This window comes from Pseudomonas kermanshahensis, assembly GCF_014269205.2.
GTDB classification, from domain to species: Bacteria; Pseudomonadota; Gammaproteobacteria; order Pseudomonadales; family Pseudomonadaceae; genus Aquipseudomonas; species Aquipseudomonas kermanshahensis.
This window is the reverse complement of sequence record NZ_JABWRY020000001.1, coordinates 4,961,621-5,019,291: the sequence shown is the minus strand read 5'-3', so window position 1 is coordinate 5,019,291 and position 57,671 is coordinate 4,961,621. Positions and strand designations below refer to the sequence as shown.

The 57,671-nt window shown below is 58.5% G+C and carries 45 protein-coding genes, 2 tRNA genes and 1 other RNA gene (2 of these 48 running past the window's edge); 29 read left to right on the top strand and 19 right to left on the bottom strand.

What is annotated here, in order from left to right; genetic code table 11:
- Together HU764_RS22480 and HU764_RS22475 are read right to left on the bottom strand one after the other, a co-directional pair.
- Nucleotides 1-310, bottom strand: the 5' end (the start) of a protein-coding gene (locus tag HU764_RS22480) for an FMN-dependent NADH-azoreductase (protein ID WP_186702344.1). Its footprint begins 311 nt before the window's first position; only the first 310 of its 621 coding nucleotides appear in the window; it begins with the start codon at nucleotides 308-310; its stop codon lies beyond the left edge, outside the window.
- Entirely contained in the window at nucleotides 307-753 is a 447-nt protein-coding gene (locus HU764_RS22475) for a GNAT family N-acetyltransferase (RefSeq protein ID WP_186702343.1), read from the bottom strand. Before HU764_RS22475 ends, HU764_RS22480 begins: the two co-directional genes overlap by 4 nt.
- Before the next feature lie 87 nt (nucleotides 754-840).
- Here HU764_RS22475 and pdxR point away from each other — a divergent pair, with 87 nt between their 5' ends.
- Nucleotides 841-2,259, top strand: a complete 1,419-nt coding sequence (gene pdxR, locus HU764_RS22470; RefSeq protein WP_186702342.1) for a MocR-like pyridoxine biosynthesis transcription factor PdxR — start codon at nucleotides 841-843, stop codon at nucleotides 2,257-2,259.
- 82 nt (nucleotides 2,260-2,341) lie between these two features.
- On the opposite strand, the gene HU764_RS22465 is transcribed toward pdxR, so the two are convergent.
- The 5 genes from HU764_RS22465 to HU764_RS22445 form a co-directional block, all read right to left on the bottom strand.
- The gene (locus HU764_RS22465; RefSeq protein WP_186702341.1) at nucleotides 2,342-3,043 is read right to left on the bottom strand and encodes a M48 family metallopeptidase; all 702 of its coding nucleotides are present in this window, start codon (nucleotides 3,041-3,043) and stop codon (nucleotides 2,342-2,344) included.
- Nucleotides 3,040-6,366 carry an HsdR family type I site-specific deoxyribonuclease gene (locus HU764_RS22460; protein ID WP_186702340.1) on the bottom strand — a complete coding sequence of 1,109 codons (3,327 nt, stop codon included), beginning with the start codon at nucleotides 6,364-6,366 and terminating at the stop codon, nucleotides 3,040-3,042. The genes HU764_RS22465 and HU764_RS22460 overlap by 4 nt, the downstream gene beginning before the upstream one ends.
- A gap of 78 nt (nucleotides 6,367-6,444) precedes the next feature.
- Nucleotides 6,445-8,097, bottom strand: coding sequence for an ATP-binding protein (locus HU764_RS22455; protein WP_186702339.1), 1,653 nt, complete (start codon nucleotides 8,095-8,097; stop codon nucleotides 6,445-6,447).
- Nucleotides 8,098-8,145: 48 nt separating this feature from the next.
- On the bottom strand, nucleotides 8,146-9,468 hold the full coding sequence (locus HU764_RS22450; protein WP_186702338.1) for a restriction endonuclease subunit S: 1,323 nt from the start codon (nucleotides 9,466-9,468) through the stop codon (nucleotides 8,146-8,148).
- On the bottom strand, nucleotides 9,461-11,956 hold the full coding sequence (locus HU764_RS22445; RefSeq protein WP_186702337.1) for a type I restriction-modification system subunit M: 2,496 nt from the start codon (nucleotides 11,954-11,956) through the stop codon (nucleotides 9,461-9,463). The genes HU764_RS22450 and HU764_RS22445 overlap by 8 nt, the downstream gene beginning before the upstream one ends.
- A gap of 1,250 nt (nucleotides 11,957-13,206) precedes the next feature.
- On the opposite strand from HU764_RS22445, the gene HU764_RS28195 reads away from it, so the two are divergent.
- From HU764_RS28195 to HU764_RS22420, 5 genes are all read left to right on the top strand, one after another.
- Nucleotides 13,207-13,425: a hypothetical protein gene (locus HU764_RS28195; protein WP_186702336.1), complete on the top strand. Its 219-nt coding sequence runs from the start codon at nucleotides 13,207-13,209 to the stop codon at nucleotides 13,423-13,425.
- Between the two features lie 128 nt (nucleotides 13,426-13,553).
- Nucleotides 13,554-14,771, top strand: a complete 1,218-nt coding sequence (locus HU764_RS22435; RefSeq protein ID WP_186702335.1) for a DNA cytosine methyltransferase — start codon at nucleotides 13,554-13,556, stop codon at nucleotides 14,769-14,771.
- On the top strand, nucleotides 14,764-15,879 hold the full coding sequence (locus HU764_RS22430; protein WP_186702334.1) for a DNA cytosine methyltransferase: 1,116 nt from the start codon (nucleotides 14,764-14,766) through the stop codon (nucleotides 15,877-15,879). Before HU764_RS22435 ends, HU764_RS22430 begins: the two co-directional genes overlap by 8 nt.
- A gap of 23 nt (nucleotides 15,880-15,902) precedes the next feature.
- Nucleotides 15,903-17,756 (top strand): McrB family protein, encoded by a 1,854-nt coding sequence (locus HU764_RS22425; RefSeq protein ID WP_186702333.1) that lies wholly within the window; start codon nucleotides 15,903-15,905, stop codon nucleotides 17,754-17,756.
- Nucleotides 17,756-19,138, top strand: a complete 1,383-nt coding sequence (locus HU764_RS22420) for a 5-methylcytosine restriction system specificity protein McrC (protein ID WP_186702332.1) — start codon at nucleotides 17,756-17,758, stop codon at nucleotides 19,136-19,138. Before HU764_RS22425 ends, HU764_RS22420 begins: the two co-directional genes overlap by 1 nt.
- An 11-nt stretch (nucleotides 19,139-19,149) precedes the next feature.
- Here HU764_RS22420 and HU764_RS22415 read toward each other — a convergent pair whose 3' ends face one another.
- The 5 genes from HU764_RS22415 to HU764_RS22395 form a co-directional block, all read right to left on the bottom strand.
- Complete coding sequence (locus HU764_RS22415; RefSeq protein WP_186702330.1) at nucleotides 19,150-19,431, bottom strand: hypothetical protein; 282 nt, start codon at nucleotides 19,429-19,431, stop codon at nucleotides 19,150-19,152.
- Nucleotides 19,428-20,408: an integrase domain-containing protein gene (locus HU764_RS22410; RefSeq protein ID WP_186702457.1), complete on the bottom strand. Its 981-nt coding sequence runs from the start codon at nucleotides 20,406-20,408 to the stop codon at nucleotides 19,428-19,430. The genes HU764_RS22415 and HU764_RS22410 overlap by 4 nt, the downstream gene beginning before the upstream one ends.
- A gap of 944 nt (nucleotides 20,409-21,352) precedes the next feature.
- The gene (locus HU764_RS22405) at nucleotides 21,353-22,609 is read right to left on the bottom strand and encodes an integrase domain-containing protein (protein WP_186702328.1); all 1,257 of its coding nucleotides are present in this window, start codon (nucleotides 22,607-22,609) and stop codon (nucleotides 21,353-21,355) included.
- A gap of 188 nt (nucleotides 22,610-22,797) precedes the next feature.
- Nucleotides 22,798-23,189, bottom strand: a transfer-messenger RNA (tmRNA) gene (gene ssrA, locus HU764_RS22400).
- 97 nt (nucleotides 23,190-23,286) lie between these two features.
- Nucleotides 23,287-23,571, bottom strand: coding sequence for a hypothetical protein (locus tag HU764_RS22395; RefSeq protein WP_085274245.1), 285 nt, complete (start codon nucleotides 23,569-23,571; stop codon nucleotides 23,287-23,289).
- A 421-nt stretch (nucleotides 23,572-23,992) separates the two neighbouring features.
- On the opposite strand from HU764_RS22395, the gene HU764_RS22390 reads away from it, so the two are divergent.
- Nucleotides 23,993-24,241 carry a hypothetical protein gene (locus HU764_RS22390; protein WP_085274244.1) on the top strand — a complete coding sequence of 83 codons (249 nt, stop codon included), beginning with the start codon at nucleotides 23,993-23,995 and terminating at the stop codon, nucleotides 24,239-24,241.
- Nucleotides 24,242-24,667: 426 nt separating this feature from the next.
- Here the strand turns inward: HU764_RS22390 and HU764_RS22385 are convergent, their stop codons facing one another.
- The 3 genes from HU764_RS22385 to HU764_RS22375 form a co-directional block, all read right to left on the bottom strand.
- Entirely contained in the window at nucleotides 24,668-27,478 is a 2,811-nt protein-coding gene (locus tag HU764_RS22385) for an FAD-binding and (Fe-S)-binding domain-containing protein (protein ID WP_186702319.1), read from the bottom strand.
- 77 nt (nucleotides 27,479-27,555) lie between these two features.
- Nucleotides 27,556-28,701 (bottom strand): FMN-dependent L-lactate dehydrogenase LldD, encoded by a 1,146-nt coding sequence (gene lldD / locus HU764_RS22380; protein WP_027595047.1) that lies wholly within the window; start codon nucleotides 28,699-28,701, stop codon nucleotides 27,556-27,558.
- 63 nt (nucleotides 28,702-28,764) lie between these two features.
- Nucleotides 28,765-30,435: a lactate permease LctP family transporter gene (locus HU764_RS22375; protein WP_027595046.1), complete on the bottom strand. Its 1,671-nt coding sequence runs from the start codon at nucleotides 30,433-30,435 to the stop codon at nucleotides 28,765-28,767.
- A gap of 254 nt (nucleotides 30,436-30,689) precedes the next feature.
- Here HU764_RS22375 and HU764_RS22370 point away from each other — a divergent pair, with 254 nt between their 5' ends.
- Nucleotides 30,690-31,457, top strand: a complete 768-nt coding sequence (locus HU764_RS22370) for an FCD domain-containing protein (RefSeq protein WP_099455351.1) — start codon at nucleotides 30,690-30,692, stop codon at nucleotides 31,455-31,457.
- 455 nt (nucleotides 31,458-31,912) lie between these two features.
- On the opposite strand, the gene smpB is transcribed toward HU764_RS22370, so the two are convergent.
- Complete coding sequence (gene smpB / locus HU764_RS22365; RefSeq protein WP_012312633.1) at nucleotides 31,913-32,395, bottom strand: SsrA-binding protein SmpB; 483 nt, start codon at nucleotides 32,393-32,395, stop codon at nucleotides 31,913-31,915.
- A gap of 163 nt (nucleotides 32,396-32,558) precedes the next feature.
- On the opposite strand from smpB, the gene HU764_RS22360 reads away from it, so the two are divergent.
- Nucleotides 32,559-32,993 (top strand): type II toxin-antitoxin system RatA family toxin, encoded by a 435-nt coding sequence (locus HU764_RS22360; RefSeq protein WP_186702317.1) that lies wholly within the window; start codon nucleotides 32,559-32,561, stop codon nucleotides 32,991-32,993.
- A 57-nt stretch (nucleotides 32,994-33,050) separates the two neighbouring features.
- On the opposite strand, the gene bamE is transcribed toward HU764_RS22360, so the two are convergent.
- Nucleotides 33,051-33,584 carry an outer membrane protein assembly factor BamE domain-containing protein gene (gene bamE, locus HU764_RS22355; protein WP_027595043.1) on the bottom strand — a complete coding sequence of 178 codons (534 nt, stop codon included), beginning with the start codon at nucleotides 33,582-33,584 and terminating at the stop codon, nucleotides 33,051-33,053.
- 97 nt (nucleotides 33,585-33,681) lie between these two features.
- Here bamE and fur point away from each other — a divergent pair, with 97 nt between their 5' ends.
- Nucleotides 33,682-34,086, top strand: a complete 405-nt coding sequence (gene fur, locus HU764_RS22350) for a ferric iron uptake transcriptional regulator (RefSeq protein ID WP_027595042.1) — start codon at nucleotides 33,682-33,684, stop codon at nucleotides 34,084-34,086.
- Between the two features lie 254 nt (nucleotides 34,087-34,340).
- On the opposite strand, the gene recN is transcribed toward fur, so the two are convergent.
- Nucleotides 34,341-36,014, bottom strand: coding sequence for a DNA repair protein RecN (gene recN, locus HU764_RS22345; protein ID WP_099455350.1), 1,674 nt, complete (start codon nucleotides 36,012-36,014; stop codon nucleotides 34,341-34,343).
- A 193-nt stretch (nucleotides 36,015-36,207) separates the two neighbouring features.
- Between recN and grpE the strand changes: the two genes are divergently transcribed.
- The 8 genes from grpE to HU764_RS22305 all read left to right on the top strand — a co-directional run bounded on the left by grpE (nucleotide 36,208) and on the right by HU764_RS22305 (nucleotide 46,628).
- Nucleotides 36,208-36,762 (top strand): nucleotide exchange factor GrpE, encoded by a 555-nt coding sequence (grpE, locus tag HU764_RS22340; RefSeq protein ID WP_099455349.1) that lies wholly within the window; start codon nucleotides 36,208-36,210, stop codon nucleotides 36,760-36,762.
- 101 nt (nucleotides 36,763-36,863) lie between these two features.
- Nucleotides 36,864-38,789 carry a molecular chaperone DnaK gene (gene dnaK / locus HU764_RS22335; protein ID WP_085274240.1) on the top strand — a complete coding sequence of 642 codons (1,926 nt, stop codon included), beginning with the start codon at nucleotides 36,864-36,866 and terminating at the stop codon, nucleotides 38,787-38,789.
- Nucleotides 38,790-38,986: 197 nt separating this feature from the next.
- Complete coding sequence (dnaJ, locus tag HU764_RS22330; protein WP_027595038.1) at nucleotides 38,987-40,117, top strand: molecular chaperone DnaJ; 1,131 nt, start codon at nucleotides 38,987-38,989, stop codon at nucleotides 40,115-40,117.
- Between the two features lie 13 nt (nucleotides 40,118-40,130).
- Entirely contained in the window at nucleotides 40,131-40,934 is an 804-nt protein-coding gene (gene dapB, locus HU764_RS22325; protein WP_027595037.1) for a 4-hydroxy-tetrahydrodipicolinate reductase, read from the top strand.
- A gap of 323 nt (nucleotides 40,935-41,257) precedes the next feature.
- Nucleotides 41,258-42,394 carry a glutamine-hydrolyzing carbamoyl-phosphate synthase small subunit gene (gene carA, locus HU764_RS22320; RefSeq protein WP_027595036.1) on the top strand — a complete coding sequence of 379 codons (1,137 nt, stop codon included), beginning with the start codon at nucleotides 41,258-41,260 and terminating at the stop codon, nucleotides 42,392-42,394.
- A 106-nt stretch (nucleotides 42,395-42,500) separates the two neighbouring features.
- Nucleotides 42,501-45,722 carry a carbamoyl-phosphate synthase large subunit gene (gene carB, locus HU764_RS22315; RefSeq protein ID WP_027595035.1) on the top strand — a complete coding sequence of 1,074 codons (3,222 nt, stop codon included), beginning with the start codon at nucleotides 42,501-42,503 and terminating at the stop codon, nucleotides 45,720-45,722.
- The gene (gene greA, locus HU764_RS22310) at nucleotides 45,719-46,201 is read left to right on the top strand and encodes a transcription elongation factor GreA (RefSeq protein WP_008098898.1); all 483 of its coding nucleotides are present in this window, start codon (nucleotides 45,719-45,721) and stop codon (nucleotides 46,199-46,201) included. Before carB ends, greA begins: the two co-directional genes overlap by 4 nt.
- Complete coding sequence (locus tag HU764_RS22305; protein ID WP_186702315.1) at nucleotides 46,179-46,628, top strand: MFS transporter; 450 nt, start codon at nucleotides 46,179-46,181, stop codon at nucleotides 46,626-46,628. The genes greA and HU764_RS22305 overlap by 23 nt, the downstream gene beginning before the upstream one ends.
- A 12-nt stretch (nucleotides 46,629-46,640) precedes the next feature.
- On the opposite strand, the gene HU764_RS22300 is transcribed toward HU764_RS22305, so the two are convergent.
- Entirely contained in the window at nucleotides 46,641-46,949 is a 309-nt protein-coding gene (locus HU764_RS22300) for a YhbY family RNA-binding protein (RefSeq protein ID WP_027595032.1), read from the bottom strand.
- A 102-nt stretch (nucleotides 46,950-47,051) separates the two neighbouring features.
- Here HU764_RS22300 and rlmE point away from each other — a divergent pair, with 102 nt between their 5' ends.
- The 11 genes from rlmE to infB all read left to right on the top strand — a co-directional run.
- A complete protein-coding gene (gene rlmE, locus HU764_RS22295) occupies nucleotides 47,052-47,678 on the top strand; it encodes a 23S rRNA (uridine(2552)-2'-O)-methyltransferase RlmE (RefSeq protein ID WP_027595031.1) in 627 nt (208 codons plus the stop codon).
- Between the two features lie 203 nt (nucleotides 47,679-47,881).
- Entirely contained in the window at nucleotides 47,882-49,786 is a 1,905-nt protein-coding gene (ftsH, locus tag HU764_RS22290) for an ATP-dependent zinc metalloprotease FtsH (RefSeq protein WP_027595030.1), read from the top strand.
- A gap of 8 nt (nucleotides 49,787-49,794) precedes the next feature.
- Entirely contained in the window at nucleotides 49,795-50,646 is an 852-nt protein-coding gene (gene folP, locus HU764_RS22285; protein WP_027595029.1) for a dihydropteroate synthase, read from the top strand.
- A 16-nt stretch (nucleotides 50,647-50,662) separates the two neighbouring features.
- On the top strand, nucleotides 50,663-52,003 hold the full coding sequence (gene glmM / locus HU764_RS22280; RefSeq protein WP_027595028.1) for a phosphoglucosamine mutase: 1,341 nt from the start codon (nucleotides 50,663-50,665) through the stop codon (nucleotides 52,001-52,003).
- Between the two features lie 65 nt (nucleotides 52,004-52,068).
- Nucleotides 52,069-52,824: a triose-phosphate isomerase gene (tpiA, locus tag HU764_RS22275; RefSeq protein WP_027595027.1), complete on the top strand. Its 756-nt coding sequence runs from the start codon at nucleotides 52,069-52,071 to the stop codon at nucleotides 52,822-52,824.
- Between the two features lie 4 nt (nucleotides 52,825-52,828).
- The gene (gene secG, locus HU764_RS22270) at nucleotides 52,829-53,224 is read left to right on the top strand and encodes a preprotein translocase subunit SecG (RefSeq protein WP_186683018.1); all 396 of its coding nucleotides are present in this window, start codon (nucleotides 52,829-52,831) and stop codon (nucleotides 53,222-53,224) included.
- A gap of 20 nt (nucleotides 53,225-53,244) precedes the next feature.
- Nucleotides 53,245-53,330, top strand: a tRNA-Leu gene (locus HU764_RS22265).
- Between the two features lie 99 nt (nucleotides 53,331-53,429).
- Nucleotides 53,430-53,506 (top strand) — tRNA-Met (locus HU764_RS22260).
- A gap of 130 nt (nucleotides 53,507-53,636) precedes the next feature.
- Entirely contained in the window at nucleotides 53,637-54,095 is a 459-nt protein-coding gene (gene rimP, locus HU764_RS22255; RefSeq protein WP_033694237.1) for a ribosome maturation factor RimP, read from the top strand.
- A gap of 59 nt (nucleotides 54,096-54,154) precedes the next feature.
- Nucleotides 54,155-55,636, top strand: coding sequence for a transcription termination factor NusA (nusA, locus tag HU764_RS22250; protein WP_027595024.1), 1,482 nt, complete (start codon nucleotides 54,155-54,157; stop codon nucleotides 55,634-55,636).
- 27 nt (nucleotides 55,637-55,663) lie between these two features.
- Nucleotides 55,664-57,671 carry the 5' portion of a translation initiation factor IF-2 gene (gene infB / locus HU764_RS22245; protein WP_085274238.1) on the top strand. 521 nt of this gene lie beyond the right edge of the window, so the window shows 2,008 of its 2,529 coding nt (coding positions 1-2,008); the start codon lies at nucleotides 55,664-55,666; its stop codon lies off the right edge, out of view.

Sequence of the window (57,671 nt, the reverse complement as noted above, 5' to 3'; positions counted from 1 at the left end):
AGAGCTTGAGCGCGGCAGGCAGCGTGAAGTTGTGCATCGGGGTGGCAATGAACAGGATGTCGCAGCGTTCCAACTCGCCGATCAGCGCTTCCGAGTGCTCGAACACCGGTGAGTCGAACGGCGTGGGGGTCGCCAGGGCATGGGCATAGTCCATGTCGAGCGGCGGCAGCGGGTACCGGCCCAGGTCGCGCTCGACGAGTTCAAGCCGCGGATACCGATGGCGCAGCGTTGCCACTAACTCGACTGCCAACTGATTGGCATGGGATACGTGGCCATGCGGGCTGGCATTGATCAAGAGCACATTGTTCATGCTGGGTTCTCTGTTTGAAGGTTCTGCGTGAAGTGCATGCCGTGAGCCAGTAGCCCCTGACGGAAATAGAAGCGTTGGGCCAACGGCATATGCAGCCCAGTGTCCAGCACAAAGTGGGCGCAACCGCGCCGTACGGCCTCTTCCCGAACAGCGCTCAACAGCGAGGTACCCAGGCTGCTGCGCTGAACATCAGGCCGTACCACCAAATCGTCCACGTAGAGGAAGCGCCCGTAGAGCAGGTTTTCCAGCTCGCAATAACCGGCTAAGCCGACGACCTGTTCACCGTCCCAGGCGGCCAGCAAACGGTAGCCCTGCCCAGTTTGCCGGGCCAATTGATCGACATAGGCATCCAGTTGGGTGAGGTGCGGCCGCAGTACCCGCATCAGGTCAAAACTGGCCTGAAAGGCTTCCAAGTCTTCGAGGTGCTGCAGTGTGTAATTCATGACCATTGTCCGCTGTGGAGTGATAGCTGACCTTAGTGCGGCAATGGCTTAAGCTGCAGGGCCATAAAATACATAAATGACTGGGCCATGATGCTTCCTATCAAGCTGGATCGCGGCCAGTCAGTGCCGATCTACCGTCAGCTTTATCTGCGCTTTCGTGAGTCCATTGCCGATGGGCGCTTGCGCCCGGGTGACCGAGTACCGGCGGTACGCGCGTTGGCGGCAGAGCTCAATCTGGCCCGCGGTACCGTCGAAGCGGCTTATCAGTTGCTGATGGGGGAGGGCTACCTGACCGCGCGCGGCGCCGCCGGCACGGTGGTCACACCGCAACTGCCACCCATGTCCTCACCCACGCGCCACACCCCGGTGGCCTCGACGGCGTATCAGCCCACCCATTCAGGGGCGCAGCCGTTAGCCCTGCAGATGGGCCTACCGGCGCTGGACGCCTTCCCCCGCAAACTCTGGACAAGACTGGCAGGCCGCCAGCTGCGCCAGGCTGGCCTTGAAGGGCTGGTCTACCCGGACCCACGAGGGCATGCCCCGTTGCGCGCGGCCATCGCCACCTACCTGGGCATTTCACGGGGCATTACCTGCCACCCGCAGCAGGTGTTCGTGTGTGCAGGCTATCGAGCGTGCCTCGACCTCATCAGCCACACGTTAATGCGCCAAGGCGATGGGTGCTGGATGGAAGAGCCAGGGTATTTCATGGCCAGGAATGCCCTGCTGGAGGCTGGCGCACAGTTGGTGCCGGTCCCCGTGGATGAAGACGGGCTCGACGTCGCGCAAGGCATTGCCCGAGCCCCCGACGCACGCTTCGCCGTGGTTACGCCGACCCACCAGAGCCCACTGGGCGTATCCCTGTCACTGCCGCGCCGGTTGGCACTGTTGGACTGGGCGAACCAGCGCGGTAGCTGGGTCATCGAAGATGATTACGACAGTGAGTACCGCTACCAAGGCAAGCCCTTGCCCGCGCTCAAGAGCCTCGACCAGCAGGGGCGCGTGCTTTATACCGGCACCTTTAGCAAGGTGCTGTTTCCAGGGTTGCGCTTGGCTTATCTGGTGGTGCCGGCGGAGCAGAGCGAGGCGTTTGCCCGCCAGGCGGACCGGTTGCATAACCACTGCCCGCAGGTGTTGCAGGCGACTGTTAGTGCGTTTATGCAGGAGGGGCACTTTGCGCGGCATTTGAAGAAGATGCGCGGGCTTTATGGGGTTCGGCGGCGGTGGTTGGTTGAGGCGCTGCAGGCGCAGTTTGGGGAGCGGGTGTTGATTGACCCTCAGGCGGGGGGCATGCACTTGGTCGCGGGGCTTTGTGAAGGGGACGATAGGGAGATTTCGCGACGTGCTCGGGCGGTTGGGGTTGCGGTTGAGCCGTTGTCGCAGTGGTATATGGAAGCTGAGCACAGGCATGGGCTAGTGCTTGGGTTCACCAACATAGCAAGTGCCGAACAGGCATCGACGGTGGCGGTTCTATTGGCACAGATTGGGGGCGTGTCTCTACGGCGCTGATCCAATCCGCTTGACCATTTGCTTTGGGACTAGAGGCTAATGTCAGTCAGAAGTTTGGAAGGTCACGAGCAGGGAAAAAGCTTCAGACCCCTTCGACTTCGATCCCATGTTCTGCCAACCATGTCTTGCGCTGTGCATAGTCAGGCATGATGCGCTCCAGACGGAGCCAAAATTCTGGGGTGTGATGTGGCTCTTGCAGGTGCACCATCTCATGCACCACCACATATTCTGCAATAGGCTTGGGCAGTAGAATGGTCTTCCAATGGAAGTAGAGCTGTGCACCCTTGCCACAGGAGCCCCAGCGATAGCCCAAGTCCTGAACACGCACACCGCTTGGAGTCAGGTCCATACGGTCTTGGTGGTTCCTGACGCGCAAGGCCAGCCAACTGCGGGCATGTTCGCTGTACCAGCGGATAAAGTGTTCGCGAGCGTGTGGCAGTTCGCTACGCAGTAGGCGGAAGCGACCGGCAGAAAGTTTCAGCGGCACATCTTGCTCATCAACCAATTTGAGGCGATAGCTTCGCCCCAAGTATAGAAACCCCTCTCCGTCGACGTATTCCTTGGTAGGGATGGCGCGCTGCAGCCGTTCCTTTTCGGCAAGACGCGAGTAAATCCAGAAGCTTTTTTCCGCTACGAATTGCCGTAGCGCTTGCTCTTCAACCTGTGGCGGGGCAGACAGAATAAGTGCGCCGTCACGCTCGACGGTGATCTGTAGTGTCTTACGCCGCGCGCTGCGGCGTAGCGTCAGTTGCAGATCGTCTACGGTGAGGGTTTGATCGCTCATAGCTGCATCAATCGTTCATGACCGGCTCTGGCCTGATCTATCAGGCGGTCAGAAAGCACACCCGCCGTATCGCCATCAACCAAGGGCGGACGCAGGCGCATCAGGTAATCGAATAGCTGCCCGGCCAGCTCTTCCTGTGCCGCTCGCTTGCGCGGGCTCCAGATATCGCGGTGGCTTTGGAGTTCGCCTACCAACATATCGACCAGTTCTACTGTCACATCCTTCAGGCGCAGCAGCTCGGCGGGCTCTGGATTAGTGTCGGCACCCACCACATCCAGCAGTGTGCGTAGAAAGGGAGCATAGTGCTCGGGCAGATCCAGGGGGCTGTAGTCATCGCTCATTTGACCGCTGCGCAGCTCGTTGATGATCTTCTGCATCTGCTCAACCAACTGCTCCCACTGCTCGTCCAGTGACTTGAGCAGCTCGTTCAGGCGTTCGGACAGCTTACGATAAAGCACGGGATCTTCATCAGCATGCTTGCGCACATGCGAGCGAATGGCGTGCTCCATCTCTGAGGCCTTGGCGCGGTCGTTGACGCTACGCGACAGCTGCTTCTCGAAGTCCGCATCTGTGAGCTGGATCGGCGGAATCTTTGGGTCGATGCCCAGTGAGATAACGTGATCGTCGATGAGCTTGCGCACCTTGGCGCCGACATCCTTGCCCAGTTGCGGCAGGTCCTTGTAGCGACCACGCGCCCGTGCATGGATATAGGCGAGGCGCTTGGCATCCTTGACGAAGGGAAGGCCCTCGGGGCGTGGCAGTACGGTGTCCAATGAGTCGAGGAACGCTTTGAGCTTTACAGCAAATTCGGCGCGCACCTTTTCCGATTCCAGTGCGGCAATGCAGGCTTCGGCATCTTCCAGCGATTCGATGCCCTGGCGACGCAACACATCCACCACACGCAGATGCCTATCACGCAACACCGGCACCTCGTCCTTGATACTACTCAGCGCACCCTCAATATCCTCGTCGGCGTAGGCTGCCAAGGCTTCGCGCAGGTGGTTGGCGACCCCATAGTAGTCGACCACAATGCCGCAGCGCTTGCCGAGACCCGTACGGTTGACCCGTGCAATGGCTTGCAGCAGTTCTGCTTCCTTGATTGGCCGGTCAAGGTACATCACCCCTTCGATGGGGGCGTCAAAGCCGGTGAGCAACATAGACTTGACGATCAGGAAGGCCAGCGGATCGGCCTTGCCAGGTTGCTCATGATTCAGCGGCTTCTTGAAGCGTTGGATCAGCTGTTCGTGCTTGCTGCCATCCGTCCAGGTCTTCCACTCGGCCGGATCGTTATTTGAGCTGGAAATTATCGGTGCGAATTCCAGGCTGCGGAGTTTGTCGCGGTAGCGCCACGCTTGTATAAGCGCCTGCAGCTTGGGCGGACGTTGGCACAGGGCTTCATCGTCGAGATCCTTTTCCGCTGCTGACAGTGCCTCGGCATCGGCCAGTAGCTCATCGCGGGCGGCCTGCAGTGCATGAAAATAGCGGGTAGCTGCAATCCGGCTATAGGCCACCACTTGCGCCTTATAGCCATTGGGCAGGATGTGGGTGACGTAGTGTCTGAGGATATCGCGCGCCTTGTCGGCAATCAGCGCTGGGGCATCGAGGATATGGCCTTTGGTGGCGTACTTTTTCTTGATCAGTTCCAGCTCGTCCTGGCTGTGCTCGCGGAACAAATCCTCGAACAGCTCATCCAGGCTGGCCCCGTCTTTCACAGCGCCCTGGGCAGTGCGTCCTTCGTAAAGCACAGGCACTGTCGCGCCATCTATCTCGGCTTCCTTGATGGTGTATTTGTCGATGAACGCACCGAAAATTTCGTGGGTGCGTTTTTTATCGCCCATGATGATCGGTGTACCGGTAAAACCGATACGAACGCAGTTGGGCAGGCCCGCCAGCAGGTTTGCGTGTAGATCGCCGGCCTGGGTACGGTGCGCCTCATCGATCAATGCCAGAATGCTCTCGTCATAGTTGAGCACCTCGAACAGTTTGCTTGCCTGGTAGATCGCGCGCTTTTCGGCAGCTTTCAGGGAAGGCGCAGCGTTCACAGGGATCAGTGCCTCCCCATCTTCCTCTTGCTCGGTGTTGCGATACTTCTGGATGGTGGCGAATACCAGGCCGGGGCCCTGCCGACGTGCCAAGGCTTTAACACCCTCAATATTGGAGGCCACCTCTGGCAGTTCACCGCTCAGAGCAGCGGTGGCAGCGAGTTGGTTTTGCAGGTCTTTACGGTCAGTGACCACGATGATCTTGAAGCGACGCAGCTGGCTATCTGTGCGCATCTTGCGCACAAGAAACACCATGGTCAGGCTCTTGCCCGAGCCCTGTGTATGCCAAACGATCCCGCCGCGTTGGTCACTCTCGCCATGCTCAAGGCGCGTCTGCCCGCGTTTCATGCGGGTTACCGTGCGGTTTACCGCACGGTACTGCTGGTAGCGACAGGCTGTCTTGATGGTCTGCCCGCCAACCTGCATAAACAGCATGAAATGCCGGATCAGGTCGAGCAAATGGGCGGGCGTCAGCATGCCTGCCACCAGGCGCTCCTGCTCGGACAGTTTGGCTTTTCTCAAGTGCTCGACTACTGACTGCTCGCTGCCGTTGCCATCCGGGCCAACCACTGTCTTCCATTGGGAGAAATGCCCAAAGCCTGCACCAATGCAGCCCACCCGTGCCTCGTCGAAGCTACTGGCGATCAGCAACTGCACGCTGGCGAACAGTGTCTCGTTGCCCTCGTTTTCCTCGACCTCGAAGGCCGCTTTGCGCTGGTTGCTGTAGCGGCGCAACTGATCGACAGCCTCGGCCAGCGGTTCTGGAATGGAGGGGCTCTTGCATTCCACCACTACCAGAGGGATGCCGTTTACCAGCAACACCAAATCCGGAACGATAAACTTTTTGCCACTGTTATAGCCGGGCGGGCAGTCCACCCGGTACTGGTTGATCACGCTGAAGTGGTTATTGCTGGGGGTGTCCCAGTCGATGTACTGGATAGTCTGGCCGCGCCCGCCTTCCCAGCCTGGGAGACCATCGACAGTGATGCCTTTGAGCAGCAGCTCAGTGACGGTCTGGTTGTTTTCCATCAGCTTGCCGGTACCCACACGGGTAATGGCCGCCAGCGCTTCGGCAATGCGCTCATTGTCCAGCCAAGGCTGACCGTCGCGCAGGTTGATGGCACGCAAGCGCTCGGTCAGTGCGCCCCGCTGAATGACTTCACTGAAGCTGCTGCGGCCAGTGATGGCTGGGTCGTCGAAGCTACCCTCGATATGCTTCCAGTTCAGCCCTTGTAACTGAGTTACAAAGGGTTTTTCGACGTCTTCCAGTTCCCAGCCCACGGGTTACTCCTTTAATCCAGTTCAGGCGTGTATGGGCTCATACAGGCTCATAGCGGCTCATAGCGGCTCATAGCGTTTTTAGCCGAGCTTATAGACTGCCCAACGCCGCTCACCGTGCTGTATCAATGCGCCATTGCCTTTCATTCGTTTGAGCAGTTTTGCCGCCTGATCAGGTGAAAGGCGACAAAGATCCATTACTTCAGAGCGCTGAATCTGCCCATGCTGCTGCACATAGTTCAAGACCATTTGTTCATGTTGAATGGGTGTGAAGCCTGCCTGGCGGGTATAGGCGGCTTTATCGCCCACTGCCTGGTACAGGCTGGCTGACAGCGTGTAGCTGCGCCCTCTGGTAGAACCGTGAGCCTCCACCAAGCCGGCTTCGGTCAGGGCTTCCAGGGTGCGTTTGGCGCTTGCAGTGTCGCGCTGGATCTGTACGGCCAATTCGTCGGCCGTGACGCGCTTGCTTTCGCGCAGGGCGGCCAGGGCGATCAGGCTGTCGATGGGCAGTTCGGCGTTGGTAGCGCGCTCCTGCTCGACTACCAGGCGGCGGAAGTCCAGGTCGGCCTCTGCAGTGGGCAAGCGCAGTACCACGCTCTGGGCGGTGGTGTAGCTGTAATCTGGGGCCGGTCGGCCAAATTTGAGCATGCCGCGGAAAATCTTGTCCACGCCTCGGCCGGAGCGTTCAACTACGCCAACGCGCTTCATGGCATCGGCCAGCGCCGGGTTGCGCGGGCGCGGTTCGGTCACCAGCAGATTGGTCAGGGTCACGCCATCAACCAGGCCACCGGGGTTACTGACCACCAGGGCATCGTCCTCCAGGCGCACATGCACCGCGCCTCTGCCGTGGTAATCGCGATGGACCAAGGCATTGGCGACGGCTTCACGAAAGGCGCCGAGATCGACCTTGGGCACTGGCACGCGGAACAGCCCTACCTGCAGTTCTTCCTCGGGGTTGTAGGGGCGGAAGTTGGTTTCCAGCCAGTCCAGTGCCTTGAGCAGCGGGAACCGGCGGAACTCGTTGAAGCGCACTGCCTGTTGGGCCAGCACCTGGAAAGCGAACTCATGGGTGGGCAGCAGTTGGCGCAAGGAGGTTTCCCGGCCGATCAAAAGCAGGCCGGTGAGGGTCGGTACACGCGAGCCATCGGCTTGGCGCGCGGTCAGTAGCAACGCACCGTCGAGGGCCTCGTCGTCCAACTCCAGCAGCACGCGGTCGCCGCCGAACTGTTGTACCGCCTGGCGCAGACGTTCGCGCTCCAGCGGGTCGAGGTCGGCGAGGGTGGCACCGGCTACCGGCTGGGCGGAGACATCGAGCAGGCCGAAACTGCTCGCCCGGCTGTTGCGCTCATGCGGCAGCATGGCCACGCATTCGGGGGTGCCGTCGTGCTTTAGCCGGCGGCGCAGGTATACGCCGCTGGTTGTGGCAACCTCGCCCAGGGCTTTAGGCACATGGATACGCGCTACAGTCACGCCGTCGATGTCGAGCGCTTCGGCCTTTACGCTCAGCGACGGCGAGGTACGCGCTGCGACCATGCCGGCCAAGCCTTCCAGCAGGCGATGCTCGGGATGCAGGCCGGTGGGTGTGCCGTCGTCCTCGACGCCCAACCACAGCTCACCGCCCTCGGCATTGGCCAGGCAGATCAGCGCCTCGATCAGCTCGCGGTCGGGGAGCTTGCTGCGGTCGCTCTTGAACTCGACGGTAAGGGATTCGCGGGGCGGCAGGCGATGGGGCATATCAGGGTTCCATTTGTCCAACAGGCCGTTGAACGATTTGTGCACAAATCATGACAATGCTTCCCCCAGCGAGGTGACGCGCACGTAGCCGGTCAGCAGATCATTCATCAGGCCTACTTTGCTGTATCGGAGCTTCACCAAGGTGCTCTCTTCTGCGCTTAACCGTTCTACAGCCGCTTGATATTGATCGACAATCTTCACCTGCTCTGTCAATGGCGGAACAGGCACCGCGAGTAGGCGAATATCACCAACGCGCACATGACCGACTGTCGAGCCACCTGCCTTGTCAATCAAGACACGCTGAACAGGTTGCGACATAAGCGCAATCAGCATGAAGTCACTACGCAAAAGTGAGGGATCTGGCTGATACATCATCATGCGTTGCCCCAAACAAGCCTCCTGCATATCGGCAGGAACCAAGCACACTTCGCCAACAGGTGCTTCTCGTGTGATTAGTACATCACCTGGGCGAGGGCGCCCACGCTGCGTCCAGATTTTGTAAGATGCCTCGTCAGTGAATACGAGTTCTGTGAATACAAATCTCCCATCACGAACATTCGGAGTTCGAACAACTGGATGACCGCTCTCCACAATCGGTGGCGTGCGGTTTTTGCAGTCAATCACAGCCTCACAGACACTTTCCGCCGGTTTTACTTCCCACTCCTTTGGAATCCACCCTAGCGGCGATTCCTTATAAAGCTGCGGTGCTTCGCTCTGCGGTGGTCGCAGTTGGCCATGGACGTTGATTCCGCGAGATAGCAGGTCGTGCAGCAGGCCGTGCTTGACGACTTTGAGCTTGTCGATCAGAGCCTCGGTTTCGCAGATAGCAGTGTCGAGGGTGTCGAGGATTTGGACGATGAGTTTTTTTTCAAGATTGGGCGGGTTTGGTACCTGAATATTGCCAAACTCGGCACCTGATATTTCGAGAAAGGTTGTTCCTGAGGCTCGACGGACCAGCTCAGGTTTAACCTTCTCAAAAAGGTGAAAATAGTACCCTCCATCGGCGAGGTTCTTGAAAATAATCGACTTGAAGCCTTGGTTGGTTGCCATCGAAACAGCATTGATAGCTCTGGCCCCAAGTGTTGCCCGAGTAGTAACCATCAACGAGCCTGCAGGAAGCAAATTAGCTCCACTGCCATTTAGCCCAGTGTGACTGATGTGCTCTTGTGTGCGATGCAGCAGTTGAGTTTGCGTGCTACTGATCTCGCCAGGCGTAACCCACGGAATATCTCCATGCCAGTAGGAAGGTATCTCCCGCGAGGGCGTACCCCCGCCAGTAATTGTGCCGATTTCGCGAATCGCAAGACGTTCCCAGTCGCAAGGTAACTTCTGCAGGAAATCTTCGTATGGGTTATTGGCCTGCTCACACATACCCCAGCCCCCTCAAGAACCCTTGTAGCGCCAGCGCCGCAGCATCTCGCTTGTGCTCGATCTCGTTCAGTGTCACCCGATACTTGTCCCACCAATTCTCTAAGGCAGCAGCGAGTAGCTTGCGTTGCGCGGTGATATAGCGCTCGACGATGGCCTGCATATCGTTGTGCAGAATGGTCAACAGCAGCTCGGCGGCTTGTGGTTCGTCCAGCCCGTCGACGGCCTGATTCAGGTGGCTGGCGAAGTTATCCTGCCGGTTTCTGAGCAGTTTCTTCACCTTGGTCAACTCGGCCTTCCAGGCCTTGAGCTGGGCTTCGTCGACGGTGTTCTCCTCGTCATCTGTATCAGTCGCGCTGTCAGCCTCGTCAGCCTCTTCCCCCTTGCTTGGGGATGCGGCCTTGAGCTGACTATCTAGTTTGACCTTTTCCGCTTCCAGCTCGGCCAACTCGGCAACGAAATCACCGAGCAGGAATTTCACTAGCTTGTGCTCGAGCGGGCTATGCTTGCTGGTCTTGTCTTCCAGAGCAGTGATGATGCTCGTGCGCCAGGCATCGATAACACCCCGGCTGCCGCGGGCCATCAGGCCGAGAAAGTCATATTTGCTCTGGTACCAGAAACCAGCGACGATGCCCCTCACCTGGAAGGGGTCGAGCAGGCCGATGCCTTCCAGCGTCTTGCTAAAACTGGCCAACAATTCACCGCGCAGTTCGACCATTGCAGCGCTGTTATCTAGCTTTCCTGCCAGTGCGGTGATACGCGGACTGTGTTCGTGCCACCAACGCTCGAATGCCTCACGCAGGGCGGCTTCCTTGGCCTGCAGGCCTGCATTGCCTTCGATTGCAGGCTTGATGTCGGTGCGGCGGGTAAGGTCGATGTGGAAGTCTAGATACTGTGCGTCGCGCTCCACGAACAGATCGTGCGGATCGAGGCCGTGGGCGGCGAATAGCTGCGCTTTAGCTTGAACTTCGGCTTTGGGCACACCCCCCAGCAGGTGCGCACGCACATCATGCGGCTCGGGCGGCGGTGCGTTATCCACGTAGCGGCGGATGTTCAGGTTGTAATCGTTGTCGCGCAGGGTAGCGATATCCACCACGTCGCTGAGGGCTTCGATCCGACGGAATTCGTCGAAGGCGGTTGTAATCTTCTCGATATGCTCGGGCAGCAGGTAGTTCTGCGCACGGCCCTCGAAGTATTCGCGGTCGGCGTTGATAAACAGCACCTTGCCCTGGCGCTCAGCAGGTTTTGCGCTGACACGGTTGGCACCTTCCTGCTTCTGTTGGCGCAGGATCAGGATGCAGGCCGGGATGCCGGTACCGTAGAACAGGTTGGCCGGCAGGCCGATTACGGCTTCGAGCAGGTCGTTCTCGATAATGCCAGCGCGGATGCTGCGCTCCTCACCGCTCCGAAATAGCACGCCATGGGGCAGTACGGTGGCGATCATGCCCTCGTCGCGGGTTACGGCGAGCATGTGCTGGAGGAACATCAGGTCGGCTTTTTTCGAGCCAAGCGGCACCTCGCCGAAGCGGAAGCGCTGCTCGCGGAATGTCGGGTTCCAGGCCAAACTGCCATCCGGGCTTTTCTCGGTATGGCCCCAGTTGATGGAGAACGGCGGGTTGGTGAGGACTCGGTCAAAGCGGCGCAGTTCGCCGGCCTCGATATGCCGGGGGTCGGCCAGGGTGTCTTCGTTCTCCAACCAGGCGTTGCTGATGCCATGCAGCAGCATGTTCATCTGCGCGATGGACCAGACGGTACCGTTGAATTCCTGGCCGAACAGGTTGGCTTTGCGGCCATCTTCGCCGTGTTCGTCGATGTACTCCTTGGCTGCAATCAACATGCCGCCCGAGCCGCAGCAGGGGTCGTAGACATCGTGCGCCAGAGTCGGCTTGAGCAGGTGCACCATCAGCCGCACAACCGAGCGCGGCGTATAGAATTCACCGCCTTTCTTGCCGGCCGAGTCGGCGAACTCGGCGATCAGGTACTCATAGGCAGCCCCGAGCAGGTCGGGGAATTCAAAGTCGCTGTTGCGAAGGCGCACATCGCCGAAGTGACTGATCAACTGGCGCAGCTTCTGATCCGGAATCTTGCCCTGGCCGACCTTGCGGGTGAAGTCGATGTGCTCCAGCACCCCTTCCAGGGAGACATTGTTTTCCTCAATGCCGCCCAGCGCCTTATTGAGCAGGTTGCCGACGTTGATGTGCGCTTCATTAAGCAAATACCTGAAGCGTGAATGGCTGGGCACCCAGAAATTGCCATCACGCTTGTACCAGCGCGGGTTTTCCGCCGTGACAAAGGCCTCGGCCTTGCTCTTGCCGGCGCTTATCTCATCGGCAACGACCTGTTCATAGCGCTCCTCGAAAACGTCGGAGCAGCGCTTGAGGAACAACATGCCAAAAATGTATTCCTTGAACTCCGAGGCGTCCATCTTGCCGCGCAGAATGTCGGCAGCCTTGAACAGATGGCGTTCCAGTTGTTGCAGCGTGAGGGGCATTGCGCAATCTCTTGTGGGCACTCAGGGAACGGATGCCGATCCTGATGGTAATAAATGCCGGTGATTGTATCCCAATCCAAGCTCAGTACTGAGCGGTCTCGGCTGCATGGGCCAGTAAACCGGGGTAGCACAGGGGCAACGCTCGGGTCAGGGGGGGGGCTACATCTGCGAGGTGGTGCTGTGATCGGCTCTGGTCTGTAAGACAGGCTGCCAGGGAGGTAATGAGCCGCTGGCTCTTGTAGGGAAAAGGCTTGATTGAAAGAGGCTGAGTCTGATTTTACGGGCTGTTCAGAGAAGCGTTTTGTAGCGCCTTTCTCAATGGAGCTGCAGCGCTTGAAGCTTCGAACCTCCAAATCCCAGGCACAAAAAAAGACGCCCGAGGGCGTCTTCTTCTTAGGATTTGGTGGAGCCGGGGGAATCTGAATCTAAGTCATAATTTGATGTTTTGAATGTATAAAGCCTATTATCTATTCTCACGGGAATACCAATGGGAATACATTTTTTAGCGCTACCGTCCGTGAAAGTGATAACTGGATGTAAGCTCTGTGTGCAGAGAAATGTCGCTAATACCACATGCAACTTGGTAGTGATTCCATAACGTCACTGCCCTCGGCGGCAAGAAACCATATAGAACATTTACGCGGACGATCACGTTGGTTCGATGGAATGCTGTCTTCGTCCGCATGATTGGTTTGACCGCCAGAAATGAGGAAGCGCAACGGTATCCCCAAGGTATCGCAGAAATTATGGATTGTGGTTGTCAGGCCAACGCGACTGGCAGATCGATCAAAATCTGAGCGTTCAACGGGCGTCGACCGGAGTTCTCAGGAGCTTGTACCGAGCCCAGTGCTGTACCAATTCTCCGCCGCTTTCTGCCCCTTCTAGACACCTCTCTAAAGAAAAAAATCAATTCTTGCAAACTGACACCCTCAGGACTAAAATGCCCACAAAGGCGCATAAGTGCGCACTACTGCGCAGTCCAGATTGGTAACATACCCATGTCAAAAGTAACGGTTTTGCTTGATGAGCAGGAATTTCTGCGGCTTGGATCATATTGTGAGCAACGCGGTTTTAAGAAAAGTACTCTCATTGCCAGGCTTATCCGCGAACACTTGAATAGTGAGAATTTTCCTGAGCTTAAAAATGTTTCGCTTAGCAGCCATCAGACAGCTAGTGTTAAAGTCAGTTAGAGGTGCAACAATCAGGGGGACTTGAATGGTGCGATTTGTGTATTTGCTAGATATAAACTCATGGTCCGAGTAAAGCAAGAACACACAGAGCCAGAGCTAAAAGTCCGCCGTCTATATTGCAAGGCGGGCTTCAGATTTGACATGCACATAGACGACTACCCTGGGTGTCCTGACATAGTTTTTGCAATGCGCCGCATAGCTATTTTTGTTAGCCGCTATTTCTTGCATCAACGCCGAGGCTGTAATAAAGCAAAGCTTCCCAAGGAACGGAAGTATTAGTGGTTTTTGAGAAAATAAACTTACTAAATTGAAATGCATGCGTGGTGTCGGAGTTTGAAGCTGCCAACGGAAAACACTATCTAGTCGCTTGATAGAAATGATAGCATCAGTAGATGAAGAAAAATTTGATGAGCAAAAAAGGCCTTAGCGTCGGAGTTGTAGATTTTTTCGCTGGTTGCGGAGGTGCGAGCTACGGGTTTGCTCACGCTAAAGTTCCAGGCGCACGCGTTGAGGTCATAGCCGGTATCGATAATGACAAGCATTGTTGCGCAACCTACCGCCGCATGCTTGATCATCCCGCACACGAGCTTGATATTGCTGGGTTAGTTGATGAAGACAATAAAACTCTCGACGCGCTGATTGAGTCGTGGGACCTATCAAGATTTGATAAAATCATTCTTATTGGTTGTGCGCCGTGTCAAGGGTTCTCAGCTCACAGAAAGTCTATAGTGGGTAAGGATCACCGTAGAAGTTTGTTCGGGATTTTTGCAGAAATAGCCACTCGTATTGGTCCTGATGCCATATTTATGGAGAATGTTCCAGATATGTTCTCCAAGAAGCACTGGCAGTATTACGCGCCAGGGCGTGACTTATTAAAAAGTTCTGGTTATTTCATTCGCAGTAGAATTTACAATTTTGCCGACTTCGGACTCCCGCAAGAAAGATTTCGAGCGATTATGATGGCTTTTCGTGGAGAGTTTAACGTTCCTACGCCGGTTTACGATTATTCCGAGCATAAAACAGTTCGCGATGCTATTTCCCACTTCAAGCCACTCGCAGCTGGTGAGTCAGATGATGCTGATCCAATGCATGTTGTATCTAAGCATCGAGCCGCAACTGTGGACATACTAAAACAAGTTCCACTCGATGGCGGAAATAGACCGCTTGGCGTAGGCCCATCATGTCTGGATAGAGCAAGAGAGAAACATGGTGGCTACACCGACGTTTACGGAAGACTTGCATGGGATAAGCCAGCGGTAACAATAACGGCCCGGTGTCGGACGCCGTCTTGCGGACGATTTACTCACCCGCAGCAACATCGAGGTCTCTCGATAAGAGAGGCGGCTACTCTTCAAGGTTTTCCTGAAAATTTTGTATTTGAGGGTCCATTTGACGACAAATATAAGCAAATCGGAAATGCTGTGCCTCCTTTGGTTGCTCAAAAGATGGCAGAGCACATGATTGAAGTACTTATTAAAAGTCATGATGGAATTCAAGATCCAATTTCTGATGTCGAAAACGACATCGTGTCACCTATAGGTCCAGGTTTTGCGATAAAAATCAACGGAATTAAGAAAAAGCGCAGCAATAATTTTGAAAACGCAGAGATTGCGCCTAATGAGTAAGCCAACTGCTATTGATCTCTTTTGTGGGGCGGGAGGGCTTTCGCTCGGATTAAAACAAGCAGGCTTTGATGTTCGCGCAGCTGTTGAGTTTGATCGGTTGGCCTCCAAGACCTATAGGCGAAACCTTGGCGATCATCTCATTGAGGCTGACATTCACTCACTGGATCCAGCTAGAGTTTTAGAATATTCGGGGTTAAATAGAGGCGACTGTGATCTTGTTGCGGGTGGCCCGCCCTGCCAAGGTTTCTCGATACAGAGACGGGGGGCTGATCAAGACGCCAGAAATGACTTGGTTTTTCAATTCCTTCGATTTGTAGACGGTATTAGGCCAAAGTTTTTCCTAATGGAGAATGTATCTGGACTTATGTCAAAGAGAGGAAAGCCTTTCCTTGATGAGCTTATAGATCGCTTTACAGATCTTGGCTACCATACCCATTTAGCAAAGCTGGAGGCTGCTGCTTATGGCACACCTCAACTAAGAAAAAGAGTCATATTGATTGGCGGGCTTTTTGAATATGGAAAAATATTCAAGTATCCGGAAGAGATTCTGGGGCCAGATAGTTATCGCACCGTTCGGCAGGCAATCTCAGACCTGCCATCACCGCCTCTAGACGGTTCTCCTCACCCTATAGTACTTAACCATGCTAGAGAGGCAAGGATGTCTCAAATTAATATCGAACGATTAAAACATATTCCTCCTGGTGGTGGGCGAAATGACCTTCCAGACCACCTTCAGTTGCCATGCCATAAAAATAATCCCTCTCATAGACATGTAGAGGTATATGGAAGATTGGCATGGGACAAACCCTCAGGCACCATTACAGCAAGATTTGATAGCTTTACTAGAGGTAGATACGCTCACCCAGTTGAACACCGTAGCATAACGTTACGAGAGGGCGCTAGACTTCAGACGTTCCCAGATGATTTTTCATTTGATGGGAATCGGGAAGAAGTTGCGCGTCAAATTGGCAATGCAGTTCCTCCTGTACTTGCAAAAGCACTCGGAAATTCGGTGATAGAGGCCCTGTATTCTTGTAAGTCAAATATGGCAAAGGGCATGAGTTTTAATTTTGGTCATGAAAGTCCACAGATTCAGCTGAATTTTTAATTGTTCATGGAAAGAGCTAATATATGATTTTTGACCGCTGGCAGGCTCCTGATCGTGATAGCCCAACTACAGTAGGGTTTGAGTTTAAAGTCGAAATTGGCACACAGCTCGACGCCATAATGAGAGCTGAGGGAAAGAGGGGCACTCTTGATGGTGTTGTCAAAACATCATCAGGAGACAATCTTAGTCGGCCTCGACGCTGGCATAAAATGTTTGAGCGTATGGGGTTGTTGTATCCAGACTCAGACGGTAATACTCAGCTTACTGATTTAGGTTTAACGATCCGCTCAGCTCAAAAAAATGCCGCTAAGGAATATAGGAGGCTGCTGGCTAAACAAGCTATATCTGTCCTTCGTAAATATCAGCTACGAAATCCTGCTGACATTTTAGATGGCGGAAGATACCCTGATCACTGCGATATCCACCCTTATTGGGCGTTATGGAAGGCCGCCATCGAGCTTGATGGGAAACTGCACTGGGACGAGCTGAATCGAGAATTGATGTGGGTACTTAAGCATTCTGATTTGGATGCCGCCATTTCAAAAATACGAAGAGCCAGATTAGAGCCAGGATATGATCCCGTCACGGGCGGAGGGCCCGTTACTAGGCTTCGCGAGAGAGCGTATGACCAATCTAGCGCGCCTGATGACCGAGATCCTTCTGGGCAAGTCCGAGACCAAAAAACAACTCCATGGTTCAAGCGTGCAGGCCTGGGTGAGTTACTGATGGTAATGCCTGGGCGGACTGGAGGGGGATATTGGAAGATCCACGACGACATTATAGATTTGCTCGCCCAGGAAGTTAAATCGGCACCAGTTTACAATGCGTTCGAGACAGATCAGGAGTGGTTTTCTTACTTCGGGACCGCTGAGTCACTGAACAGTAGCTATGAATCTGAAACTCATGAACCCACTGTAATTGAAAGTTGTAAGCACCTATATGAGCTTGTCCTAGAGCGCCATAATGTTGTTTTCTATGGTCCTCCTGGAACAGGGAAAACTCATGCCTCATTAAATCTTGCCTCCGAATGGGAGCGGATTAATGGTGCTGGAAGTGTCTTCAAGGTTACATTTCACCCATCTTACGGATATGAAGATTTTGTTCAAGGGTATAGGCCTAAGTCTGATAATCCATCATTATTTTCGCTGAAAAATGGTATTTTTTTGGTCGCGGCTGACCAAGCTAGAAAGATAGAAATTGAAAATAAAAAAGTTCTGCTGGTGATTGATGAAATAAATAGAGGTGATATATCAAGGATTTTTGGAGAGCTAATAACTTATATTGAAAGTGATAAACGTGGCATTAGGTGTTTCTTAGCGCAGCAGCCAGAAGCCGATTTCTACGTGCCTCAAAATATTTATTTTTTAGGCACCATGAATACTGCGGATAAAAGTATTAGTCTTCTTGATGTTGCAATGAGGCGTCGATTCGCTTTTGTAGATTTTCCACCTGATTCCACAGCGTTTGAGAATATATCGACCTGGGCTGACTCTGTCTGCGGAATACCATTGGGGGATATTCTTAATCAATTAAATGATAAGTTGTCGGAATCTGGAATAGAGTCAGACAGAAGCATTGGTCAAGCACTTCTTAAAGTTGATGCAAGTGAAGATGCTCCGATATCCAGCCTCCGTAAGCGTTTTGAGTTTGATATCATCCCATTGATTTCAGAATATTGTTATTTAGATAAGCATAGAGTTCAAAGGGTCTTGGGGGGGTTGGTCAATACAGATGGTAAATTCCCCCATAAAAGTGATTCCGATTTCATGCAGGCTTTGCGCGAATGGCTAGGAATTAATGACGCTGCGACTTTTTCAAATGACTGGCTTGCCGAAGGTGATCTAACAAAAAGTAGCTACGAGTCGAGTGAAATTTAATGTTTGCTCAAGCTAGAATAGATCCAGGCTTTCATGTCGTGGTAGAGGGAGGCGCTGAGCATGTATTAATGGGGGTCTCTCACGTACTGTCTGATCCGGTTCAACGAAGGATTATACAAAAGATTGTTGACGTAACTGACATAGGTGATGGCAAGGTAAGGATCAAGCATTCTAGCCGGTTAATCGTGGGTAGGGTAAAAATTGGGCCTTACACAATAACAACGTCCCCTCCATTTGGTGCTGATGTTTTTCTATTGTTGGTGCTTTATGCAACTCATGGTGAATTGCGAAAGTTTAATCTAGAAAATTTTAGTGGTGTTAAAGTTGGAGTGCTTAAGCATGACATGTTTTTGAGCGTAATGTCATCTATATTGGTGGCTCAAGCGGAAAGCTTGCTTCAAGGGCATATTTCGAAAGCTTATGTGAAAAAAGAAACTTTTACAAAAAATCTTCGTGGTAATATTGTTTGGTCTAAGAATTTTGGGCGGCATCCGTTAGAGGGGCTAAGGTGCCGGGTTTTCGAGCAGGATGCTGACAATCTTCTCAATAGGATTGTTCTTGCCGGCTTGGAGGTGGCCTCAACTATTTTAGAGAAAACTTCAAAAGCTTCTGCTGCATCGACTCAGCTCTTTATTTGGCGCCAAATTTCATCGAAAGGCCACCTGCTTCCAACGGACTTTGATTTGGCTGATCGGAATATTTCTCGCCTAACTGAAAGTTATCGACCGCTAATTCAGATAACAAAAGCTTTGGTTCTTGGGGTAACACCTCTCGATTTAACTGAAACCGGCAGCGCCAGGCTGAATGATCTTGATTTTTCGATCCCTTCACTCTTCGAATCGTTCCTCTTGAGATTGTTAGCTCCTTATGCAGCTAAGCTGGGTCTCCGACTGGTATTTAAGAACGCTGACCGCCATGCTCTAATTGATGAGACAGGGAAAACATATCGAAAGGTAGAGCCAGATATCACTGTTTACAAGGGAATTAAACCGGTAGGCGTAATCGACGCAAAATTCAAACCTAGGTATGTAGAAAGCTCTCCCCAGAATTCAAGCGAACCTTTAGGTAAGGTCACGAACGAAGATATTTACCAGCTGTTTTTTTACCAGTCTAGGCTGCAAGCAGTTTTCAGTCAAAGCATTCCACCTAGAGCCATTATTATAGCGCCTAAACTATCGCCAAGTGATGTCGCACCCCCTGATATTAAAAGCCGGACTGTTGTTTGGTGTGAAACAAACAGTGGGGTCTCAAGACCGTCTCTAAAAGTGCTTCCTATTCAGCTACAGGATGTACTTAAGATGTTGCTTCATAAGGGTGAATGCGAAGTTGTTGAAGAGTGCTTATCTGAGATTGCTGCGGAATTGAAGCTTATGGCTTCTTGAGTTTTAGATGCTTAATTTAAAAGATGAAAAGTCCATGGTTTTTCTAAACGACGAGCGAGTAGTTGTACGGTCAGCAAATAGTAATACTGGGTCGCTTTACTGTATTGATCAAGGTGATGGGTAAGAAACCAAACCACATGCTTTCTCTGCCAGGCCCAAGGAGTTTCTCGCTGCCAACGTTTAGCTATCTCAGCTTGGATAAACTTCGCCTGCCGCAAATGGCGTTGCCGCGTCGCAAACGAGCCAGTCAACACGCCAGCCAAGAACAACTCCATATCGAATAGCTTACTCATGACCGTCCTCCAATGTAGGCCGCGACTACGTCGATCCGACCGTGCCCAAGCTCATAGCTGATTTGCATTCTGGCCCCTCGATCTAGGTGCTTATTTATCTGACAAGATTGGCCGCCACTGATGGGCGCGGGGTGTTGGGTGATATGCTCGTAGCGCTCACATGCGTACGCCGCTCGTAGCTCATGGAGGCCCTTGAGGTTGTGTGCATGCAAGACGTCCCGTGCAGGACGGATGATTGCTTGCAAAACATTCAGATAGCTTTCGTTAGGTGCAATCAGGTTGCGGCTTCCTGCAGGTGACACCTGCCTTGCAAATCCAAGTGCACCTTGAACCTGGTCGTCCACCGTAATCCAACGTGGCGCCGAGGCCCCGGCTCGGCCACCTTTGGTGCCATCCTGAATGTTAATTCTGCCTAGGTCGTTAGCCTCACGGGTTAGCCGTGGCAGATCAGCCAGGATGGCCTCACGCAGGCGCATGCCGGTAGCTCGCGCCAACAGAACAATCGCTGCGGCCCGTTGCTGATGATCGCGACAAAGCGCATCGACGATCTGCTTAACCTGTGCGCGGTCTTGGCCTTGCGGAGCCGATTGGCGAACTCCGATGCGCTGCATACCCAATGCCTTGCTTGGACTGGGCAATTTCACGTACTGATCACCGCGAAGCGCCGACATGGTCCTGTTAACGCTGGATAGGCGATTTTGTGCGGTGCTGACAGCAAGGTCACCGCGCCTAACCATGTCGCACAGGTACGCCGCATAGTCGGCCAGCACCTCCCGATCAATCATCCGCGCATCATTGATACCTGGCCCTCGTTCGGAGCGGCACCACTTCACGAATGCCTGCCATCGATCACTATGCGCCTTGACCGTACCGTAGTGGCCACCGCCGAACATGTCTTTCAGCGCCTGCGGCCCTGCATAGCTCAATTGCCTGCCATAGCCGAAATTGCGGCCATCACGTCTACCCACCAATGCCATGTCGCTCACCTCATCCTCCGATCTCCGATCCTCGCCCCACGTCATCCCGCCAAGAATGTTGAGTGTTATCAGGGATCAAGGCCCCTGCGACCTGTGGGGAATGTCCACTACGCGGGACTGGCGGCTCCTTACATCCGGGAGCAAGGGCATCTCATGATCTGGCCTCCTGAACACCGTTGCCGGTGGGCGGGTGGAGGCAGTGCTGGCTGACTAAACCAGCGCCTGAAGATCCTGAGCCATGTGCAAGCAGCAATGCGATGACTGGGGCATACCTGACTGTCAGTCAGGTGCAGTCCATTCCTTGGTCTGCGGCACCATCATCTACAGCGCTGTTGCTGGTGACATCGGCGTTTGTCACGCCGATTGTCACGAGGGGGAATGCCGCAAAGCCTTGGGCGATCAGGGCTGCAGCAGTGTTAGAAGTGCCCGTCTCTTTCCACAGAAAGAGACGGGCACAGGTTGGCGCAATATTTGGCCAAGCGGATAGGTTGCTGCAGGGCAACGAGGTACGGTGTATCTGGCGCACGAGCGCTAAATGTGTAAGAGCATCCATCACATGGGTAGTGACCGGGCGAGCTACCGGATGCGAATCGCCCTTGGGGAGAACCACCGCGAGAGCGGCGTGACCTTGAAGGCTCGGGTCACCTGGGGTGCTGTCATCGACAGCGCTTGCACGGCCAGTTCTACGCCTGCGGATGAACGCGGTCAAGGGCCGATGCTCAGCGCTCTTGGGAACGTGAAAAGCGATTATCCATCGGTGGAATTCCGTGGTAAACCCCGGACAACGTCTTAGCTTTTAGCTCTTCAAAGTGAGGTCCATCCAAACAGGGCGGCTTTGCAGCCCTGTTTGGATGGACCCGTGCTGAAAAGCGGGAAACGAGACTGCTTTCCCTGAATCTTGAGCGCTCAGTTGCTGTCGCCGCCGTTATTGCGCCTTTACAGCGCTAGCGGATCGGCACCACGTTCTTGTCTCTGACTTGGCCATATGCTGAGGCAAGCAGGCTGCCGGTGGCGGCCTTCTGGATGTACTCACTCCACCAAGCCATCATCGGCCGTCGTCGCTCGATGTAGTCGGCTCGGTTGTAGGCACTGCGCACCTCATCCTTGTCGACGTGCGCCAACGCCACTTCGATGAGCTCCGGGTCCCACCCATGTTCATTTAATATGGTGCTGGCCATCGAGCGCATGCCGTGGCTGACCAAGCGGTCCTGAAAGCCCATGCGTTTCAATGCCATGTTGGCGGTCTGGCTATTGGCATGAGTACGAGGGTTTCGGTCTGCCGGGAAGACGTATTCCCGATGACCACTGTGAGACTTCAGTATCTCCAGCAATGACATGGCTTGATCGCTCAACGGGATGCTGTGCGGGCGACGCTTCTTCATCCGCTCTGGCGGGATGGTCCAGACACGCCTTTCAAAATCGATGTCTGTCCAACGAGTAGTCGCCGCCTCGGCTGGGCGAGTCATGGTGTGCAACTGCCATTCGATCAGGCAGCGGGTCGTGCGCTTGATACTGGCGTTCGCTATTTCCAGCATGAGTTCAGGAAGCTCCTCGGGTGGTAGCGCCGCCATGTTTTCTTTCTTCGGTTTCTTGAATACCGCCCGAATCCCGCTAAGCGGGTTCGCGAAAATCATTCCCGAATTGACCCCGTAGGTCATGATCTCGTTGAGGCGCTGGCTAAGCCGCTTCACCGTTTCCAAGCTGCCTTTGGCTTCGATAGGGCGCAGGATTTTTATCACCATCGGTGCGCTGACTTCTGAGATCGGAGTCGATTTCATGCTCGGAAAAACGTGCAGCGTGAGTGAGCGCCAGATGTCCTCGGCATAGGCCGGCGTGACCGAGTCCTTTTTCAGCTCGAACCAGGCGCTAGCTACTTTCTCGAACGTATGTTCCGTCTCGGCTAGCTTTGCCTGTGCGAGATCATTGCGCTGAGCTTTGGGGTCGATCCCCTGCGCAAGTACTTCCCTAGCCTCAACCGCTTTCCGCCGAGCTTGCGCCAGAGAGACCTCGGGGTAGGAGCCGAGCGCCATGTTAATTCGATTCTTGGTGATCGGATGCCTGTAGTTGAAATTCCACTGCATCGAGCGGTTGACCCGGACTCGGAGCTGGAGGCCGTCGCCATCCGTGAGGACGTAGTCCTTGTCTCTGGGCTTGACCGCCTTGAGCTGGCGGTCGGAGAGGCGAGCTGTTTGAGCGCACATGGGAGAAGCTCCATGACACCTTTTGGTATTCCCAAGATTAGCCCCAGGTAGGCTGGAATACCACCGGGAATACCGGGATGGCTGGAACTCAAAAAACCGTTGTGGCCCTCAAAAGAGCGGTAAACCCTTGATTTCACTGACTTCCAGGCACAAAAAAAGACGTCCGTGGACGTCTTTGTTTGATCATTTGGTGGAGCCGGGGGGATTTGAACCCCCGTCCGCCAGTACTCCGCTGTCGGTACTACATGCTTAGCCGTGTCTACTGATTTAATCCGCAGCCGCCCGACGGGCAGGGTGCTTTGGATGAGTTGGGTAAGTTTTAGTCGCTTTGCCCCCAACGTGCTACACGACGATCCTGTTCTGTATGACAATCATTTCGGGTTTACAGGCATCCCCTGATGATTGCTGGAGCCGAAGCTACCAGGAGAGCGGGCTCAGCTGCTTACGCAGCGAGAGCGTAACCCTCGTAGTTTTCGTCATTGGCAACTATAGAAAGTTGCAACAGTGGATTTACGAGTTCTGTTACCAACTCGGCATGCACCTAGAGTTTCGCTACCGGCGTCGAATCCTAATCGGCCCCACACTAGCTCTAGCTAACGCACCTTACGGCACGTGAGGCGAGTATACGCCATTGCGCGGGCGACGTCGACAACTGGTCCGGTCGCCCGCACCAGGGGTCACGAACCGCTGCCGCCGCTGCCTTTTTCGGTTTTTTCCAGGCGCTCCAGCACTTTGCTGGTGATGGCGATGCATTCTTTGGTGTCGCCCGAGGCCTGCGCGGCCTTGGCTTTGTCGACGTGCTCGGTCAGGGCTTTGTCCAGGCCTTCGGAGGTGGCGCCGGCGGTGGCCATGCTGTCATCGATCTTTTGCAGGTTGGTGGTGCAGAGGTCGTCGGCGGCAAACACCGGCGATGCCAACAAGGTGGCGGCCGCGAACAGGGCCGATAGCGCGGTACCTTTCATGGGTGTCTCCTTCTAAGGCCTCTGGAAGGTGGGCCTGTTAAGTGGACTGCGCAGATTTGGCGTGGGTTCAATCGGGATGCTGGCAGGGCGATATGATGCGGCTGTAGGGGGATTCTGAACTTGAAACTAAATGCTTCGTGGTGGATGGGTTTGGGAATTATCCTACTGGCGCTGCAGCGGTTTCTCTGTTGTCGATGATGGGCGTTGGGGCTAGTTTCCCTGGGTCGCTGAGGTTTGGCGACCGGGTGTGAGAGCCCGTTCCATTCAAGAGATTTACCGTCATGGTAGCTGTGCGCGGGCAGGCCTTGTGCCTGGCCGGTTTTCCTCCTTGTTTGGCCGGTCTCTCACCCCGCGTACAGCTGCCACCTATTCCTGTGAGAGGGAATGGGTGGGGCCTGATGCAATCAAACGAGAGAGAAATATGAAGAAGATTGTTCCTGATCCACCCAGCCAAACGTCGCCACGTCCGTTCTATACCATCGACAACAAGGTCCCTTCACCGGAGGCGTTGCTGTACGCCATTCAGCTGATGCGCGGGATTGAAGACACGTTGGACGAATACATTTGCGGCAATGCCGGTGAGCCGGGTATCGGCATGCTGGTGAATTCGGTGCATAACGTGCAGATGAGTAGGGCGTTGGCTGAGCTGGTGTTGGCGCGCGAGCCGTGATGTTAGTCAGTTGAGGCCAGTGGGGTCGCTGTGCGACCCATCGCAGGCAAGCCAGCTCCTACAGGGGGGTGTGCAGCTTTCGAGGGCAGTGTTAGCTCTGAGGTAGGAGTGGGTGAGCAGGGCATTTTTGGCGCCTGTGCGATCGAGCGCCGCCCGCGCGGCGCATCGCGAGCAACGCTCGCTCCTACGTCTGTTTCGGGCCAGTCACGCCTGTGCCTGCGCGCGCGATCGCCTCGTTTGTTCGACGCGATATCGCGCCATGCACCAAAGGCGGGTCGCGCGCATATGCCCCAGGAATAATTGGCCCGAAACAAACGTAGGAGCGAGCGTTGCTCGCGATGCGCCGCGCGGGCGGCGCTCGATCTCGCAGGCGCTGAAAACGCCTTGGCGAACACACCACACACCACCACTAGCCGATGCCAGGCCTTAGATAACACGCGGGCGGGTGACGCGGTCTACCAGGTAGACCAGGCCGTGATAGTCGATGCCGCTGTGGCTCGACAACCCGATTTCGCAGGTGCGGCTGGTGGAAATGCCTTCGCTGCAATACTGCACCGCATCCTTCAGGCTGCGCAGCGCGTGGGCATTGAGCTCTGGCGTGGTGAAGCCTTTGTCACCGGCAAACCCGCAGCAGTGAATACCTTCCGGGATCACCACCTGGTTGCTGCAACGCCGCGCCAGGTCGATCAGCGCTTGGCTTTCGCCTAGGTGCTGGGTGCTGCAGGTCACGTGCACGGCCACCGGCTCGTCCTGGGGGGTGAACTCCAATTTGTCCAGCAGGTGGGTGCGGATGAAGCGCACGGGGTCGTACAGGTCCAGGCGGGTGTCGCCCAGGTCTTGCACCAGGCGCAGGGTGCACGGGCTGGTGTCGCAGTAGATCGGGTCGAGGCCGCCGCGGCTGGCGTGCAGCAGGGCGTTGATCAGTTCCTGGCGCTTGTGCTCGGCCTGCTCTGGGTAACCTTTGGAGGCGAAGGGTTGGCCGCAGCAGAGGCTGTCGGCATTGTCGGGGAACACGACTTGGTAACCGGCTTTTTCCAGCAGGGCGCGGGTTTTGTCCAGCAGCGAGCTTTGTTCGCGGTCGGCATAGGCGGGGCCCATCACGCGCGAGACGCAGGCGGCCAGGTACACGACGCGGGGGCGGGCGTCGTTGCTCGCTGGGCCGAAGTCGATGGCGCGCAGCGGCTGGGGCATGGCGGGCGTCCATTGGGGCAGCCGGCCGTTGCTGGCGTTGCTCAGCGATGCGGTCAGGCGGCTTAGGCGTGGGGCGCCGAGCAGCTTGCGGGCGGTATTGGCGGCGGTGAGGGTGAGGCGGGCGCCACTCAAGGCCGTGTGGAAATGGTCGGCCAGCCAGTCGGCGGTTTTTTCGTGCTCGGCGGCCTGGCTGCGCAGCTTCTTCACCAGCTCGCCGGTGTTGATGCCGACCGGGCAGCGCTGGGCGCACAAGCCGGTGGCGGCGCAGGTGTCGAGGCCTTGGTATTGGTAAGTCTTGAGCAGTTCGCGTGTATCGACGCCGGCGCGTTTCTTGGCCTGGATATCACGCCACATGACGATGCGCTGGCGTGGGCTGAGGGTCAGGCCTTTGGACGGGCACACGGGTTCGCAGAAGCCGCACTCGATGCACTTGTCGACGATTTCGTCGGCAGCCGGCAGCGGCTTGAGGTTTTTCAGGTGGATGTCTGGATCGGTGCTCAACACTACGTCGGGGTTGAGGATGCCGTTGGGGTCGAGCAGGCGTTTGAGTGCCCACATCAACTGGTAGGCGTCATGGCCCCACTCCAGTTCCACGAACGGCGCCATGTTGCGCCCGGTGCCGTGCTCGGCCTTCAGCGAGCCACCGAACTCCACGGCCACCAGCTGTGCGACGTCGTCCATGAAGGCTTGGTAACGCGCGACTTCTTCGGCGCTGTTGAAGCCCTGGGTGAAGACGAAGTGCAGGTTGCCCTCAAGGGCATGGCCGAAAATGATCGCCTCGTCATAGTGGTGCTTGTCGAACAGCTGAATCAGGCGGTTGACGCCCTCGGCCAGTTGCTCGACGGGGAAGGTGACGTCTTCGATGATCACTGTGGTGCCGGTCTGGCGCACGGCGCCGACGGCGGGGAAGGTGTCTTTGCGGATTTTCCACAGCTGGTTGTACACCGCTGGGTCTTCGCTGAACTCGACCTTTTGCTCCAGGGGGTAGTCGGCAATCGATGCCATTACGTGGTGCAGTTGTTCGTGCAGCAGCGTCTGGCTGGCGGCGCGGGATTCGATCAGCAGCGCGCAGGCATTGTCTGACAGGCCTTTTACCCACAGGGGCATGCCGGGCATGTTTTGCACCGAGCGCAGGCTGCGGCGGTCGAGCAGTTCGACGGCGGAAACGGGCTGGCGCTTGAGCACGGTTACCGCGCGGCAGCAGCTCTCGACGCTGGGGAACACCAGCAAGGCGCTGGCCTTGTGCGGGTGGTCAGGCACGGTGTCGTAGGTGACGGCACTGATGAAGCCCAGCGTGCCTTCAGACCCAACCAGCAAGTGCTGCAGGATATCGAGTGGCTGGTCGTAGTCCACCAGCGCATTGAGCGACAGGCCGGTGGTGTTCTTCAGCCGGTACTTGTGGCGGATGCGGTCTGCCAGTTCGGTGTTGGCGCGGGTTTCGCGGCCCAGGCGGGCCAGGGCTTCCAGCAGGTCGGCATGGCTGTGCTCGAAGGCCGCGACGCTGGCCGGGTCTTCGCTGTCCAGGCGGGTGCCGTCGGCCAGTACCAAGCGCAGGCCCGCGAGGGTGTGATAGGTATTTTGCGCAGTGCCGCAGCACATGCCGCTGGCGTTGTTGGCGACGATGCCGCCGATTTTGCAGGCGTTGATCGAGGCGGGGTCTGGGCCAATCTTGCGGCCATAGGGGGCCAGCCAGGCGTTGGCCTGGGCGCCGATGACGCCGGGCTGCAGGCGGATCTGCTCACCCTGGCCGCGGATCTCGCGGCCGTTCCAATTGTCGCCGAGCACAATCAGTACCGAGTCGCTGATGGCCTGCCCAGACAGGCTGGTGCCGGCGGCGCGGAAGGTCACCGGCACGCGCTCGCGCTGGGCCAGCTGCAGCAGGCCGACCACTTCGTCTTCAGACTCGACGCGCACCACCAGCTTGGGGATCAGCCGATAGAAGCTGGCATCGGTGCCAAAGGCCAGGGTGGAGGTCGGGTCATCGAAACGGCGTTCGGCAGGTATCAGGCGCTCGACATCACGCAGGAACGCAGCGGGCAGGCTCATGCAATCTCCTCGCGGGGCCACGGCGTCTGGTGCGCCGCGTGCCCCGGTCAATCAGGCGGTGTTTCGTGGGGGCGCGTTCAGGCGCCCAGTTCGCGGACCAGCGAGTCGCGGGTGATCTCGCTGATCGACTTGGCACCGGTCAGCACCATGGCCACGCGCATTTCTTTCTCGAACAGTTCGAGCAGGTTCTTCACCCCGGCTTCGCCATGCACGGCGAGGGCCCAGAGGAAGGCGCGGCCGATCAGCACGGTGTCGGCGCCCATGGCGATCATGCGCACCACGTCGAGGCCGCTGCGGATGCCGGAGTCGGCGAGGATCTTCAGGTCGCCTTTCACCGCGTCGGCAATTGCCGGCAGGGCGCGGGCGCTGGACAACACGCCGTCGAGCTGGCGGCCGCCGTGGTTGGACACGACGATGCCGTCGGCACCGAACTTGACCGCGTCGCGAGCATCGTCGGCATCCAGGATGCCCTTGATGATCATCGGGCCTTCCCAGAAGTCGCGGATCCACTCCAGGTCTTTCCAGGAGATCGACGGGTCGAAGTTGTTGCCCAGCCAGCCGATGTAGTCGGCCAGGCCCGTGGGGTTGCCACGGTATTTGGAGATGTTGCCGAGGTCGTGCGGGCGGCCCATCACGCCGACGTCCCACGCCCATTCAGGGTGGGTCATGGCTTGCAGCACGCGGCGCATCGGCCCGTTTTTGCCGCTCATGCCGGAGTGGGCGTCGCGGTAGCGGGCGCCGGGTACGGGCATATCGACGGTGAACACCAGGGTCTTGACCCCGGCCGCCTTGGCCCGCTCCAGCGCATTGCGCATGAAGCCGCGGTCCTTGAGCACGTACAGCTGGAACCACATCGGCCGGTTGATGGCCGGGGCGACTTCCTCGATCGGGCACACCGATACCGTCGACATGGTGAACGGAATGCCGTGGGCCGCGGCGGCGCGCGCGGCCTGGACTTCGCCACGGCGGGCGTACATGCCGGTCAGGCCGACCGGGGCCAGGGCCACGGGCATGCTCAGGGTTTCGTCGAACAGCTGGGTTTCCAGGCTGAGCTCGGACATGTTCTTCAACACGCGCTGGCGCAGGGCGATGCTGGCCAGGTCCGAGACGTTGTGGCGCAACGTGTGCTCGGCGTAGGCGCCGCCGTCGGCGTAGTGGAAGAGGAAGGGGGGCAGCTTGCGTTGGGCCGCGGCGCGATAGTCGGTAGAGGCGGAAATGATCATGGATTCTCGCAGCGTTGCTTGAGGGGAATGCCGGGCGCAGCGTGGCGCCCGGCCCCTTTCACTTTAGTGATGAACCAGCATGCCGGTCAGCCAGTAAGCCTGGATCAGGGTGATCAGGCCCACGATGGTGGCGAAGAACAGGCTGTGCTTGACGGTGAAGCGGAACAGGTCCGATTCCTTGCCCACCAGGCCGGTGGCGGCGCAGGCCACGGCGATGGATTGTGGCGAGATCATCTTGCCGGTCACGCCGCCGCTGGTGTTGGCGGCCACCAGCAGGGTGTCGTTGACCCCGATCTGGTGTGCGGTGGTGGCTTGCAGCGAGCTGAACAGGGCGTTGGACGAGGTGTCCGAGCCTGTCAGGAACACGCCCAGCCAGCCGAGGAACGGCGAGAAGAACGGGAACGCGGCGCCGGTACCGGCCAGGACCAGGGCCATGGTCGAGGACATGCCCGAGTAGTTGGTGACGAAGGCGAAGGCCAGCACCATGCCGATCGACAGGATGGGCCAGCGCAGTTCCCAGAACGTCTCTTTGAAAGTGGTCAGACCAGTTTTGAAGTTGATCTTGAGCACCGCCATGGAGATCAGCGCCGAGAGGAAGATCGCGGTGCCGGTGGCGGAGATCGGGTCGAGCTTGAACACCGCTGGCATGGCGGTCGGCGCGGCCACGATCGGCGCGGTCTTGATCACCAGTTGGTCAAGGTGCGGGATGGCGAAGTTGAACACGAAGTTGTACATCGCACCGCCTGGCGCGAATGCGGCCTTGAATGGCTTCAAAGTCCAGATGGTGACCAGCACGGTGAGGATCAGGAACGGCGACCAGGCCTTGAAGATCTCGCCGAAGCTGTAAGGGCTTGGCTGGCTGCCGCCGGATTGCACGACGGCGGCGCCGACGCTGCCTTTGGCTTGTGCGAACGAACGCTTGGGCTGCCAGACTTTGAGGAACAGGGTCAGGCAGATCAGGCTGGCCAGGGCCGAGGTGATGTCCGGCAGCTCTGGGCCGATGAAGTTCGAGGTGAAGTACTGGGTAACGGCGAAGCTCAGGCCGGCGACCAGGGCGGCGGGCCAGGTTTCTTTCACGCCGCGCAGGCCGTCCATCATGAACACCAGCCAGAACGGCACGAACAGCGACAGCAGCGGCAGTTGGCGGCCGGTCATGGCGCCAATGTGGAAGGCGTCGATGCCGGTGACCTGGCCGGCCACGATGATCGGGATGCCCAGCGCGCCGAACGCGACCGGCGCGGTGTTGGCGATCAGGCACAGGCCGGCGGCGTACAGCGGGTTGAAGCCCAGGCCCACCAGCAGTGCGGCAGTGATGGCCACCGGGGCGCCGAAGCCGGCCGCGCCTTCGAGGAAGGCACCGAAGCAGAAACCGATCAGCAGCACTTGCAGGCGCTGGTCGTCGGTGATCGACAGCACCGAGCTGCGGATCACTTCAAACTGGCCGCTCTTGACCGTGAGTTTGTACAGGAACACCGCGGCAACGATGATCCAGGCAATCGGCCAGAGGCCGTAGAGGAAGCCATAACCCGCGGCGGCGAAGGCCATGTCGACAGGCATCTGGAAGGCGAAGATCGCCACCAGGATCGACAGCGCGAGGGTGATGCTGCCGGCGACGTGGCCTTTGAGGCGGAACACGGCGAGGGCGAGGAAGAAGAACACGATAGGGATGACCGCCGCCAGCGCGGACAGGCCAAGACTACCAAGCGGGCTATAGAGTTGTTGCCAGGTTTGCATATGGGGTGGCCCCTAATTGTTGTTGGTCAGCACTGGCATTGGATAATTGGTAAGACCAATTTACAATGTCTGGGCGCTAGGTTAAAAGCGCTGTCGTGGGTGTGTCAATTTGTCCGACACAAAACTTTGGTCGCGTGCCGATGAGCGGGCGTCTGATGGCCTTGGAAAAACCCAGGGTGATGGGTGTGTGCGCGGCGCGGATCGGCGAGAATAGGGCCCCCTGAAATTTGCCGGGGGTTTGTGGAGAGCATGTGATGGTTTTTGATCAGGTCCGCCAACGGCGCCTGTCCGACGACATCGTCGATCGGTTGGAAGGGATGATTCTCGAAGGCACGCTGACCTCGGGCCAGCGCTTGCCGGCAGAGCGCGTTCTGGCCGAACAGTTCGGTGTGTCGCGCCCGTCACTGCGTGAGGCGATTCAGAAGCTGGTGGCCAAGGGGCTGCTGATCAGCCGCCAGGGCGGTGGCAACTTTGTTGCTGAATCGCTGGGGTCGACGTTCAGCGACCCGCTGTTGCAGCTGCTTGAGCACAGCCCTGAAGCGCAGCGCGACCTGCTCGAATTTCGCCATACCCTTGAGGCGTCCTGCGCGTATTACGCGGCCCAGCGCGCCACCGAGCCTGACCGTGCACGGCTGAAAGAGGCTTTTGACACGCTGCAGGACTGCTACACCCGCGTTGACGAAGTGACCCGGGCAGAGGAGGGCGCCGCTGACGCGCGCTTCCACCTGGCGATAGCCGAGGCCAGCCATAACGCGGTCTTGCTGCATACCATCCGCGGTTTGTTCGACCTGCTAAAGCGGAACGTGGTGACCAATATCGGTGGCATGTACCAGCAGCGGACTGAAACGCGGGACATGCTGATCAGTCAGCACCGGGAGCTGTACCTGGCGATTGTCGAGGGCAGGGCGGAGGATGCGCGGGAGGTTTCCAGCCGGCACATTTTGTATGTGCAGGAGGTGCTGGAGGAGGCGCACGAAGAGGCCCAGCGCGTGGCGCGGGCGGAGCGGCGCAGCGGGCGCTGAGGTTTGCGTTTGCAGCACGGGCCTCTTCGCGGGGCAAGCCCGCTCCCACAGGGTTAGCGTTGGGGCTATCACTGTGGGAACAGCTGTTTTCTGTCGCCTGTTCGGGCCTCTTCGCGGGGCAAGCCCGCTCCCACAGGGTTAGCGCTGGGGCTATCACTGTGGGAACAGCTGTTTTCTGTCGCCTGTTCGGGCCTCTTCGCGGGGCAAGCCCGCTCCCACAGGATTAGCGTTGGGGCTATCACTGTGGGAACAGCTGTTTTCTGTCGCCTGTTCGGGCCTCTTCGCGGGGCAAGCTGCTCCCACAGGGTTAGCGCTGGGGCTATCCCTGTGGGAACAACTGTCTTCTATCGCCTGTTCCGGCCTCTTCGCGGGCAAGCCCGCTCTCACAGGTTATGTGCAGAACCCTGTGGGAGCGGGCTTGCCCCGCGAAGAGGCCGGAACAGGCTAAAGAAGATCTAGTCTTCCTTGCCCTTGTTACGCACGGCACGCTGCAGCTCGCGGTTGGAATCGCGTTCGCGCACGGTATCGCGCTTGTCGAACTCCTTCTTGCCCTTGCCAAGCGCGATCTCGCACTTGATCAGGTGCTTGCTCCAGTACAGCGCCAAGGCCACACAGGTGTAGCCTTTCTGCGCCACGGCCGCTTCCACCCGCTCGAGCTCGCGCTTGTTCAGCAGCAGCTTGCGTGAGCGGATAGGGTCGGCGATGACGTGGGTGCTGGCCGTGGTCAGCGGGGTGATGTGGCTGCCGAACAGCCAGGCTTCGCCATCCTTGAGCAGCACGTAGCTGTCGGTCAGGTGCGCCTTGCCGGCCCGCAGGCTCTTTACTTCCCAACCGGACAGGACCAGCCCGGCCTCGAACTTGTGTTCGATGAAGTAATCGTGTCGCGCTTTCTTGTTTTGCGCGATGGTCCCGGTCGGATGTTTCTTTTGTTTAGCCATAGGGGCGGCATTATAGGCAACTCGATGCGTGGTCGGCTATGGGATTTCGGTGTGCTTGAGCCACCGCAATGAATACCGGACAATACAGGCCCTGTCGTAGGTACAGAACCTGCTTTTGGCACGCTGCGAAGCGCCGCCACCCAGCCTTGGAAGTGACGCCTGGATGACTACCCATATTCAACGCTCCGCCCTGCTACCGTATCCCGCCCAGGCGCTTTACGATCTGGTCAATGACGTGGCCAGCTACCCGGAATTTCTGCCGTGGTGCTCGGCATCGACGGTCATCGAGGCCAGTGACACGCACATGCGCGCTAAGCTGGAGGTTGCCAAAGGTGGCATGAGCCAGCATTTCGTCACGCGCAATGTGCTGGTGCCTGGGCAGTCCATCGAAATGAACCTGGAAGAGGGGCCGTTCTCCCAGCTGCACGGTGTGTGGGTGTTCAAGCCGCTGGGCGAGAAGGCCTGCAAGATCAGCCTGGACTTGTCCTTCGATTATGCCGGGCCGTTGGTGCGGGCGACATTGGGGCCGCTGTTCAACCAGGCCGCCAATACCTTGGTAGATGCCTTCTGCCAGCGCGCCAAGCAGCTCAATAGCTGAGCAGTGGCGCACAAAAAAGCCCGGGCCAAGGCCCGGGCTTTTTTATGACCGCCGCGCTTACTGCGGGGAGGTTTCCAGCGGTGCCGGCGTCGGGACCGGAGTGGTCTCGATGGTGTCGATCTCGCGCTGGATGGATTCTTCCACCGAACCGGGTTTGGCCGGTTTCTCTTCAGGCTGCGGCGTGGCCTGCTCTGGCTGGGTCGCCGGGCTGACCGTGGTGTCGCTGCTGCCACCAAGGATTTCCTGGTCGCGGCTCACACCTGGCATGAAGTCGCCAGACAGGCTGACCAACTGGTCGCTTTCGTTGAAGAAAATGCTCATGCGCTCTTGCTGGCGTTTTCCGCCACCAGGCTGCAGGCTGTACAGGTAGTCCCAACGGTTGGTATTGAACGTGTCCTGAATCAGGGGGTTGCCCATGATAAACCTTACTTGCCGTCGGGTCATTCCCGGGCGTAATTGGTCTATCATGTCCTGCGTGACGACATTGCCCTGCTGGATGTCGATTTTGTAAACCCCGGGAAACGAGCAACCGGCGAGTGCGAGCAGTCCCACTAGGGTGAGGCTGGTTAGCAAGAGCTTGGTGTTTTGCATCGGTGGGCGACTTCCACTATCTTGGCTGGACAACGTAAACCCCGATCATACCCGTATTAAGAGAAGCTGCGAAGCAGCATCGGCGAGAAAGCTGACCATGGTTGAAAATAGCGAATTACGCAAAGCCGGTCTCAAGGTTACCCTGCCTCGAGTAAAGATCCTTCAGATGCTCGATTCTACCGAGCAGCGTCACATGAGTGCCGAGGATGTCTACAAGGCCTTGATGGAAGCTGGTGAGGACGTCGGCCTGGCCACCGTCTACCGCGTGCTGACCCAGTTCGAAGCGGCGGGTCTGGTGGTTCGCCACAACTTCGACGGCGGTCATGCGGTCTTCGAACTGGCGGATGGCGGTCACCACGACCACATGGTCAACGTGGAGAACGGTGAAGTCATCGAGTTCATGGATGCTGAAATCGAGCGGCGTCAGCGCGAGATCGTGGCCGAGCATGGCTACGAGCTGGTGGACCACAACCTGGTCCTCTATGTGCGTAAGAAAAAGTAACGATTTCGATCGTTATAAATAGCAAAGGCGACCTTCGGGTCGCCTTTGTGCTTTTGGGGTAGGAGCAGCCTTGTGCTGCGAGGAGGCCGGTGAAAACACAGTAGGACTGTGCCGCTGCCACCGGCCTCTTCGCAGCACAAGGCTGCTCCTACAGGTAAGCGTAGGCCAGTTATTAAGCAGGTAATGCATAGGTCAGTCATTAAGCAGGTGAGGTGTAGGCCAGTCCATTAAGCAGTTAATGCATAGGCCAGTCACTAAGCCTTGCCGCTGACTACCATCTTGCGTGCATGTGCCAGGGATTCCTTGGTCAGGTCGATGCCGCCCAGCATGCGCGCCACTTCCTCGACCCGTTCGCGTTTACCCAGGCTGGCCACCGCCGTGTGGGTGGTGTCGCTGTGGCGCACCTTGTGCACGAACAGGTGGTGATGCCCTTGTGCCGCGACCTGTGGCAGGTGAGTCACGGTCAGTACTTGGCCGCGGTCACCCAGCCGGCGCAGCAGTTGGCCGACGATCTCGGCGGTGGGGCCGCCGATGCCGACGTCGACTTCGTCGAACACCAGGGTGGGGATGCGCGAGGTCTGTGCAGTGATCACCTGGATCGCCAGGCTGATGCGTGACAGCTCGCCGCCCGACGCGACCTTGGCCAGGCCTTTGAGTGGCTGGCCGGGGTTGGCACTCACCAACAGTTCGATTTGCTCAAGGCCGTGGGGCGACAGGTCGTTGCCTTCGTTGGGGGTAAGCTCGATGCAGAAGCGCCCACCCGGCATACCCAGGCGTTGGACTTCTTGCTCGACCGCGACCGCCAACTGTTGCGCGGCCTGCTGGCGCAAGGCGCTCAGCTCGCGAGCCCGCTCTTTATAGTGCTGGGCATAGGCGGCCAGCTCTTCGCCCAGGCGTTCGATCGATTCGTCGCTGGCGTTCAAGCCTTCCAGCTCTTCCATCAAGCGCTGCTGCAGATGCGGCAGTTCGGTGGGGTGCACGCGGTGTTTGCGGGCCAGGGTGTAGATCGTGTCGAGGCGCTCTTCCAAGGCCTGCAGGCGCATGGGGTCGGCGTCGAAGTGATCCAGGAAGCGGTTGAGCTCGCCCACGGCTTCTTCGACCTGAATCTGCGCGCTGGCAATCAGGTTGGCGGCTTCGCCCAGTGCCTTGGGTGAGTTGGTGGCGGCGCCCAGCCGATTGAGGCTGGAGGTGAGGGCGCTGAGCACGTTGCCCGAGTCGCTCTCGCTGCACTGGTCGATGACCTGGCGGCAGATGCCGAACAGGGCTTCGGCGTTGGTCAGGTTTTTGTGTTCCTGCTCCAACTGCACCAGCTCGTTTTCGCCCAGGCCGAGGTTGTCCAGCTCCTCGAGCTGATAGCTCAGCAGTTGGTGGCGGGCGCGTTGCTCGTCACCGGAATTGGACAGGCGCTCCAGTTCCAGGCGGGTCTGGTTCCAGCGCTTGGCGGCCAATTGCACCTGGCGGGCCAGGTCGATGGCGCCGGCGTACTCGTCCAGCAGGCGCCGATGGGTGTCGGTTTTGAGCAGCGACTGGTGCTCGTGCTGGCTGTGGATGTCGATCAGCAGTTCGCCAAGCGATTTGAGGTCGCTGAGCGGGCAAGGCGTGCCATTGATGTAGCCACGGCTGCGGCCTTCGGCGGTGATCACCCGGCGCAGGATGCACGGGCCGTCGTTGTCCAGGTCACGCTCGGCCAACCAGGTGCGGGCTTCGGGGATGTCTGCCAGGTCAAAGGTGGCGAGGATGTCCGCCTTGTCTGCACCGGGGCGCACCACGCCGCTGTCTGCGCGGTCGCCGAGGGCCAGGCCGAGGGCGTCGAGCATGATCGATTTGCCTGCGCCGGTCTCGCCGGTGATGACGGACATGCCGCGGGCAAGCTCGAGGTCGAGGTGTTCGACGATGGCGTAGTTGTGAATGGACAGGTGCACCAGCATGGGGGCGGCTCCCGAAGGTTCAGGTCTGGTTATTTATACAGTACTTTTTTCCACCCTGACAATGCCCGCTCACAGATTCTCATGTGGCCCGGAAAACCACGCTGCCCCTTGAAGCTGGTTTTTCCGGCCCCATATAGCCGACAACAAAGGCGAGCCTGGCTCGTAATCCAGAAATTTGCGCAGGAGAGACCCAATGGCTGACGAACAGCTGAATGAGAAAGACCTTAACGTCGAAGAAACCGGTGCAGATGCTGTCGGCGCCCGTGTTCTGGAGCTCGAGGAACAGCTGGCCGCCGCCAAGGATCAGTCGCTGCGCGCTGTTGCCGATTTGCAGAACGTGCGCCGTCGCGCTGAGCAGGATGTCGAGAAGGCCCACAAGTTCGCCCTGGAGAAGTTCTCCAGCGACCTGCTGCCGGTGATCGACAGCCTGGAACTGGCCCTGGCCCACTCCAGCGCCGACGACGAACACGTCAAGCAGATCCGCGAAGGCGTCGAGCTGACCTTGAAGATGTTCCAGGACACCCTCAAGCGCTACAACCTCGAAGCTGTCGACCCGCACGGCCAGCCGTTCAACCCTGAACACCATCAGGCCATGGCCATGCAGGAAAACGGCGAAGTAGAGCCGAACAGCGTGTTGAACGTGTTCCAGAAAGGCTACCTGCTCAACGGCCGCCTGCTGCGCCCCGCCATGGTGGTGGTCAGCAAGGCGCCAAGCGCAGCTCAGCCTTCGATCAATGAACAGGCTTGAAATCCGCCGGGGCAACCCCATCTAGGTGTCAAGCCTTCAAGTATTACCGCAGTTGGCCAAAGTAGTCGCTGCTACCAAATTCAAGTTTCGGGAGATTTAACATGGGTAAAATCATCGGTATCGACCTGGGGACCACCAACTCGTGCGTCTCCATCCTGGAAAACGGTAACGTCAAAGTCATCGAAAACGCCGAGGGTGCGCGTACTACCCCTTCGATCGTGGCGTACGCCAACGATGGCGAAATCCTGGTGGGTCAGTCGGCCAAGCGCCAGGCTGTCACCAACCCGCACAACACCCTGTTCGCAGTGAAGCGCCTGATTGGCCGCCGCTTCGAAGAGGATGTCGTGCAAAAAGACATTCAGCTGGTTCCGTACAAGATCGCCAAGGCCGACAACGGTGACGCCTGGGTTGAAGTTAACGGCCAGAAAATGGCACCGCCGCAAATCAGCGCCGAAGTGCTGAAGAAAATGAAGAAGACCGCCGAAGACTACCTCGGCGAGCCTGTCACCGAAGCGGTCATCACCGTTCCGGCCTACTTCAACGACAGCCAGCGCCAGGCTACCAAAGACGCCGGCCGCATCGCCGGTCTGGACGTCAAGCGCATCATCAACGAGCCGACCGCTGCTGCACTGGCGTACGGCATGGACAAGGCCAAGGGCGACCACACTGTCATCGTTTATGACCTGGGTGGCGGTACCTTCGACGTTTCGGTCATCGAAATCGCCGAAGTCGACGGTGAGCACCAGTTCGAAGTACTGGCGACCAACGGTGACACCTTCCTGGGTGGCGAAGACTTCGACATGCTGCTGATCGACTACCTGGTCGAAGAGTTCAAGAAAGAGTCCGGCATGAACCTGAAGGGCGACCCTCTGGCCATGCAGCGTCTGAAAGAAGCCGCGGAAAAGGCTAAGATCGAGCTGTCTTCCGCTCAGTCGACCGACGTCAACCTGCCGTACATCACTGCAGACGCCACCGGTCCTAAGCACCTGAACGTGAAGATCTCCCGCGCCAAGCTGGAGTCGCTGGTAGAAGGGCTGGTGCAGCGCACCATCGAGCCTTGCCGCATCGCGCTGAAAGACGCTGGCATCGAAGCTAGCAAGATCGACGACGTGATCCTGGTCGGTGGCCAGACCCGTATGCCGCTGGTACAGAAAACCGTTGCCGACTTCTTCGGCAAGGAAGCTCGCAAGGACGTCAACCCGGACGAAGCCGTCGCCATGGGCGCCGCTATCCAGGGTGCCGTTCTGGCCGGTGACGTCAAAGACGTTCTGCTGCTGGACGTCAGCCCGCTGACCCTGGGTATCGAAACCATGGGTGGCGTGATGACCGCGCTGATCGAGAAAAACACCACCATCCCGACCAAGAAGTCGCAGGTGTTCTCGACTGCCGACGACAACCAGGGCGCAGTGACCATTCACGTGCTGCAGGGTGAGCGTAAGCAAGCTTCGCAGAACAAGTCGCTGGGCAAGTTCGACCTGGCTGACATCCCGCCAGCACCGCGTGGTGTTCCGCAGATCGAAGTGACCTTCGACATCGACGCCAACGGCATCCTGCACGTCGGCGCGAAAGACAAGGCCACCGGCAAGACCCAGTCGATCGTGATCAAGGCCAACTCCGGCCTGTCCGACGAAGAAATCGAGAAAATGGTGCGTGATGCCGAGGCTAACGCCGAGGAAGACCGCAAGTTCGAAGAGCTGGCCGGTGCCCGTAACCAGGGTGACGCGCTGGTTCACTCGACCCGCAAGATGGTTGCAGATGCAGGTGACAAGGTTACCGCTGAAGAAAAAACTGCCATCGAAGCTGCAGTCGTTGCCCTGGAAGCCGCTGTAAAAGGCGACGACAAGGCCGCGATCGATGCCAAGGTCGAAGAGCTGTCCAAGGTGTCGGCACCGGTTGCTCAGAAGATGTACGCCGAGCAGTCGGCCGAACAGCCTCAGGGCGGCGCGCAGCAGGCCGAGCCGGAAGCCAAGCACGATGACGTGGTTGACGCCGAGTTCGAAGAAGTAAAAGGCGACGACAAGAAGTAATCGTTGCATGTTGTCGGCCAGCTCACCGGCGGTTGTCGGTGAGCTGGTAGGATGTCGCCGCGCGGGGGCTTGCTCCCGCGTTGGCGTATCTGGAATTCGAGAATTTTTACAGCATCTGTCAGGGCCATTCGTGGTGTTTGGGCAGGTGCTGATGGCGCGGCGCAGATGCCGAACGCCCAACAAGGTGCAAATGACCTATGTCCAAGCGTGATTATTATGAGGTTCTGGGTGTCGAGCGCGGCGCCAGTGAAGCTGACCTGAAAAAGGCCTATCGCCGCCTGGCGATGAAGTTCCACCCGGACCGCAACCCAGGCGACAAAGAGTCGGAAGACAAGTTCAAGGAGGCCAACGAGGCCTACGAAGTGCTGTCTGACGCCAGCAAGCGCGCGGCGTTCGACCAGTACGGCCACGCCGGCGTCGACCCAAGCATGGGCGGCGGTGGTGCAGGCTTCGGCGGCGCCAACTTCTCCGACATCTTTGGTGATGTGTTCAGTGACTTCTTCGGTGGTGGCGGCGGCCGCGGCGGTGGTCGTGGTGGTGCCCAGCGTGGCAGCGACCTGCGCTACACCCTGGAGCTGAACCTGGAGGAAGCAGTGCGTGGCACCACGGTCAGTATCCGTGTGCCGACGCTGGTCAATTGCACGCCTTGCGACGGTTCTGGCGCGAAGAAGGGCTCGACCCCGTCGACCTGCCCGACGTGCGGCGGTATTGGCCAAGTGCGTATGCAGCAAGGCTTCTTCTCGGTGCAGCAGACCTGCCCGCGTTGCCATGGCCAGGGCAAGATCATTACCGACCCTTGCAATTCGTGCCATGGCGAAGGCCGTGTCGAGGAATACAAGACGCTGTCGGTCAAGGTGCCTGCAGGTGTCGATACCGGCGACCGCATTCGCCTGTCGGGCGAAGGCGAGGCCGGTACCCACGGTGGCCCGACTGGCGACCTGTACGTGGTGATCAATGTGCGTGAGCACGAGATCTTCCAGCGTGATGGCAAGCACCTGTACTGCGAAGTGCCGATCAGCTATACCGATGCAGCGCTGGGTGGCGAGCTGGAAGTGCCAACCCTCGATGGCCGCGTGAAGCTGAAGATTCCGGAAGGTACCCAGACCGGCAAGCAGTTCCGCTTGCGTGGCAAGGGTGTTGCGCCGGTGCGCGGTGGCGGTGCCGGTGACCTGCTGTGCCGTGTGGCGGTGGAAACCCCGGTCAACCTCAGCCGTCGTCAGCGCGAGCTGCTCGAAGAGCTGCGTGATTCGCTGGAAGGCGACAGCTCCCATTCGCCTAAGGCCAGTGGCTGGTTCGACGGTGTAAAGCGCTTCTTCGGCGATCTCTGACAAGGAAATAGCGATGCGACGTATTGCAGTGATGGGTGCAGCAGGGCGGATGGGCAAAACCCTCATCGAGGCCGTGCAGCAAACGCCAGGAGCCGGGTTGACGGCGGCGATCGATCGCCCTGACAGCTCGCTGGTCGGGGCTGATGCAGGTGAGCTGGCGGCCCTCGGTCGGATCGGCGTGCTGCTGTCCGATGACCTGGCCAAGGTTGCCGACGAATTCGATGTGCTGATCGACTTCACCCACCCTTCGGTAACCCTGAAAAACCTGGCCTTCTGCCGCAAGCACGGCAAGGCGATGATCATCGGCACCACCGGTTTCAGCGTCGAAGAGAAGCAATTGCTCGCTGACGCGGGCAAGGAAATCCCGATCGTGTTCGCTGCCAACTTCAGTGTGGGCGTCAACCTCAGCCTCAAGCTGCTGGACATGGCGGCGCGGGTGCTGGGTGATGATGTCGACATCGAGATCATCGAAGCGCACCACCGTCACAAGGTCGATGCGCCGTCGGGTACTGCGCTGCGCATGGGCGAAGTGGTTGCCAATGCGTTGGGCCGTAACCTGCAGGAAGTGGCGGTGTATGGCCGTGAAGGCCAGACCGGCGCGCGTGATCGCAAGACCATCGGCTTCGCCACCGTGCGTGCCGGTGATGTGGTGGGTGACCACACCGTGCTGTTCGCTGCTGAAGGCGAGCGCCTGGAGATCACCCACAAAGCGTCGAGCCGCATGACGTTCGCCAAGGGCGCGGTACGTGCCGCGCTGTGGCTGGACGGGCGCGAGCCGGGCCTGTACGACATGCAGGACGTTCTGGGGCTGCACTGATCCTTGCTGTGTTGCTGATGGCCCAATCGCCGGCAAGCCGGCTCCCACAGGGGAGTGCAAGCCTTCGGGTTGGTGCTGACTGGTGGGAGCCGGCTTGCCGGCGATGGGGTGCAAGGCACCCCCTGTCGCAATCATGTGTTTTAGAGGCACATATACGGTAGACCCAAAAAGCACTTTTCTGTAAGCTACAGCTTTAGTGTGTCCACTAAAAGCGCGCAGCGAATTGAATTCAGCACATGAAAGCGGGGTGACGTGTCCATACGTCACTCCGCTTTTTTGCAACCTGCGATCGCCCTTTCATGCTTGATTTACGGGAGGTCTTCTTGACAAAGCCAGCCATACTCGCCCTTGCCGACGGCAGTATTTTTCGCGGTGAAGCCATCGGTGCCGACGGTCAGACCGTTGGTGAGGTGGTGTTCAACACCGCTATGACCGGCTACCAGGAAATCCTTACAGACCCTTCCTACGCCCAGCAAATCGTTACCCTGACCTATCCGCACATCGGCAACACCGGTACTACCCCGGAAGACGCCGAGTCGAACCGTGTCTGGTCTGCCGGCCTGGTCATCCGTGACCTGCCGCTGCTGGCCAGCAACTGGCGTAACACCCAGTCGCTGCCGGACTACCTCAAGGCCAACAACGTCGTCGCCATCGCTGGCATCGACACCCGTCGCCTGACCCGTATCCTGCGTGAAAAGGGCGCTCAGAACGGTTGCATCCTCGCCGGTGACAACATCAGCGAAGAAGCCGCCATCGCCGCCGCCCGCGGCTTCCCAGGCCTCAAGGGCATGGACTTGGCCAAGGTCGTCTCCACCAAAGAGCGCTACGAGTGGCGCTCCAGCGTGTGGGAACTGAAAACCGACAGCCACCCAACCATCGAAGCTTCCGAGCTGCCGTACCACGTGGTCGCCTTCGACTACGGCGTCAAGCTGAACATCCTGCGCATGCTGGTGGCCCGTGGCTGCCGCGTGACCGTGGTGCCTGCCCAGACCCCGGCCAGCGAAGTACTCGCGCTCAACCCCGATGGCGTGTTCCTGTCCAACGGCCCTGGCGATCCGGAGCCTTGCGACTACGCGATTCAGGCAATCAAGGAAATCCTTGAAACCGAGATCCCGGTGTTCGGCATCTGCCTCGGCCACCAGCTGCTGGCCCTGGCCTCCGGCGCCAAGACCGTCAAGATGGGCCACGGCCACCACGGTGCCAACCACCCGGTCCAGGACCTGGACACCGGCGTGGTCATGATCACCAGCCAGAACCACGGTTTCGCCGTCGACGAAGCCACCCTGCCGGGCAACGTCCGCGCCATCCACAAGTCGCTGTTCGACGGTACCCTGCAGGGCATCGAGCGCACCGACAAGAGCGCGTTCAGCTTCCAGGGCCACCCTGAAGCGAGCCCAGGCCCGACAGACGTCGCGCCACTGTTCGATCGTTTCACCGATGCCATGGCCAAGCGCCGCTGAGCATCCTGCATCAAGGCCCCGGGCCGGCTTGCGCCGCGCCCGGAAGCGCCTGACCCAGATTGTTCAAGACGGCTTGCCGACTGACCCGCGGATTTGAGTGACAACCATGCCAAAACGTACAGACATCAAAAGCATCCTGATTCTCGGCGCTGGCCCGATCGTGATCGGCCAGGCCTGCGAATTCGACTACTCCGGCGCCCAGGCTTGCAAAGCCCTGCGCGAGGAGGGGTTCCGCGTCATCCTGGTGAACTCCAACCCGGCCACCATCATGACCGACCCGGACATGGCCGACGCCACCTACATCGAGCCGATCAAATGGCAGTCGGTGGCCAAGATCATCGAAAAAGAGCGCCCAGACGCGGTGCTGCCGACCATGGGTGGCCAGACCGCGCTGAACTGCGCCCTGGACCTGGAGCGCCATGGCGTTCTGGAAAAGTTCGGCGTAGAGATGATCGGTGCCAACGCCGACACCATCGACAAGGCAGAAGACCGCTCGCGCTTTGACAAGGCGATGAAGGACATCGGCCTGGAGTGCCCGCGCTCCGGTATCGCCCACAGCATGGAAGAGGCCAATGCGGTCCTCGAGAAGCTCGGCTTCCCGTGCATCATCCGCCCGTCGTTCACCATGGGCGGCACCGGTGGTGGTATCGCCTACAACCGTGAAGAATTCGAAGAAATCTGCGCCCGTGGTCTGGACCTGTCGCCGACCAAAGAGCTGCTGATCGACGAATCGCTGATCGGCTGGAAGGAATACGAGATGGAGGTGGTCCGTGACAAGAAGGACAACTGCATCATCGTCTGCTCGATCGAAAACTTCGACCCGATGGGTGTGCACACCGGTGACTCGATCACCGTTGCTCCAGCGCAGACCCTGACCGACAAGGAATACCAGATCATGCGCAACGCCTCGCTGGCGGTGCTGCGTGAAATCGGTGTCGAAACCGGCGGTTCCAACGTGCAGTTCGGTATCTGCCCGAACACCGGCCGCATGGTCGTGATCGAGATGAACCCGCGCGTATCGCGCTCGTCGGCCCTAGCTTCCAAGGCTACCGGCTTCCCGATCGCCAAGATCGCCGCCAAGCTGGCCGTCGGCTACACCCTCGACGAGCTGCAAAACGACATCACCGGCGGGCGTACCCCGGCGTCGTTCGAGCCGTCGATCGACTACGTCGTCACCAAGCTGCCACGCTTTGCCTTCGAGAAATTCCCGAAAGCCGACGCCCGCCTGACCACCCAGATGAAATCTGTGGGTGAAGTCATGGCCATCGGCCGTACCTTCCAGGAATCCCTTCAGAAAGCCCTGCGCGGCCTGGAAGTCGGTGCCTGCGGCCTGGACCCGAAAGTCGACCTGGCCAGCCCAGAAGCTGCCAGTATCCTCAAGCGCGAACTGACCGTGCCGGGTGCCGAGCGTATCTGGTATGTCGCTGACGCCATGCGTTCGGGCATGACCTGCGAAGAAATCTTTGCCCTGACCGGCATCGACATGTGGTTCCTGGTTCAGATGGAAGACCTGATCAAGGAAGAAGAGAAGGTCAAGACCTTGGCCCTGTCGGCCATCGACAAAAACCTGATGCTGCGCCTCAAGCGCAAAGGCTTTTCGGACCAGCGCCTGGCTGTACTGCTCGGTATCACCGACAAGAACCTGCGTCGCCACCGTCACAAGCTGGAAGTGTTCCCGGTCTACAAACGCGTCGACACCTGCGCCGCCGAGTTCGCCACCGACACTGCCTACCTGTATTCGACCTACGAGGAAGAGTGCGAGGCCAACCCGTCGACCCGCGACAAGATCATGATCCTGGGTGGCGGCCCTAACCGTATCGGCCAAGGTATCGAGTTCGACTACTGCTGCGTACACGCGGCGCTGGCCCTGCGTGAAGACGGTTACGAGACCATCATGGTCAACTGCAACCCAGAAACCGTCTCCACCGACTACGACACTTCCGACCGCCTGTACTTCGAGCCGCTGACCCTGGAAGACGTGTTGGAAGTCTGCCGCGTCGAGAAGCCGAAAGGCGTCATCGTGCACTACGGCGGCCAAACCCCGCTGAAACTGGCCCGTGCCCTGGAAGAAGCCGGCGTACCGATCATCGGTACCAGCCCGGACGCCATCGACCGTGCCGAAGACCGTGAGCGTTTCCAGCAGATGGTTCAGCGCCTGAACCTGCTGCAGCCGCCAAACGCTACCGTGCGCAGCGAAGAAGAAGCGATCCGCGCTGCGGGCGGTATCGGTTACCCACTGGTCGTGCGCCCGTCGTACGTACTGGGAGGTCGCGCCATGGAAATCGTCTACGAACTGGACGAACTCAAGCGCTACCTGCGTGAAGCGGTACAAGTGTCCAACGACAGCCCGGTGCTGCTCGACCACTTCCTCAACTGCGCCATCGAGATGGACGTGGATGCGGTCTGCGACGGCACCGACGTGGTGATCGGCGCGATCATGCAGCACATCGAGCAGGCGGGTGTGCACTCCGGTGACTCGGCGTGCTCGCTGCCACCGTACTCGCTGCCGGCTCATGTGCAGGACGAAGTCCGCGAACAGGTCAAGAAAATGGCCCTGGAGCTGGGCGTGGTCGGCCTGATGAACGTGCAGCTGGCCCTGCAGGGCGACAAGATCTACGTGATCGAAGTCAACCCGCGCGCCTCGCGTACCGTACCGTTCGTCTCCAAGTGCATCGGCACTTCGCTGGCGATGATCGCGGCCCGCGTCATGGCTGGCAAAACCCTGAAAGAGATCGGTTTCACCAAAGAAATCATCCCGAACTTCTACAGCGTCAAGGAAGCCGTCTTCCCGTTCGCCAAGTTCCCAGGGGTTGACCCGATCCTCGGCCCTGAGATGAAATCGACCGGTGAAGTCATGGGTGTTGGTGACAGCTTCGGTGAAGCCTTCGCCAAGGCCCAGATGGGTGCCAGCGAAGTGCTGCCGACCGGCGGTACTGCGTTCATCAGCGTGCGTGACGACGACAAGCCACAAGTGGCTGGCGTTGCCCGCGACCTGATCGCCCTGGGCTTCGAAGTGGTTGCCACTGCCGGCACCGCCAAGGTTATCGAGGCGGCTGGCCTGAAAGTGCGCCGTGTGAACAAAGTGACCGAAGGTCGCCCGCACGTGGTCGACATGATCAAGAACGACGAAGTGTCGCTGATCATCAACACCACCGAAGGCCGTCAGTCGATCGCTGATTCCTACTCGATTCGTCGCAATGCGCTGCAGCACAAGATTTACTGCACCACCACCATTGCGGCCGGTGAAGCCATCTGCGAAGCGTTGAAGTTTGGTCCTGAGAAGACCGTTCGTCGCTTGCAAGATCTGCATGCAGGACTTAAAGCATGAGCATTACCAAGTACCCGATGACCGTCCAGGGCGCTCGCGCCCTGGAAGAAGAGCACCTGTTCCTGAGCAAGACCGAGCGCCCGCGCCTGAGCCAGGCGATTGGTGAGGCGCGCGAGCTGGGCGATCTCAAGGAAAACGCCGAATACCATGCCGCCCGTGAGGAGCAGGGCATGGTCGAGGCGCGTATCCGCGACATCGAAGGCCGCCTGCAGAACTCGGTCGTGATCGATGTGACCACGATCCCTCACACCGGCAAGGTGATTTTCGGCACCACCGTGGTGCTGGCCAACACCGAAACCGATGATGAAGTGACCTACCAGATCGTCGGCGAGGATGAAGCCGACGTGAAACAGGGCAAGCTTTCGAGCGGCGCACCCATTGCCCGTGCCATCATCGGCAAGGAAGAAGGTGATACCGTCGTCGTCAAGACGCCAAGTGGCACGGTCGAGTACGAGATTGTCGAAGTCAAACACATCTGATCGGCGCCTGCGGGCGCCATCCCTTGAAGGGATCCTCTGGCAGCTGGCCCAGGTGTTCTGGGTCGGCGGCTTGTGGGTGTTTCATGTGGGGCTGGTGCCCGCGCTCAAGGTCACTGGCCTGGCGCCCCTGCTGGTGCAGGATGTCGCTGGGCAGATCGACCGCTGGTTGATTGGCGTGGCCTTGCTAGGCTTGTTGACCCAGCTGGCGGTATTGGCGAGGGTAGAGGGGCTGACTGCCTGGTGGCGGCAGTTCCGTGGCCAGATGCTGTTGCTCGGCTTCGGTGCTTGCGTGGGGTATTACACCTTGCGCTACGGCATTTCAGTGGGCGAGCGCTGGCAGATGTTTTGTTTCCTGGTACTGGGCTTTTCCGGCATCGTGCTGGTGGCCCAACCCGTACCGGTCAGGGCGCGCCAGGCGCGCCACTGATCGGAGCCGCTATTATTTGAAGCGGTGGATGTTGGACAGCTGTTTGTTCGGCTGTGGGTTCTTCCGGTAGATCAGCGCTTTCTTGCCGATGGTCTGCACCAGTTCGGCGCGGCCAACCTTGCACAATTCGGCAATGGCGGCGGCACGTTCTTCACGATCTTCGGAGCGAATCTCGACTTTGATCAGTTCATGATCGGCGAGTGCGCGTTCCAGTTCGGCGGCAACGCCTTCGTTAACACCGTTGCCAGCAACGATCAGGACCGGCTTCAGGTCATGACCAATGGACTTGTATTGCTTCTTCTGCTCGTTATTGAGCGGCATAATCTGACCCTTTCCGTCTGATTCTGTAAAATTGACAGGCATTTTACCCGAGGGCCCCTGGCTCCGCCCAGTCAATCACGACGCATATCATCGAGGTGCCCCGTGGTACAACGTTCCAAAAGCAGCGCTAACTGGCTGCGAGAGCATTTTAACGACCCTTTTGTGAAGCAAGCGCAGAAGGATGGCTACCGCTCGCGTGCGAGCTACAAACTGCTTGAGATCCAGGAAAAGGACCGTTTGATCCGTCCTGGCATGAGTGTGATCGACCTCGGCGCAGCCCCGGGTGGCTGGTCGCAGGTGACCAGTCGTCTGATTGGTGGCCAAGGGCGCCTGATCGCCTCCGACATCTTGGAAATGGACTCGATCCCTGACGTTACCTTCATTCAAGGCGACTTCACCCAGGATGCAGTCCTGCAGCAGATTCTCGACGCAGTCGGTGATTCTCACGTAGACCTTGTGATTTCCGACATGGCCCCCAATATGAGTGGTACGCCTGAAGTGGATATGCCGCGCGCCATGTTCCTGTGCGAATTGGCACTGGACCTGGCAACCCGCGTGCTCAAGCCTGGTGGTGACTTCCTCATCAAGATTTTCCAGGGCGAAGGCTTCGACATGTACCTGAAGGACGTGCGCACCAAGTTCGACAAGGTACAGATGCGTAAGCCATCGTCTTCGCGGGATCGTTCGCGTGAGCAGTACCTGCTGGGTAAAGGTTTCAAAGGCGTGTGAAAGGCGTGCCACGGGGTGGTCGATAGTTAATTCCAATCGGCCGCCCCGTCTGTATCGTCCGAACTTCGTGTAGTCTAGGTTTCACAAAGGGTTACAGACGGTGCCTGCGGATGCGTAGGTAATGTAGTAAGTTAGGGCGATGAATATCATGCGAGGCACGGCTGCGTCGTGCGCCGGCCTCAGAGGGTAGCGAATTGAACGACATGGCAAAGAATCTGATCCTGTGGTTGATCATCGCAGCTGTCCTGGTGACAGTGATGAACAACTTCTCCAGCCCTAACGAGCCGCAGACCCTCAACTACTCCGACTTCATCCAGCAGGTTAAAGACGGGAAAGTCGAGCGCGTGACCGTCGACGGCTACATCATTACCGGCAAGCGTGCCGACGGCGACAACTTCAAGACCGTGCGCCCGGCCATTACCGACAACGGCCTGATCGGCGACCTGGTCGACAACCACGTGGTCGTCGAAGGCAAGCAGCCTGAACAGCAGAGCATCTGGACGCAGTTGCTGGTCGCCAGCTTCCCGATCCTGGTGATCATTGCCGTGTTCATGTTCTTCATGCGCCAGATGCAAGGTGGCGCGGGCGGTAAGGGCGGGCCGATGAGTTTCGGCAAGAGCAAGGCGCGCCTGCTGTCCGAAGACCAGGTCAAGACCACCCTGGCTGACGTCGCCGGTTGCGACGAAGCCAAGGAAGAAGTCGGCGAGCTGGTCGAGTTCCTGCGCGACCCGGGCAAGTTCCAGCGCCTCGGCGGTCGTATTCCGCGCGGCGTGCTGATGGTTGGCCCACCCGGTACCGGTAAGACCCTGTTGGCCAAGGCCATCGCAGGTGAGGCGAAAGTGCCGTTCTTCACCATTTCCGGTTCGGACTTCGTCGAAATGTTCGTCGGTGTCGGTGCGAGCCGTGTGCGTGACATGTTCGAACAGGCCAAGAAGCACGCCCCGTGCATCATCTTCATCGACGAAATCGACGCCGTTGGTCGCCACCGTGGCGCCGGCATGGGCGGTGGTCACGATGAGCGTGAGCAAACCCTCAACCAGTTGCTGGTAGAGATGGACGGCTTCGAAATGAACGATGGCATCATCGTCATTGCTGCCACCAACCGTCCTGACGTGCTGGACCCTGCGCTGCTGCGTCCTGGTCGTTTCGACCGTCAGGTCGTTGTGGGCCTGCCAGACATCCGTGGCCGTGAGCAAATTCTTAAAGTGCACATGCGCAAGGTGCCGATTGGCGAGAACGTCAACCCGGCGGTCATTGCCCGTGGTACCCCAGGCTTCTCCGGTGCAGACCTGGCCAACCTGGTCAACGAAGCTTCGCTGTTTGCCGCGCGCTCCAACAAGCGCCTGGTCGAAATGAAAGAGTTCGAGCTGGCCAAAGACAAGATCATGATGGGCGCCGAGCGCAAAACCATGGTCATGTCCGAGAAAGAAAAACAGAACACCGCCTACCACGAAGCCGGTCACGCCATCGTCGGTCGACTGGTGCCTGAGCATGACCCGGTCTACAAGGTGTCGATCATCCCCCGTGGTCGTGCCCTGGGTGTCACCATGTTCCTGCCTGAGGAAGACCGTTACAGCCTGTCCAAGCGCGCGCTGATCAGCCAGATCTGCTCGCTGTACGGCGGCCGTATCGCCGAAGAAATGACCCTGGGCTTCGATGGCGTCACCACCGGTGCCTCCAACGACATCATGCGCGCCAGCCAGATTGCCCGGAACATGGTCACCAAGTGGGGCCTTTCCGAGAAACTCGGCCCGCTGATGTATGCCGAAGAAGAGGGCGAGGTGTTCCTCGGTCGTAGCGCCGGCAGCCAGCACGCCAGCGTCTCGGGTGAAACCGCCAAGCTGATCGACTCGGAAGTGCGCAGCATCATCGACCAGTGCTACGCCACGGCCAAGCAGCTGCTCACCGACAATCGCGACAAGCTCGATGCCATGGCCGAAGCGCTGATGAAGTACGAGACCATTGACGCCGACCAGATCGACGACATCATGTCGGGCCGTACCCCTCGCGAACCGCGGGATTGGGATGGTGACTCGGCTTCGGGCAACCCTGCAGCTCAGGGTGACCGCCCGGAATCGCCAATCGGCGGCCCAGCGGCTCAACACTAAGGGCATCTATGAGTTCAGTGCAGTACCCAACCCGGTTGCCTTGCGGCAACCGGGTTCTTGATTTGTCGCGTACCCATGTCATGGGTATTCTCAATATCACCCCCGACTCATTCTCCGATGGCGGGCGCTTCAGCCAGCGCGATGCTGCGCTGCGCCATGCCGAAGCCATGGTTGCCGCGGGCGCCACGCTGATCGACATCGGTGGCGAATCGACGCGCCCTGGCGCGCGTGCGGTGTCCGTGATCGAAGAAATCGAACGCGTGGCACCGATGGTCGAGGCGATCAACAGTCGTCTGGACGTGGTCATTTCGGTCGATACCTCCACGCCTGCGGTCATTCGTGAATCCGCACGGCTGGGGGCTGGCCTGATCAACGACGTTCGTGCCCTGGAGCGCGATGGCGCCCTGGATGCGGCGGCGGACACCGGCCTGCCGGTGTGCCTGATGCATATGCGCGGTGAGCCGGGCAATATGCAGGACGACCCGCACTACGATGATGTGACGGCCGACGTAACGCGATATCTTGAACAGCGGATGGCCGCCTGTGCTGCGGCGGGCATCCCTGCAGACAAAATCATTCTTGACCCGGGCTTCGGTTTCGCCAAGACATTGGCGCATAACCTAAGCCTGTTCAAACACATGGAAGCGCTCTATCGCCTTGGGCGCCCACTGCTGGTGGGTGTTTCACGAAAGAGCATGATCGGCCTGACGCTGGATCGTCCGGTCGGCGAGCGTCTGTACGGCAGCCTGGCGCTGGCAGCGTTGGCCATGACCAAGGGCGCGAGCATCCTTCGCGTCCATGATGTGGCCGAAACTGTCGATGTAGTGCGCATGATCGCTGCGGTACAAAACGCCGAATAAGAACATTGGAGCCGCTATGAGCAGAAAATACTTTGGTACCGACGGCATTCGTGGCCGCGTCGGCGAATACCCGATCACGCCGGACTTCATGCTGAAACTCGGCTGGGCCGCCGGCATGGCCTTCCGCAAGCAGGGCCATTGCCGTGTGCTGGTGGGCAAGGACACGCGTATTTCCGGTTACATGTTCGAGTCCGCGCTCGAGGCGGGGCTGTCTGCAGCCGGTGCCGACGTGATGCTGCTCGGGCCGATGCCGACGCCGGCCATCGCCTACCTTACGCGTACGTTCCACGCCGAAGCCGGTATCGTCATCAGTGCCTCGCACAACCCGCACGACGACAACGGCATCAAGTTCTTCTCCGGGCAAGGCACCAAGCTGCCTGACGAAGTCGAGCTGATGATCGAGGAATTGCTCGATCAGCCCATGACGGTGGTCGAGTCGAGCAAGCTGGGCAAGGTTTCGCGCATCAACGACGCCGCCGGCCGCTACATCGAGTTCTGCAAGAGCAGCGTGCCCTCGAGCACCAGCTTCGAAGGCCTCAAGCTGGTGGTCGATTGTGCCCATGGTGCCACCTACAAGGTCGCGCCGAGCGTGTTCCGCGAGCTGGGTGCTGACGTGACCATTCTGCATGCTCAGCCAGATGGCCTGAACATCAACGAAGGGTGCGGTTCGACCCATATCGAGTCGCTGCAGGCGGCCGTGCTGGTCGGTCATGCTGACCTGGGCATCGCCTTTGACGGCGACGGCGATCGGGTGCTGATGGTCGACCACACCGGTGCCATCATCGACGGTGACGAACTGCTGTTCATCATCGCCCGTGATCTGCACGACCGCGGCAAGCTGCAGGGCGGGGTAGTGGGTACGCTGATGAGCAACCTGGGCCTTGAGCTCGCGCTCAAGGATCTGGATATCCCGTTTGTGCGGGCCAAGGTCGGCGACCGTTACGTCATGGCCGAACTGCTCGAGCGCGAGTGGCTGATCGGTGGCGAAAACTCCGGGCATGTCGTGTGCTGCAACCACACCACCACCGGTGATGCGATCATTGCCGCGCTGCAGGTGCTGATGGCGCTCAAGCGTCGCGGCGAAACCCTGGCCCAGGCCCGTCAGGCCCTGCGCAAGTGCCCACAGGTGCTGATCAACGTGCGCTACGGGGCAAGCAAGGTCGACCCGCTGGAGCACCCAGCAGTCAAGGAAGCCAGTGCCAAGGTGACCGAGGCGATGGCCGGTCGCGGGCGTGTGTTGCTGCGCAAGTCGGGTACCGAGCCGTTGGTGCGCGTGATGGTCGAAGGCGATGACGAAAGTCAGGTTCGCGCCCATGCCGAAGCGCTGGCGAAACTGGTCGGCGAAGTTTGTGTCTGAAGGCGCTTGCCAGCGCAGATCTGGTTGGGTAAGATCTGCGCCCACTTTGACCGACGAGGTAAAGCATGCGTCGCCCTATGGTAGCTGGTAACTGGAAGATGCACGGTACCCGCGCCAGCGTCGCTGAGCTGACCGAGGGCTTGAGCAATCTCGCCCTGCCGAGCGGAGTGGAAGTCGCGGTGTTTCCACCGGCCTTGTTCATCAATCAAGTGATTGATGGCCTGGCAGGTAAAGAAATAACTGTCGGCGCACAGAATTCTGCTGTACAACCCGAACAGGGTGCGCTGACCGGCGAAGTTTGTCCGGAACAGCTGGCCGAAGTGGGCTGCAAGTTGGTGTTGGTTGGGCATTCGGAGCGTCGCCAGATCATTGGTGAAACCGACGAAGTGCTTAACCGCAAGTTTGCAGCCGCACAGGCTAAAGGTTTGAAGCCGGTGCTGTGCATAGGGGAAACCCTTGAAGAGCGCGAGGCTGGCAAGACACTCGAAGTTGTCGGGCGTCAACTAAGCAGTATCATCGAAGCGTTCGGTGTTAAGGCTTTTGCCAATGCAGTAATTGCTTATGAGCCTGTATGGGCCATCGGCACTGGCTTAACGGCCACGCCACAGCAGGCTCAGGATGTGCACGCCGCCATCCGTAGTCAGCTGGCGGCAGAAGATGCTGAAGTGGCTGCGAAGGTGCAGCTGCTCTACGGCGGCAGCGTGAAGGCGGCCAATGCGGCCGAACTGTTCGGCATGCCGGATATCGATGGGGGGCTCATTGGTGGAGCGTCCCTGAACGCAGACGAATTCGGTGCAATTTGTCGCGCCGCAGGAAACTGAACAAATGCTGGAAACAGTCATCGTTGTTTTTCATCTGTTGGCAGCGCTGTCGCTAGTAGTGCTGGTACTGTTACAACAGGGTAAAGGTGCGGAAGCAGGTGCATCTTTCGGCGCAGGGGCCTCAAACACTGTGTTCGGAAGCCAAGGTTCTGCAACCTTCCTAAGTAAATTCACTGCAATACTCGCTGCCACTTTCTTTTTGACAGCACTTGGGTTAGGATACTTCGCCAAGGAACAAGCTCAAAAGCTGAACCAGGCGGGCCTTCCAGATCCAGCAGTATTGGAAGTGAAAGAGCAGAAGCCGGCAGTAAATGATGATGTACCGGTGCTCCAACAGCAGAAGAGCGAAACTGCCCCTACAACGGGTGATGTACCTCCTCCGGCAGAAGAGCAGAAGTAACGGGTTTTAAATGTAGTATTGCCGAGGTGGTGGAATTGGTAGACACGCAACCTTGAGGTGGTTGTGCCCATAGGGTGTAGGGGTTCGAGTCCCCTTCTCGGTACCAATTGAAGCAAGAGAGCCCGCTTTATGCGGGCTTTCTTGTAGGTGGAGGTCGGATTGACCCAGCACTGGGTTCAGTCTTATACTTTCGCCCCAGCTTTGTCGCGGGGTGGAGCAGCTTGGTAGCTCGTCGGGCTCATAACCCGAAGGTCGTTGGTTCAAATCCAGCCCCCGCAACCAGCTTCAGCGGAGCCCCTTTTCAGGGGCTTTTTGCTAGCCGAACAGTTTTCGGCGTCGTTGTCCAACGGCGCTTTCAGGGATGGGCGCTTCGCCCATTTTTTATTTGCACAGCATGCACGAGGGGGTTCAGGTGTCGAGCAAGCTAGAACAGTTGCAGGCCTTGTTGGCCCCGGTTGTCGAGGGTCTGGGCTATCAGTGCTGGGGGATCGAGTACGTTTCCCAGGGTAAGCATTCGGTACTGCGCATCTACATCGATAAGGAAGACGGGATCCTGGTTGACGACTGCGAAGCAGTCAGCCGTCAGGCCAGCGCCATTCTTGATGTGGAAGATCCGATCAGCAGTGAATATACCCTTGAAGTGTCGTCTCCAGGCATGGATCGCCCGCTGTTCACTCTGGAACAGTTTGCCTCGCATGCCGGCGAACAAGTGAAGATCAAGCTGCGCTCACCCTTCGAGGGTCGTCGTAACTTCCAGGGCCTTCTCCGCGGTGTGGAGGAGCAGGATGTGGTGGTCCAGGTGGACAATCAAGAGTTCCTGTTGCCGATCGACTCGATCGACAAGGCCAATATTATTCCCAGTTTTGACTGAGACGTGCCGGGCCCGGCGGACTATCCGGGCCCAATGGCTTGCGCAAGGCGAGGCGTACGATGAGCAAAGAAGTACTGCTGGTTGTTGAATCGGTATCCAACGAAAAAGGTGTACCGCCCGGCGTCATTTTCGAAGCGCTGGAAGTGGCCCTGGCCACTGCAACCAAAAAACGTTTTGAGGACGAAGTCGACCTGCGTGTGGAAATCAACCGCCACACCGGTAGCTACGAGACCTTCCGTCGCTGGACCGTGGTCGATGAAGCCGATCTTGATGATCCGGCGATCGAGACCTGGTTGAGCAAGATTCACGAGACCCACCCTGAAGCCAAGGTCGGTGACGTGATCGAGGAGAAGATCGAGTCTATCGAGTTCGGTCGTATCGCCGCCCAGACCGCCAAGCAGGTCATCGTGCAGAAGGTCCGTGAGGCCGAGCGCGCCCAGGTGGTCGATGCCTACCGCGAACGCGTGGGTGAGATCATCTCCGGTACCGTCAAAAAAGTTACCCGCGACAACGTCATCGTTGACCTGGGCAACAACGCCGAGGCCTTGTTGGCTCGCGAAGACATCATTCCCCGCGAGACTTTCCGTGTGGGTGTGCGCCTGCGTGCACTGCTCAAGGAAATCCGCACTGAAAACCGTGGCCCTCAGCTGATCCTGTCGCGCACTGCGCCACAGATGCTGATCGAGCTGTTCCGCATCGAAGTGCCGGAAATTGCCGAGGGTCTCATTGAAGTCATGGCTGCATCCCGTGATCCGGGGTCGCGAGCCAAGATCGCCGTCCGCTCCAAGGACAAGCGTATCGACCCGCAAGGTGCCTGTATCGGCATGCGCGGTTCGCGCGTCCAAGCCGTATCCGGAGAGTTGGGTGGTGAGCGTGTGGATATCGTCCTCTGGGACGATAACCCGGCGCAGTTCGTCATCAACGCTATGTCGCCGGCTGAAGTCGCGGCGATTATCGTTGACGAGGATGCCCATGCCATGGACATCGCCGTCGCCGAAGACAACCTTGCCCAGGCCATTGGTCGTGGCGGTCAGAACGTTCGTTTGGCCAGTCAGTTGACCGGCTGGACCTTGAACGTGATGACCGAAAAGGACATCCAGGCCAAGCAGCAAGCAGAAACCGGTGACATCCTGCGCAATTTCATCGATGAACTGGAAGTCGACGAGGAGCTGGCCCAAGTGCTGGTCGACGAAGGCTTTACCAGCCTCGAAGAAATTGCCTACGTACCGTTGGAAGAAATGCTCAACATCGATGGCTTTGACGAAGATATCGTCAATGAGCTCCGCGCTCGAGCCAAGGACCGTTTGTTGACCAAGGCCATCGCTACCGAAGAAAAACTGGCAGACGCCCATCCGGCCGAAGACCTGCTCTCCCTTGAGGGCATGGACAAGGACCTGGCGGCGGAACTGGCGGTGCGCGGCGTGGTTAACCGCGAAGACCTGGCCGAGCAGTCGATTGACGACCTGCTCGACATCGACGGCATCGACGAAGAGCGTGCCGGCAAGTTGATCATGGCCGCCCGAGCCCACTGGTTCGAGTAATTAGGCGCGGCCTGAGGAGAGAAGTGCATGACGCAAGTCACGGTGAAAGAACTGGCCCAAGAGGTCGAGGCACCGGTAGAGCGCCTGCTGCAGCAGATGCGTGAGGCAGGTCTGCCGCACACCGACGCCGGTCAGGTAGTGACCGACAATGAGAAGCAGACCCTGCTGACTCATTTGAAAAGCAGCCACAAGAGCAAGGCGGAAGAGCCGCGCAAGATTACCTTGCAGCGCAAGACCACCAGCACGCTGCGTGTCGCCGGTAGCAAAAGCATCAGCGTAGAAGTACGCAAGAAGAAAGTATTCGTTCAGCGCAGCCCGGAAGAAATCCAGGCTGAGCAAAAACGCGAGCAGGACGAGCGCCGTGCGGCCGAAAACGCTGCGCGCGACAAGGTTGACGCCGAAGTTCGCCAGCGCAACGAAGAGCAGGCCCGTCGTCACGCTGATGCCGCCCCTGCGGCCCCAGCTGCCAAACCGGCTGCCGCTGCTAGCGCTGCTGCACCTGCCCCGGCACCTGTAGTCGCTGACGCGCCTGCATCGGAAGATGCCGCCGCACGTGCCGCCGAACGCAAAAAAGACGAGACCCGTCGCAACGAAAGCCGCACTCGCGATGACGACCGTCGTCGTGGCGAAGCGCCTCGTGTGTCGATCAAGGTCAAGGTCAAGGAAAAGGAAAAGGCGCCGACTCCGCGTGCTGCTCCGCGTACCACCGACGAAGAGAGCGATGGCGCTCGTCGTGGTCGTGGTGGCAAGGGCAAGCTGAAGAAGCGTAATGCTCACGGCTTCCAGAACCCGACCGGCCCCGTCATCCGTGACGTGACCATCGGCGAGACCATCACGGTCTCGGAACTGGCCAACCAGATGTCCGTCAAGGGCGCTGAAGTGGTCAAGTTCATGTTCAAGATGGGCACCCCGGTTACCATCAACCAGGTGCTCGACCAGGAAACCGCTCAGCTGATCGCAGAAGAGCTGGGCCACAAGGTGACCCTGGTCAGCGATACTGCCCTGGAAGACTCCCTGGCCGAATCGCTGAAGTTCGAAGGCCAAACCGAATCGCGTGCCCCGGTCGTTACCGTCATGGGCCACGTTGACCACGGTAAGACCTCGCTGCTCGACTACATCCGTCGTGCCAAGGTTGCTGCTGGCGAAGCCGGCGGTATCACCCAGCACATCGGCGCCTACCACGTGGAAACCGACCGCGGCATGGTCACCTTCCTCGATACCCCGGGCCACGCTGCGTTCACTCAGATGCGTGCTCGTGGTGCCAAGGCGACCGACATCGTCATCCTGGTGGTGGCGGCGGACGACGGCGTGATGCCGCAAACCCGTGAAGCCGTTCAGCATGCCAAGGCTGCTGGCGTCCCACTGGTTGTCGCAGTGAACAAGATCGACAAGCCAGGTGCTGACCTCGACCGCATTCGCAACGAGCTGTCCGTCGAAGGCGTAACCTCCGAGGACTGGGGTGGTGACACGCCGTTCGTCAAGGTTTCGGCCAAGATGGGTACCGGTGTTGACGAACTGCTCGAAGCCGTTCTGCTGCAGGCCGAGATCCTCGAACTGACCGCTACCCCGACCGCCCCAGGTCGTGGTGTCGTCGTCGAATCGCGCCTGGACAAGGGCCGCGGCCCAGTGGCCACCATCCTGGTTCAGGACGGTACGCTGCGTCAGGGCGACATGGTCCTGTGCGGCTCCAACTATGGCCGCGTACGTGCCATGCTCGACGAGAACGGCAAGCCTGTGAAGGAAGCTGGCCCGTCGATCCCGGTCGAGATCCTTGGCCTGGACGGTACCCCGGAAGCCGGTGACGAGCTGTCGGTGGTGGCTGACGAGAAGAAAGCCCGCGAAGTTGCCCTGTTCCGTCAAGGCAAGTACCGCGAGGTCAAGCTGGCCCGTGCTCACGCTGGCAAGCTGGAAAACATCTTCGAGACCATGGGTCAAGAAGAGAAGAAGACCCTCAACATCGTCCTCAAGACCGACGTACGTGGTTCCCTGGAAGCACTGCAGGGTTCGCTCGGCGGCCTGGGCAACGACGAAGTTC

Excerpts from the sequence above, each read along its gene's own strand:
- HU764_RS22475 (WP_186702343.1), bottom strand. The coding sequence starts at position 753 with ATGAATTACACACTGCAGCACCTCGAAGACTTGGAAGCCTTTCAGGCC.
- pdxR (WP_186702342.1), top strand. The coding sequence starts at position 841 with ATGATGCTTCCTATCAAGCTGGATCGCGGCCAGTCAGTGCCGATCTAC.
- HU764_RS22465 (WP_186702341.1), bottom strand. The coding sequence starts at position 3,043 with ATGAGCGATCAAACCCTCACCGTAGACGATCTGCAACTGACGCTACGC.
- HU764_RS22455 (WP_186702339.1), bottom strand. The coding sequence starts at position 8,097 with ATGCCCCATCGCCTGCCGCCCCGCGAATCCCTTACCGTCGAGTTCAAG.
- HU764_RS22450 (WP_186702338.1), bottom strand. The coding sequence starts at position 9,468 with ATGTGTGAGCAGGCCAATAACCCATACGAAGATTTCCTGCAGAAGTTA.
- HU764_RS22445 (WP_186702337.1), bottom strand. The coding sequence starts at position 11,956 with ATGCCCCTCACGCTGCAACAACTGGAACGCCATCTGTTCAAGGCTGCC.
- HU764_RS28195 (WP_186702336.1), top strand. The coding sequence starts at position 13,207 with ATGGTCCGAGTAAAGCAAGAACACACAGAGCCAGAGCTAAAAGTCCGC.
- HU764_RS22435 (WP_186702335.1), top strand. The coding sequence starts at position 13,554 with ATGAGCAAAAAAGGCCTTAGCGTCGGAGTTGTAGATTTTTTCGCTGGT.
- HU764_RS22430 (WP_186702334.1), top strand. The coding sequence starts at position 14,764 with ATGAGTAAGCCAACTGCTATTGATCTCTTTTGTGGGGCGGGAGGGCTT.
- HU764_RS22425 (WP_186702333.1), top strand. The coding sequence starts at position 15,903 with ATGATTTTTGACCGCTGGCAGGCTCCTGATCGTGATAGCCCAACTACA.
- HU764_RS22420 (WP_186702332.1), top strand. The coding sequence starts at position 17,756 with ATGTTTGCTCAAGCTAGAATAGATCCAGGCTTTCATGTCGTGGTAGAG.
- HU764_RS22415 (WP_186702330.1), bottom strand. The coding sequence starts at position 19,431 with ATGAGTAAGCTATTCGATATGGAGTTGTTCTTGGCTGGCGTGTTGACT.
- HU764_RS22410 (WP_186702457.1), bottom strand. The coding sequence starts at position 20,408 with ATGGCATTGGTGGGTAGACGTGATGGCCGCAATTTCGGCTATGGCAGG.
- HU764_RS22405 (WP_186702328.1), bottom strand. The coding sequence starts at position 22,609 with ATGTGCGCTCAAACAGCTCGCCTCTCCGACCGCCAGCTCAAGGCGGTC.
- HU764_RS22395 (WP_085274245.1), bottom strand. The coding sequence starts at position 23,571 with ATGAAAGGTACCGCGCTATCGGCCCTGTTCGCGGCCGCCACCTTGTTG.
- HU764_RS22390 (WP_085274244.1), top strand. The coding sequence starts at position 23,993 with ATGAAGAAGATTGTTCCTGATCCACCCAGCCAAACGTCGCCACGTCCG.
- HU764_RS22385 (WP_186702319.1), bottom strand. The coding sequence starts at position 27,478 with ATGAGCCTGCCCGCTGCGTTCCTGCGTGATGTCGAGCGCCTGATACCT.
- lldD (WP_027595047.1), bottom strand. The coding sequence starts at position 28,701 with ATGATCATTTCCGCCTCTACCGACTATCGCGCCGCGGCCCAACGCAAG.
- HU764_RS22375 (WP_027595046.1), bottom strand. The coding sequence starts at position 30,435 with ATGCAAACCTGGCAACAACTCTATAGCCCGCTTGGTAGTCTTGGCCTG.
- HU764_RS22370 (WP_099455351.1), top strand. The coding sequence starts at position 30,690 with ATGGTTTTTGATCAGGTCCGCCAACGGCGCCTGTCCGACGACATCGTC.
- smpB (WP_012312633.1), bottom strand. The coding sequence starts at position 32,395 with ATGGCTAAACAAAAGAAACATCCGACCGGGACCATCGCGCAAAACAAG.
- HU764_RS22360 (WP_186702317.1), top strand. The coding sequence starts at position 32,559 with ATGACTACCCATATTCAACGCTCCGCCCTGCTACCGTATCCCGCCCAG.
- bamE (WP_027595043.1), bottom strand. The coding sequence starts at position 33,584 with ATGCAAAACACCAAGCTCTTGCTAACCAGCCTCACCCTAGTGGGACTG.
- fur (WP_027595042.1), top strand. The coding sequence starts at position 33,682 with ATGGTTGAAAATAGCGAATTACGCAAAGCCGGTCTCAAGGTTACCCTG.
- recN (WP_099455350.1), bottom strand. The coding sequence starts at position 36,014 with ATGCTGGTGCACCTGTCCATTCACAACTACGCCATCGTCGAACACCTC.
- grpE (WP_099455349.1), top strand. The coding sequence starts at position 36,208 with ATGGCTGACGAACAGCTGAATGAGAAAGACCTTAACGTCGAAGAAACC.
- dnaK (WP_085274240.1), top strand. The coding sequence starts at position 36,864 with ATGGGTAAAATCATCGGTATCGACCTGGGGACCACCAACTCGTGCGTC.
- dnaJ (WP_027595038.1), top strand. The coding sequence starts at position 38,987 with ATGTCCAAGCGTGATTATTATGAGGTTCTGGGTGTCGAGCGCGGCGCC.
- dapB (WP_027595037.1), top strand. The coding sequence starts at position 40,131 with ATGCGACGTATTGCAGTGATGGGTGCAGCAGGGCGGATGGGCAAAACC.
- carB (WP_027595035.1), top strand. The coding sequence starts at position 42,501 with ATGCCAAAACGTACAGACATCAAAAGCATCCTGATTCTCGGCGCTGGC.
- greA (WP_008098898.1), top strand. The coding sequence starts at position 45,719 with ATGAGCATTACCAAGTACCCGATGACCGTCCAGGGCGCTCGCGCCCTG.
- HU764_RS22300 (WP_027595032.1), bottom strand. The coding sequence starts at position 46,949 with ATGCCGCTCAATAACGAGCAGAAGAAGCAATACAAGTCCATTGGTCAT.
- ftsH (WP_027595030.1), top strand. The coding sequence starts at position 47,882 with ATGGCAAAGAATCTGATCCTGTGGTTGATCATCGCAGCTGTCCTGGTG.
- folP (WP_027595029.1), top strand. The coding sequence starts at position 49,795 with ATGAGTTCAGTGCAGTACCCAACCCGGTTGCCTTGCGGCAACCGGGTT.
- glmM (WP_027595028.1), top strand. The coding sequence starts at position 50,663 with ATGAGCAGAAAATACTTTGGTACCGACGGCATTCGTGGCCGCGTCGGC.
- tpiA (WP_027595027.1), top strand. The coding sequence starts at position 52,069 with ATGCGTCGCCCTATGGTAGCTGGTAACTGGAAGATGCACGGTACCCGC.
- secG (WP_186683018.1), top strand. The coding sequence starts at position 52,829 with ATGCTGGAAACAGTCATCGTTGTTTTTCATCTGTTGGCAGCGCTGTCG.
- nusA (WP_027595024.1), top strand. The coding sequence starts at position 54,155 with ATGAGCAAAGAAGTACTGCTGGTTGTTGAATCGGTATCCAACGAAAAA.